We start from the raw sequence: 57,671 nt of genomic DNA, 5'->3' as shown, positions 1-57,671 counted from the left end.
TCTTGCACAGGCTCCATCAGCCCCACATTGCTCATCGCGTCGCGCATCAGGCGACCAATGAGGAACTCTAGGCTGAGATAGTAGACGCGCTTATTGGAGGTCCGCCACGTCTCGCGGGAGCTCTCCATCCAACGATCCATAACGCGGTCGCGCACCGCCAAGATAGTAGCGCGCAACCAGTCATGTGGACGAGCAACAATCGGGTCCTTACCGACTGAGTAAATCAGCCTCTCAAGGATTTCCGCCTGTATCGCTTCAACAGTAGTGGCACGTGGCTCCGGCGTAGGGGCATCGTAAACAATAGGCTTTTGCGGCATGACGCAGTCCAATATTCATTGCGATGTTCCCCTCAGAACTGCACTGACTGTTGCACTTATTTTTCAACACGAAAAGCCCTAATAACGCCCGCCTAGAGAGGGCTAGTTGGCCCTCTCTTCTTTCTCCTCTGCAGCGACAGGCTTAACCGTTGGTGCTATTCCGCTTTCTCGTGCCTGATCTTCGGCATTCGACAACAGCAAGCCCGTGCCCGCTGTCACGCCGCCCAACACCTGAGCCTCAAATCGAGCACGATCGCGGACCCGCACGCCCTCGATCATCTCTTCGATTTCGATCTCGTCCGCACCCATCACACGGATCGCGTGAGCACCAAATTGCAATGCCGATTCAAACGTCTCACGCAGCTCGAAGTCGACACCAATCTCGCGCAACTCGATCGCATGGCCGCGGTCGTAAGAGCGCACCATGACCTTCACCAGCGGGAATTCATGACGCAAAAGCTGCGCAATCTTGGTCGCATCGTCCTTCTTGTTGACGCAAACCAGCACGAGATCGGCATTACCCGCCCCTGCCGCATGCAGCACATCAAGACGTGTTCCGTCACCGTAATAGATCTTAAAGCCAAACGGCTGCGCTGCCTGGATCATCTCGACATCATTGTCGATGATGGACACCTTGTGCCCCTTGCCCAGCAGCGATTGGCTGGCGATCTGTCCAAACCGGCCAAAGCCGATCATCAGCACGCTGCCATTCAGGCCATCCGCCAGCTCAACACCATCAAGCGACTGCACGCGCTTGGGCATAAGCTTCTGCATAGCAATGATGGCAAATGGCGTGAGGACCATCGAGACGATTACGGTCGCGGTGAAAATGGCATTGGTCGGACCGTCGATAATCCCTGCTGTCACCGCCGTCGTATAAAGCACGAAAGCGAATTCACCGCCCTGCCCCATCAGCACCGCGCGCTCTAGCGCTTCGGCATGATCCGACTTCAAAACCCGCGCGATGACATAGATCGCCACGGCTTTGACCAGCATATAGGCCACGACGCTCAGCGCGATGATCTGCCAGTTCTCACCCACGATCCCAAGATCGAGCGACATCCCAACCGCAAGGAAAAAGAGGCCAAGCAGCAGACCACGGAAAGGCTCCACGTCTGCTTCAAGCTGATGCCTAAAGGTTGAGGTTGAAAGCAACACGCCCGCCATGAACGCGCCCATTGCCATGGACAAGCCGCTCAGTTGGAACAAAAGCCCCGCGCCGAGCACCACAAGCAGCGCCCCAGCCGTCATGACTTCACGCACTTTAGCGCGCGAGAGGATGCCGAAGAACGGGTTCATGATGCGACGACCAAGGAAAATCAGCAGCACAATCGCGCCAACCGCCACGCCAACCGAAATCAGTCGCGTCGTCAGCGAGATCTCTTCGTGTGGTGCCAACAAAGCGACAACGCCAAGAAGCGGCACAATCGCCAGATCCTCGAGCAGCAGAACGGAAACCATCTTCTGGCCGCTCGGACTGTTGAGTTCGCCTCGCTCCCCCAAAATCTGCATGACAATCGCAGTCGAGGTCAGAACGAAGCCCATGCCGAACACAAAGGCCACGACGGGCGCAAAGCCGAGCAGAATACCTACGCCCGTGAGCAGCGCGCCGCACAAGCCGACTTGGATCACGCCAAGCCCAAATATCTGCTTGCGCAACGCCCAAAGCTTGGACGGCTCCATCTCAAGGCCAATAATGAAGAGGAAGAGCACCACCCCGAGTTCCGAGGCGGCCAAGACCGAACTTGGGTCAGCAATCAGAGCAATGCCCGATGGCCCGAGCAATAGACCCGCCGCCAGATACCCCAATACCGATCCAAGCCCCAATCGCTTGAAGATCGGCACAGCAATCGCGGCAGCTGCCAACAGAGCAACGATTGGGATCAGATCAATCCCATGATTCGCCGCATCGCCTGCGTGACCGGCCAGTTCACCTGCCATTCTCGTTCCTCAATCTAAAAAGAGGTCGCAAACTCTGCCTCTCTGGTTCAGCCGTCAAGCGCTCAAAAAGCGGCCAAATACAGTCGCAAACGCCATTGGACCACAGAAATCGGGAAGTAATTACACGCGATCTCGACAGCTTTTTCTCGCTAGGCGAGCACCTTAGTCAAAGCCGTCTTTGCCCCTCTGAGGTGTGTCGACCCCGCCAATGCGATCCGATAAAGTGACCTCAAACTGCGGTTTGTTCAGAGAAGCCATCTATGTCCCGTAAGATTATTATCGACACCGATCCCGGCCAAGACGATGCCGTTGCCATTCTGTTGGCGCTGGCATCCCCAGAGGAACTCGACGTTCTGGGTATTGTCGCTGTTGCCGGTAACATCGGTCTCAAGCAGAACGCCATCAACGCGCGCAAAGTCGTTGAACTCTCCGGCCGCACCGACGTCCCAGTCTACGCTGGTTGCTCGCGCCCGATGCGCCGCACCCTCGTCACTGCCGAACATGTTCACGGCGACACCGGCATGAACGGCCCGGTTCTGCCCGATCCGACCATTCCGCTGCAGGAGCAGCACGGCGTCGATTTCATCATCGCCACCATCATGAACAACCCGCCCAAGACCATCACTCTGGCAACGCTTGGCCCGCTGACCAACATCGGCATGGCATTGGTCAAAGAGCCAGCCATCGCTGAGCGCATTCAGGAAATCGTCCTGATGGGCGGCGCTTACTTTGAAGTGGGCAACATCACGCCTGCCGCCGAGTTCAACATCTATGTTGACCCGGAAGCCGCAGATCTGGTGATGAAGTGCGGTGCCAAGATCACCATCCAGCCGCTCGATGTCACCCACATGATCCAGGCCACCCCTGCCCGCCTCAATGCCATTAAGGCGCTAGGCAATAAGTCGGGTGCAGCCGTTCACGCCATGCTGACGTTCTCAGAACAGTTCGACCTCAAGAAATACGGCTGGGAAGGCGCTCCGCTACACGACCCAACCGTCATCGCCTACCTCTTGAAGCCAGAGCTGTTCGAAGGCCGCGTTTGCAACGTCTCTATCGAAACAGCGTCCGAGCTAACCGTCGGCATGACCGTTGCGGACTATTGGCACGTCACCGACAAGCCCCGTAACGCGCTCTACCTGCGCTCGGGCAACGCCGAAGGCTTCTACGCGCTCCTCACCGAACGCCTATCCCGCCTGCCTTAATCTGCCTCGCATTCATAATGAAGACCCCGATAGTTCACTCTATCGGGGTCTTTTTTTCATGCCAAGCAAACCCCCGTCGCCTCCATCCCCTTTGAATGGGAGGACCGAGGGTGGGGGTAAAAACCTCCCACCCTCTACCCACCAATCTCCACCCACCGGGTCACCCCAATATTTTCCAAAAATGCCGTGTCATGGCTCACTACCAACAGTGCCCCGTCAAACGCGCGCAGCCCCGCCTCCACCACCTCTATCGCTTCAATATCGAGATGGTTCGTCGGCTCATCCAGCACCAGTAGCATCGGTGTTGTCACGCCTCCGAGCACGCAGGCCAGCCCCGCCCGCAACAGCTCACCGCCACTGAGCGTCCCCACGGATTGCAGTGCTGCATCATTGCGGAACTTGAACGCCGCCAACACTGCTCGACCATCATTGATCGTACTGTCCGGGTTGAGCCTTTGAAAATTCTCCAGCACCGTCTCGTCCCGATTGAGCAGTCCAACATGTTGGTCGAGCATAGCCACAGGCCCAAAAGCCTCCACCCGCCCAGCTGCTGGAGGCAGCGCCCCGGTCAACAATTTCAGTGCCGTCGACTTCCCCGCCCCGTTGCGACCAACGAGCGCCACCTGTTCCGGCCCAATCATCTCAAAATCAAAGCCACGGATCACGGGCGCATCGGGAATATAGCCTCCCGTCAGTCCACTTGCGCGCAACACGACTTTGCCCGCATGCAGACCGGTCGGCGCCAGTTTGACCGCAAAAGGCGTCAACACTTCGATCTGCTCACGAGCAGCCCTTATGGCGTCATCGGCCGCCGCAGCCTGCCGCTGACCAAGCTTATCGATCGAGCCGGACGTGCCTTCCGCCTGCCGCTTGAGCCCGCCGAGCAGTATCTTGGGCGCACCGCCCCGTGCAGCACTCTTGCGCCCACTGGCATTGCGCCGATCTTGCCGCTCCTTGGCCTGCTGCGCCGACCGCGCGGCATCATCTTTCTGCTGTTGCGCCACATCCAGATCGTGCTTCGCCGCCGCCAGCTCCAGCGCCTTCCGCTCCCGATAGAAACTATAGTTGCCGCCATAGCTGCGGGCACCCAGTCCGGTCAGCTCAACGATCGTATCCATTTCGTCGAGCAATTCGCGGTCGTGGCTCACCACAATGGCCGTGCCGCGCCAGCGCTTCAGCAGATGCAAAACAGCCGCCCGTCCCTCGCGGTCCAGATTGTTAGTCGGCTCATCGAGGAGAATGATGTCGGGCTGAGAAAATTCGAGTGCAGCCAACGCCGCCCGGACACGCTGCCCTCCCGACAACTCCGCCAGCACAGTTTCGGCCGTAGCCACGAGACCAAAGCTGCTTAAAGCTTCCTCGATCCGCGCATCGAGCGTCCAGTCTATGGTGTCGAAGTCCTCAAGCGCGGCATCACCCGCAATGGCATTCTGCATCGCCTGCCACGGCGCGCGGACGCCAAACAAATCCATGATGGTTTCACCATCGGACGCGCCGACATCCTGCCGCAACATGGCAACCCGGCCGTGCACAGCAACAGTGCCACTGGATTCCACAAGCGTGCCCATCGTGAGGCCCAAAAGTGTGGACTTCCCGCCACCATTTCGCCCAACGATGCCAGTCTTGCCGGCGTTGAAACTGAGGTCGATTTTATTGAAAAGCTGGCGGCCGTCAGGCGCAGAATAGCTCAGCTGAGAGATGGTAATAGCGGAAGGCATGGCTGGAACAGTCCTCAAAAGCAAACGGGAAAACTCGTGTTTGCGGGACAAATTCCATTGGGCACCTACCGGTCCAGTTGCGACGTTCTGACCATAACCCCTTCAAGCCAAACGTCAACTCCCCCTAGGCAAGGCAAAAGTCTAGCGCTAGAGATGTTTGGATAATTGGATGACCGCCATGGATCTGTTTACGCTTTTTGCTTTCACCATTGCCTATTTGATTGCGCTGATTGTTCCGGGGCCGGGCATCGCAGCAGTGGTCGCCAGAGCGCTCGGTGGCGGATTCAAAAATGCCATCCCGATGACCTTAGGCATCCTCGCCGGTGACCTCGTCTATTTCTTCTTCGCCATCTTTGGCCTCGCCGCGCTCGCCACCTACTTCGCGCCCATCTTCGTCATCATCCGCTGGGTCGGTGCGGCCTATCTGCTTTATATCGCTTATCAATTCTGGACAGCCAAACCTGGCTCCGAACAGATGCGTCCGAAAAAAGAAGACGCCATGAAGACCTTTTTGGCCGGCTTCTCGCTCACCATGGGCAATCCCAAAACCATTATTTTCTACCTCGCAATTCTGCCTACAGTGGTCCCCCTCGGCCAGATCAACGCCCTCGCCATCGTCGAGTTGACCATTCTGGTTATCGTCTGCCTGCTCCTCGTGTGCAGTGCCTATGCCGCCTTGGCATCAGCCGCCCGCGACATGTTCCGCAGCGAAAAAGCCTTGCGTCGTCTCAATAAAACCGCTGGCGCCATGCTTGCGGGCGCAGCAACACTTGTGGTCCTGCAGCACTAAACTCTTGGGCGACCGTCCTTTGCTGCCCAACTTATTCCCACAAGTTCGCGCCAAGTCTACAATCACCCTTGACCGCGCAGGCCGACACAAACTAGGAAAATCCCCGTGCGACGCACATGGGGGCCTATAGCTCAATGGTTAGAGCCGACCGCTCATAACGGTCTGGTTCCAGGTTCGAGTCCTGGTGGGCCCACCAACTGCTCTTTTTGACCATTTGGTCAAATATTTTACTCAGCAAATTCAATAGCTTAGCATTTTGCAGAGCGGTCGAAAAATACCATTTGATGGTATAAAACGCGCAAAATGCCAACGCCTCGCGCTCCTCAGATACCATCAGAGTCATATCCGGTAAGTAATCGCGCGCAGAGCGGCCCAATCCAAAATCATCAAAAAGTGTTAACTATCAAATAGTTACATGAATACAACAACCTCTAAATCTACGCACTTCGTAGGGGCGTCCCAAATCGACATGGTTGCAGGTTCGAGTCCTAAACACGGAACCACAGCAATTTTTGCCAAGTCCCAGCAACTAAATGTTGACCGGGTTTTAGGCTGAGACCGCGGATATGCGACCCTAACCAAGCATCCACACAACAAGTGGAACCGCCGCCGGAATCGAAAGTCGGCGTATCATGAAAGCCGCCATTCGACTGCCGACCCCATCTTGGACGTTCAATGACATATTGCAGTTCCTGAAAGCTGCCGTCCGAGCAGCGACTGAATGCAATGAGACGACGGGCAGCGGAAGTCCGCCAACAGATCGGCTTCACAGACATCTGCCATGCGGCACTAGCGATGGTTCGGAGGAATTTGCGTTGGGGTCTACAGCCCCTTTCGGGCGCGAGGTCTGCTAAAGTAAAACCTGTGGAATAATCAATATAGTTGCAGTTTTACGGTCGGAAATCACTGCTACACTGAGTGCATGAGAACACGCTCGATATCAGATAAAGAAATTGCAATTATCAAAGCAATGATCCGTCGCAGCATGGCGAACAAGGATATCCAGTTCTTTTTCAACAGACCGGATAGGTCGGTCAACTCCGGCAGGATATCAGGCATCCGCAATGGCAGCTACAGCAACTCTGGGGAGATAGCTGCCGCGACGGACGAGGAGCTTGAAGCATTCCTGAGAGCATTCGAACCCGACGGGGTGAGTGCAAGCATCAGTGTGCCGCAGGCATCAGAGGCGGGCCTCGTATCCGATCCTGTCAGCGCCGCAACACTTCGCGGGATGTTTTATGAAGCAAACGGCATTTGGTTTTTCAGACATGGCGAGAGTGATCGACATGAATGCAAAGAAGGTTTCGGCTTCAGGCATTGCGATAAGTGGCTCCGTGCAGTGGCAGCGCTCGCCAATAACCGGGGCGGATATCTAATCTTCGGCTTGAAGGAACAGGTTGGCACTGAGGGCAGGAAAAGCAGCTTTGACGTGGTTGGACTCACCGACGATTTCGAGAACGCTGATCCTGTCGAATTCACAAAGCGGCTGAAGGCGACATTTGACCCAACCCCTGTCGTGGATATCGTTTCAATTGAGATTGGGGAAAAGAAAATTGGGGTCCTGCATGTGCACCAGCACCCTGCCAGACCGGTCATTGCCGTGCGCAATGAAGGCAACCTCGTCAAGGAAGGCGAGATATATTTCCGCTATCAGGGGCAGTCCTCGCGGATCAAGTACAGTGATCTGCGCGCGATCTTCGATGAACGGGATAGACAGGCTCGCGCCAACATCATGCCGATGATTGAGCAGCTCCTACGACTTGGACCACACAATGCTATGATCGCCGACCTTGCAAATGGAACATTAGCCGATGGCACGCGCAGCTTTTCCATCGGCAAGGAATTGATTGACCAGATCAAATTCATTCGTGAAGGCCAGTTCACGGAGAAGGAAGGCTCACCGGCCCTGCGTCTGGTGGGTGACCTCCAGGCCGTGGATAGCGAAGGCCAGATCATCCGGCGAGGGTTTGTGACACCCACCGATCTACTCAACGACTTTCTGGAACAGCAGACGCCCTACGAACCGAAGGAATATATCCGCTGTGCGGTTGAGGGCGGTAATGGTGGGTGGTTGCCATTGCACTATTTCGCTAATAGGTGCGGCCTCAATCGTGACGGGCTCGTTGCATACATCAAGGTCACTGCGGCGCCGCAGGCGCGCAAGGATCTCTATGCAGCTCGCGCCTCGGGCGTGCAAAGCGCCTATAGCCCTGCGGTCGGCCAGTCGGTTGATATCATCACCGCGTTACATTCGGGAAATGTCCCGGAAATAACCGACATTCGTATCGCTGCACATTTCGGCCGCGCAGTTGCCGGCCTGAAGCAGAAGCCCGGTGCGGGGTTATCCGCCATGCTCAAGGCACTAAAGATCAGCTTGGACATGGTGCAGGCTAGCCAGCGAGCCTCGTGGCTTAGCCCTGTTCGGAGAGGCATCTCGCGTCTGGACGAGTTGTATTTCGGAGGCGGCGATTGGACACAACCGTAACGCCTAAGATCGCAGCCGAAAAATTGGAAAAACCGTCCAAATCACAGTAGGCGAAGTGACGGGATTGGGACGTTATCGAACTTAGGCTTTAGCGGTCGTGAGCAGCCTTCAGCTGATTTTGAATCGCCTAGAAACGGGTTTATTTGGGCCAAAAATACGATGGTAGATTCGATGGTATCCCCTACTTTTAACAGACCTAAATCATTGAAATTATTCACCTCACTGTTTCTGGTGGGCCCACCAACCGCACTTTTTGACCAAATGGTCAAATATTTTTCCCAATAAAACCAATAACTTAGCTCTCCACAAATGGCCCGGTGAAGCCATTTGACGGCATTGAAACGGCCAAAATACCGTCAGGTTTTGAGCCTCGGATACCGTCAGGCCATTTTTGCGCAAGTAAAGCCGCAACGCCTTAAATCACGAAATTCCGTTAACCATCAAATAGTTAGGCGAATACAGCAACCTCGGGATTCGGGGTGTTTTTCAGGGTCGGTCATTTTGACTTGGTTGCGGGTGTGGGTCCTAAACACGAAACCAAGTGCAACCACACCAACTTTCCACCAGTCTGGAAAACTAGATGTTGTCTGCAACTAAGGCTGAGATGGATATATAGGTATCTGAGCCCACTCTGGGCATGAACTCATTTTGGAACCGCGCTGCAAGGATCATCTCGGCGCAACTGAAAGCCACCACTCGACTGCCGACCGAATGGTGACCATTCAGGTTGGTTTACTCACGGACTAAACCCGACATGCAAAAGACGTCGAGTTTTTCGCTACAACCAAAAATTAATTATTCACGCCAGAGGACAGGCTTAAATTCCCTGTTCTTTAAGCTCTCCCACGATCAGACCTTTGATTGCCTTGTTCAAGGTTTCTTCGTCTGGGACCTTATCCTCGTCAAAATAAATTCGATGAATGTTGAATGATGCGGCGCTTGCGACAACGGGAGAAATGGACGCGATATCTAGAATTTGCCCGCCAACGCACACATTGATCTGCTGGGGATCACCGCCAACAACCGCCTTAGGCTTATAGATCGGCCGATTGTAGGTGTCGTAGTAGCAGCTGTCTGTCCAAATTGAGCAGTCTCTTTGTAGCTTTGCTGCGACAGCCACACAGATCCTTTCGAGCAGTTGGACGCGAGATATTGCAGCTATGCTCGTTGTAGTGGACTGCGTGGCCAAGACGTCGTCCGCCACTTTCCAGATGTCGATCATCGGCATGATTCTGCGATCCGACAACCTCCTTGCGAGGTTACCGATGGCAGTATCGGAGGCCTCGCGGAATTGATGGAGCGATCCCCAAAAGAGCGTATCATCGAGAAGGACCGCTTTGCTGAGATCATCCGGATTCCGAAAAAACTGTACGAACGGATGTTGTTCCGAGAGGCCTGTGGCCGAAGCCTGATCGTTGTCGATCATGTGAAAAGCCCTGCTTAAGAGCTGGGCGAACATGAATTCCAAACCTCTCGTCTTCTTATGTAGATAGATGGTCGGATAGAGGTGGAACAACGTCACAGTGAATTGTTCTAGCGAGATATAGGCTTTGCTATCGACATAGAGAAATTGAGCGTCTCCGTTCTGGCCTAGTTTAAAATTACGAAGCAGCCAATCCAAGTCGATCCCGCCTGAAGATACACCAGCAAAATAGCTGTCCCGTTTCGCGTAATCGAGCCTATCGGCATCAAGCTGGCTAGACACGATGGACGTGTAGACGCAGTTCTTGTCCTTCTTCTCAATGATGTCACGGATCATTCCCGGAAAATCGGAGCCGCCGAATTTCGTAAGCGCCTCGCCGAGCGAGGATTGAGTGATTATTCTTCGTCCCACCTCCTCATGATCCACAGCGGTGGCGAAGCTCTTCGCACGCTGCGCGTCTAGGGCGTTGCGCGCAAGAAAGAACTCCATGGCCTTTTCGAAAGCGTGGCTGAACATGCCATGGCCCACATCGTGCAGCAGCGCCGCAGCCAGGCACGCTTCGGCCTTAGGCGACCATTTCCCATTAACTCCTTCTGGCTCGATGATCATCAGCATCCGTTTGGCTATCTGATAGACACCGAGCGAGTGCGCGAAGCGGGAATGGGCGGCTGAGGGAAAGACGTAATCGGAAAAGCCGAGTTGCTTGACGCGGCGAAGGCGTTGAACAAATGGGTTAGAGAGTAGGTCTTTTAGCTCGTTCTCGCGTGGACCATTGAAATCAACGAACCCGTGTATCGGATCCTTTATGAACTTGCTCGAATGCTCCGGCATTTCTCCCCCCCCCAGAATGATACTTCCGCAGCGAATGTATTTTTCTAAATCCTGCGGACTTCCCTCACCTACTTTGCTAAAGAATAAACTACATAAGAACAAGTTATCAGGGATATTTCGCCTGTGAGTTGGCCTAGTGATTGGAACCTAGACGACCAATTTAAAACGCGTGCCCGCCAAAGTGGAGTGCCCCCTAGATAACGAAAGACGTGACGCCTCTAGCAACATTTTTGCCAGCAACCGCATGTAGTTCTCATCAGAATCTGATACGATCTGGGTATCGTAACCAGTCAAACAGATAGGTCTCGACACTGGAAAAAGTGACGGGATTTCGGACGGTATCGGAAAAATTGCCCACCCTAAATTATTGAAATTATTGTTTTCTTTGATCCAGTAGGGCCCACCAAATCTTCTCACCTCACGCGCTCTAGTCTTGCCCAGCTTCGCGGTTTTTGACGCGGAGAAAATGCTGCGCGGAATCTCTGCCGACACGTGGTAAGGCGTTAGCCAACCACGAGGACCAATATGCCAACACTCTATTACGTTCAGGGCTTCCGCGCTAAAGGCCGTAAGCTCGAACCTGATGTGCCCCAGGCAAAGAAGACTGCCGAAGCGGCGATTGCCGCCGCCGAACGGATCGCTCCAACGCGCGCTGGGGTCTGGGCCTACTCCGCCGATGTCGACGTGGAAGCGGACACATACGACGAGCCTAAGGTACTGTTCAGCGCGGGCACCCTCCCCGAAGGCCTCTTGGGGTAATCCCGACTGGCAAGCTGATAATCAAAAGCCATTAAAACGCTTTCGTGAGCTCTGGCGCTCGCGATAGGCCTACCTTCACAAATCTGCGCACTGCGGCACTGTTGTTTTAGGTGCGCAAAAGCCTATCTATGCCACATGGCCAGCAAACGAAAATCTCCTGAACCAGCAGTCCATATCGCGGAGTGGTCACTGCCAACAGCGGCGACACTGGGCTCCGCCGTGCGCACCAAAGGCATCATGCTGGAGATGCGCGCCAAGCTGCCCACAACGCTCCGCAAATTTCTGGATGTACGACCCGGCACTCTCATCTTGGGAATGCCGGAAGGCCACGAACAAGAGTTCGCTCGCGCCTCAGAGACGATTGAGCGCAATCTCGCGGGCATCGAGAAACTCGCTATAATTCCACGCGAAATTCAGGACATTCTCACGATCACCACCAGCGAACGCCATCGCTGGCTAAAAGATGGCCGACTACCAAGCGCAGGAACGCGTACCGTCAAGCTCCACGGTCGCGCCCGCAAAATCACCTTTCACGTGTTTGAGCCTAAGGTCGTCGAAGACATGCTCAACGACGATAAAATGAGTGAATGGCGCGAAGAGGATAAGCTCACCGCAGCCGAAAACCGTCGACAGGCAGCTTGGAAACGCCGCCTCGCGCGCGAGGAAAAAGCCAGGCCTGCCGAGACCCCTAAAGATGCGAAAGCGGCAAAACTAGCGGGTTGGGCCGAGTTCGAACGCGAAGGCCTCTTGCGGTAGAGTGTCCGGTGTTAGCGGCCCCGACACACTGACTTTAGCGCGCGCACACACAAAGCCGAACCGTGCGGCATCGATGGCAGCACTTCCCGTGAGCCAAGCCCACAAGAACGCCCCGCAGAAAGTGTCACCCGCCCCATTTGCATCAACGACGCTGACAACATCGTTCGTCTTCGGCAATTCGTACTGGGCTGAAACCTCGCCCCCCTGCCCTTGGTAGACACCTACCCATTCGTGGTGCCGGGATACAATCATCCAGCCAGACTGCGCCAATCGCACACCGACGCCGCGAATATCCCCGGCGCTTGATTTCATGAGATGCTCAAGCTCTTCATGATTGAGGTGCAAAATGTCGGTCTGTTTGAGGATCTGCGCAAAGCCATCCCCGCCCGGGAACACCCAAGCAGCGCCCGGATCAAGCGAGAGCTTCAGCTCCGGATTGACCGCCTTGGCATCGGCCACAATGCCCGCCAGCAACCCAGGAACCTCGGCATCGAGAAACGAGGTGATATGCACCACGTCACACTCGGCGACGGCAGACACGATGCGCGCGCGCTCCGCAGTCAGATATTCGCGCACCTTCGCATTGGCGCCCAATGCCGTCAGCAACGTGCGTCCGCCCGGCTCAACCATGGCGAGACATGTGGCCGGGGGCAGCTCGAGCATTGCGATCTGGCGCGGAGCAATCCCGAGTGCGGCCAAGGTTTCGACATGCGGCCAACCGCCATCAATCGCGCCAGCCATCCCGATAAATTGCCCGTCGATTTTTCGGTTTGTTTCGTTCAGCAGACCGACGACGCGGGCAACATTAAATGCAGATCCGCCCAAAAAGATTTTTGCGCCAAGCCGCGCCAACGCTTCAGCACCACAGTTGGCCGCCTCATCGCTGACCGCAGTCTCGACCAATGGCACGGCCTCAACGCCGATTTGTTTTATCAAATCCGCGCCGGAAAGTTTTGCCACCAAATCGCGATTCATCGCGCCGAGAAAACCAAGCTTTGTCATGTCGCTTTCGTTGCCATTCTCGGGCGCGACACGCAAGCGCTGTGCAATCACGCGAGGGAAGGATTGCCCCTGAGTCTGGAGTCCAATCCACCAAACTTGGGCACGGAGCCGCGTTTCAAACCTCAATCCAAAAATATTCTGAGCGACCCATCGTCGCTCCCTGCACTTGAACAAAGATAGGTAAGTACTTCTGTCATTTCAATTCTTCGGCGCGAGGCCATCCTAACCCCTCGATAGTATTAAGAATTCTCCGTACCCGCCGGTACGTTGATCGTTGACAGCGTCTCATACTTTAGACATGTTCGCGCCATGTTGGCTCATATGGCAGAGATCATTGTGGAGCCTTTGCGGGGTATCCCCGTCGAAGGATTACAGCCCGCGGCCGCGCTGAATAGCACGGCGCGCGGGTCAGGTTAGTATTTCCCTCCACAACACGGTCTCACAAAGCACGTCGAACACAGCCCCGGCACGGCGACCACCGAATTGTCCATCATGATCCTTCATCACCAAGCCATAGCTGCATTTCTATGTCTTGATCCGTCGCAAACCCAGCGATGCCCTAAGCGCGAGACGCACGGTGCTCAGCCTGCCGCCTCCGCCGCCGAGGGTTTCGCTTCAAAGTCCATTGCGAGTTGGACTTTCGGGGTTGTGACACTCCATTTACCTGCAGTGTTCTAGGAGGAAGCTAAGAACATGACGGATACACTACTGTCCCGCGCCCTTGTTCGTCTCGATGAGGCTGCGTCGCATATCGATGTCGACGCCGACGTGCTTGAAAAACTGAAATTCCCGCGTGAAACGCATAAGATGCGCCTCATGATCCGTATGGATGATGGTTCGCGAAAGTCTTTCCTGTCCTGGCGTTGCCGCTACGATGATACCCGTGGTCCAACCAAGGGCGGCATTCGTTTCCACCCGCACTCCACTGAAGACGAAACCGAAACCTTGGCGTTTTGGATGACCTTCAAGTGCGCGGTTATGAACCTGCCTTACGGCGGTGGTAAGGGTGCGGTTCAGGTGAACCCACGCGACCTTTCCAAGTCTGAGCTAGAGCGCCTTTCGCGCGCTTACATGCAGGCTTTCTCCCGCGTCATCGGTCCAGATCGCGACATTCCGGCTCCAGACGTTTACACCAACTCCATGATCATGGGTTGGATGGCTGACGAATATAACCAGATCGTCGACGCCGTTACTCCAGCCGTTATCACCGGCAAGCCAATCGCTCTCGGCGGTTCGCTGGGTCGTGACGACGCGACCGCACGCGGTGGCTTCTATCTCGTCCGTCGCCTTGCCAACGATCTAGGTCTCGCCGACAAGTTGCGCGTAGCGATCCAGGGCTTCGGTAACGCTGGCCAGCACATGGCTCGCCTTATGGCGTCCGATGGCCACATCATCGTTGCTGTCTCCGACACCGGTGGCACCGTTTACAACGCCAACGGCCTCGACATCGAAAAGCTGTTCGAAGCCAAGAAGAACGGCAAGTCGGTCGCTTCCTTGGTCGCCGACGGCCAAGCAACGGCAATCGACGACGTCGTCGGTGTTGACTGTGACGTGCTTGTTCCATCGGCGATGGAAGACATGATCACCATCGACAATGCCGATCAGGTCAAGGCCAAGCTCGTTGTTGAACTCGCAAACGGCCCTGTCACCGCGCAGGCAGATGCGATCCTCAACAAGAAGGGCGTCATTGTCCTCCCAGATATTCTGGCGAACGCTGGCGGCGTGACTGTTTCCTACTTCGAGTGGGTTCAGAACCGTCAGGGCTTCTACTGGCCACTCGACGAAATCCATGAACGCCTGCGCGTCATCATGGAACGCGAAGGCGCTGCTATCTGGCAGGTGGCAAAGGACAAGAACATCAGCGTCCGTACGGCCGCCTATGTGACTGCACTGAGCCGCATCTCGACCGCCATTGAAGCGCATGGCACTCAGCCGTTCTTTCAGAGCTGAAAAGCCGTAAATCGCTGAACCTTACCGCCCGGATGGTCCCAGACCGTCCGGGCGTTTTCGTTATCCCGCCGCCGTCACTCTAAACCGCTCTAGCTGATACAAATTCCGACAATTAAAACAAACTAATCCACCAATAGAATCTCAAGCACAAACAACGCATTACCCCGCCATATTTAATCTCGAGTTAGGAAGATAGAGACATAATACAAGCAACAGCAACTGGTTAATGCCATGCAAAAAACAGTATTACGAACCTCCTGCCAAGCTTTAATAGCAACACTAGTGTTCATCACCCCAAACTTTGCTACCGAAAACACCCGCCCAATTCTCACGATATCAGGGCACAGCGGCGCAACGTCTGAGGCGGACGAGATCACTTATGATCAGGCCAGCTTAGAAGCGATGATGACTGCATCGATCACCACAAGTACGCCGTGGTTCGATGGCACCTCCGTTTTTGAGGGCATACCCCTCGAAGAGCTAATCGGCGAGCTGAATGCGGGCGCCACCAAGATCACCGCCATCGCACTCAATGATTACATGACCGAGATTCCGTTCGACGACATCAAGGCCAACAAGCCGATTCTCGCCCTCAAGCGGGATGGTGAGTTTATGAGCGTTCGCGACAAAGGCCCGCTGTTCATAATCTACGCGTACGACTTCAAGCCAGAGCTACGCACGCACCTCTATTATTCACGGTCAGCTTGGCAGGTTGCAAAACTTGTCATCGAATGAGGCCAACCAGCTCGGCATTATTAGACTGCTCAATTGGCTTCTCGTTGGCACAGTAGTCCTGTTTGCCGCAGCGACCTACTACGTCAGCTCAATTGAGGCTGAACGTCAGCATGCACACGACACGTTCTCACCCTATGAAGTAGCCTTTGCAGTCGCCCAGACCGTGAACGAATTTCTGCGGTTCGAGCAAACCTTGGCGATGTACTCTCTGCCCGGAAGCCAGCTGTCGATAGACGATGTGCGGCTCCGTCTCGATATCATTATTGGCCGCTTGCAGCAGTTCGAGCGCAGCACCGATCATGTCGGGGAAGAGCGCCTCGTCGTGCACTTCATGCACACAAATCCGGGCTATGGCGAGACCATGACGGAGGTCAAAAAAGCGCTCGACATCGCCGATATCGCCCTAAACTCTGGCGACACCCCAAACATGGCGCTGGTCCACACCAGCCTTCGCGCGCTCAATCGACTAGACAGCAAAATGGCGAGTTTTGCGGCGCAAGCGTCCAGCTATTCCGCTCAGCTCTATGCCGGTGACAAGCGTGAATTGCAGGATATCGCAAGCTTCTCAGAAATCCTCAAAGCCATTCTCATCGGGTGCGGCGCGCTCCTCGTCGGCGTCCTCACACTCAAGCTGCGGCTACTTGATCGAACACAAGTCAAACTCCGCGACCTGACGGCCGAACTCACACGCACAATGCAGTCCGTGACCGTCCAGAACGAACGGTTTGACGCCGCACTCAACAATATGAGCCACGCGCTCTGCATGTTTGATAAGCACCGGAAACTCGCCGTCTACAACAGCCGTTTCAGCGCTTTAACGGGCATTGACGAGAGCGAATTAGAAGGGCTTTCCATCAACGCCCTGCGCAAGAAAGGCAACCGCACCTTTCAATATCTGTATGACGCTATTGCCCCCTCCGTCATCAAGCGCCGCCCCCAGCTCGTTATTACCGATCTGCCCAACAAACACAGCTATGCCGTCAACCAAACGCCGATGGCAAATGGGGGATGGCTCGCAACCTTTGAGGATATCTCTGGCGTCCGCGCAGCCGAGGCGCGGATCACCCATATGGCACTGCATGACTCATTGACCGGTCTGCCCAATCGCGCGCACTTCCGCCAGCGCCTCGAGCATGTGTTGGGCCAGAAGGATGAGAAGGACAGCCATATGGCCTTCTTCTTCCTCGACCTCGACAAATTCAAAGACATCAACGACACGCTCGGTCACCAAGTTGGTGATGACCTATTGCGCGCTGTCGCCGCCCGCATGCTCGCCGCCCTTCCAGACGGGTACTTCCCCGCGCGGTTTGGCGGCGACGAGTTCGCGGTGATGAGCACATTAGGCGAGGCCAAAGACCACCAGGGCTTTAGTGTATGGCTGATTGACCAGCTCTCCCGCCCCTACCTTATCGGGACGAACTCTTTACGTGTTGGAGTCAGCATTGGCATAGCGACTTGGTCTAAGCGATCTCCGATTTCGTCCGAGGAATTGATCCGACGCGCCGATGTGGCGCTATACCAAGCCAAAGCTGACGGACGCGGTCAAACCAGCTTCTATTTTCCGCAGTTGGACGAAACTCGGGTCCGACACGCACGACTAGAGACCGACCTAGCGGTCGCCCTTGAACGCAATGAGATGTCGCTGGTCTTCCAACCCATCGTCTGCACCATTTCGGGCAGACCTATCAGCTACGAAACCTTGGCGCGCTGGACGCATCCGGAGTTTGGCCCCATTCCCCCCGAGACCTTTATTGCGCTCGCCGAAGCGAACCAGACCATCTTCAGCATTGGCGACTGGGTGCTCAATCAAGCATGCGCCCAAGCGGCGACTTGGGAGGAAGACACCAGCGTGTCTGTTAATATATCCCCTGTCCAGTTCCGCGACCCTACGCTCGCTTCCAGAATATCGTCCACCCTCGAGCAAACTGGACTACCACCGTCGCGCCTTATTTTAGAAATCACCGAAACAGCATTTCTATCTGCGTCAGACACAACACTATCGACATTGAAACACTTCAAAGACTTGGGCGTTAAATTTTCAATTGACGATTTTGGTACGGGCTACTCATCACTTCAGAGCCTGCTGCGCTTTGAATTTGACAAGGTAAAGATCGACCAATCCTTCATCCGCGAACTTCCACACTCAACCCGTGCTCGCGCCGTTGTTGAGATGGTCACACAAATCACCAAGAAGATGAACATTACCAGCACGGCTGAAGGGGTCGAAACTGAAGAGCAACTTGCCTGCCTAGCTGAGCTTCTTTGCCCAGAAGTCCAAGGGTTCCTGATAAGCCCACCGTGTCCATTAAATGAGCTGCCGGCGGAACTTCAGCCCAGAATAGCCGGACCAACCGCCGACGCTTTACTGCGCGCATAAAACTCGCCCACTGTTCGCGGGCTGCCTGTCGAAAATTGTTCACAAAATTAATCAAATTGACCAGCTACGCTATTGCAATAGCGCCCCAAATTGCTGCCAAATAGGGCTGCACAGCGCTGCCAAGGGTAAAAGATTCTACTCATAGGTTAGCGGCCCCCTTACACTGGAGACCAACCGCGTGAACCGATGCCCGGCATAACTATCGCTTTCTTGTGTGTCGTGCCCTTCATCGCCAGTGCACTGGTGCTGAACTTTCCTGCTGCTGCTCGAAATGCCGTTGCTTGGGTGGCCGGTGCTGTTTGCGCTGCGGGTCTTGCGGCAACGATCAGCTTTTTCCCACAAATCGCAACTGGTGGGGCTGTTCAACACACGATCGAGTGGATGCCTTCGGCAGGACTCAACCTCACGTTCCGCATGGATGGCCTTGCTTGGCTCTTCAGCATTCTGATCACCTTTATCGGCGTTCTGGTTGTTCTTTACGCGCGCTACTACATGTCGCCGCGCGATCCCGTTCCGCGTTTTTATGCCCTTTTGCTCGCCTTCATGGGCGCCATGCTCGGCGTGGTGCTATCCGGTAATGTGATCCAACTCGCCATCTTCTGGGAAATGACCAGCTTGGTCTCGTTCCTGCTGATCGGCTACTGGTATCACCGTGGCGACGCCCGCGACGGCGCCCGCATGGCCCTCATTATTACCGGCACAGGTGGGCTCGCGCTGTTTGTGGCGCTGCTGCTGATCGGTCACATTGTTGGTAGCTACGAGCTCAACGACATTCTCGCCTCCGGCGACCTGATCGTTTCGCACGAGCTTTATCCGGTCACGCTGATCCTCTTCCTGCTTGGCGCTTTCACCAAAAGCGCGCAGTTCCCTTTTCACTTCTGGTTGCCGAACGCGATGACCGCGCCGACCCCTGTGTCGGCCTATCTGCACTCCGCAACCATGGTAAAGGCGGGCGTGTTCATGCTCGCGCGCTTCTGGCCGGTTCTGTCGCAATCTGACCTTTGGTTCTGGATTGTTACCTATTCCGGCCTCGCAACGCTTCTGCTCGGCTCGTACGTCGCGCTCTACCAGCGCGATCTGAAGGGCCTTTTGGCCTATTCGACCATCAGCCATCTGGGCCTGATCACCACACTTCTCGGCATGGGCACGCCGCTCGCTGCGGTCGCTGCGATCTTCCACATTGCCAACCATGCGACCTTTAAAGCGTCGCTGTTCATGGCAGTGGGCATCATCGACCACGAAACCGGCACGCGCGACATCCGCAAACTGTCGGGCCTACGCAAGGCCATGCCATTTACCGCGCTGTTCTCGATCATTGCCTGTGCGGCTATGGCCGGCGTTCCGCTACTGAACGGTTTCCTCTCCAAGGAAATGTTCTTCACCGAAACCGCAGAGTTCAACGAGAACCCATTCGTCAACATCTCGCTGCCACTCATCGCAACGATTGCAGGCGCCTTCTCGGTCGCCTACTCGCTGAAGTTCGTCCATGGCGTCTTCTTCGGCCCGGAAAGCACCGAGCTCGAGAAGACCCCGCACGAGCCTCCTGCGCTCATGCGTCGCCCGATCGAGCTCTTGGTTATCATCTGTCTCGCCGTCGGCATTGTGCCCGGCTTGACTATCGGACCTTACCTCGCTGCCGCTGTAGCCTCAGTACTTGGCCAAGATGTGCCTTACTACAGCCTGTCGATCTGGCACGGCTTCAACCTGCCACTGATCATGAGCTTGATTGCCCTCGCGGGCGGCGTGCTCATTTACATGCTTTACAACCGCCAGCTGCGCGACACCGATCAGGCACCACTGTTCCGGGGGATCATCGGCCAGCGTATTTTTGAGCGTCTCCTGCTGACGGCGACCAATCGCTGGGCCAAGAACACCGTTCAAAAGCTCGGCACCACCCGTCTGCAAACACAGCTGCTTATCGTTGTCCTCGCCTCCCTCTTCGCGGGCTTTGGCGCCGGTTGGGCACGCATGGGCAATCTGCCGCTGCCGGAGAGCTTCGATCCGATTTTGGCCATTGTCTGGCTCTTGGGCGGCTTCAGTGCTTTGGCCGCAGCACAGCAAGCCAAATTCCATCGCCTTGCCGCGCTCATTCTCATGGGCGGAGCGGGTCTTGCGACCTGCCTAACCTTTGCGTGGTTCTCCGCTCCTGATCTGGCGCTGACCCAACTTCTGGCCGAAATTGCCACGACCGTGCTGATCCTTCTTGGCCTGCGTTGGCTGCCAAAACGCAGTCCCGTTGCCGAAGACACCACTTGGGCCGTTCGCATTCGCCGTCACCGCGACTTCGCCATTGCCACCGCAGTTGGCCTCGGCGTTGGCCTGGCCGCCTATGCCATCATGACCCGCCCCGCCGTCGATGGCATCTCGCGCTACTTCGTCGAGAACGCCTACGCCAAGGGTGGTGGCACCAATATCGTCAACGTGATGCTGGTCGACTTCCGCGGTTTTGATACCTTGGGCGAAATCACTGTTCTCGGCGTTGTCGCGCTCACGGTCTTCGCCCTGTTGCGCCGCTTCCGTCCAGCCAGTGACTCTGTCTCTCGCCCTGAACAGCAGGTCGCGCAAGCCACCTTTGCCGAAACCGAAGAAGACGACCGCAAGGCGCTCAACGAGTTCATGCTCGTCCCAGCCCAAATCATGCGCTGGCTCTTCCCGGTCATTGTCACCATTGCGCTCTACATGCTGTTGCGCGGCCACGATCTGCCAGGTGGTGGCTTTATTGCCGGCATCATCATGTCGCTGGCCTTCATTCTCCAGTACATGTCGAATGGCATTCGCTGGGTGGAAAGCCGCCTCCGTATCCGTCCGATCCTCTGGATTGGTTGGGGCCTTATGGCAGCCTTGGTCACGGGTTTAGCGTCTATGGCCCTCGGTTATCCGTTCCTGACCACGGCTTTCGCTTATCTCGACATACCGCTCATCGGCAAAGTGCCGCTAGCGAGCGCTCTCATTTTCGACATTGGCGTGTTCACACTCGTGGTCGGCGCAACTGTGCTCTTGCTCATTGCTCTCGCCCACCAGTCCATCCGTGGACCAAAGCCTGCCTCCGCGCCGCGCCGTAAGCCAACCAAGGGAGCCGACCAATGGAACTGACTCTTGCCATCGCCATTGGCGTTCTCACCGCGTCCGGCACCTATCTCGTCCTGCGTCCACGCACCTTCCAGGTGATCATTGGTCTGTCGCTCATTTCCTATGGTGTGAACCTATTTATCCTCTCGATGGGCCGCCTGCGCACGGACGCCCCACCGATCATCACAGACAAAGCAAACATCGACCCATCTCAATATGCAGACCCGGTTCCGCAAGCGCTCGTTCTGACCGCAATCGTCATCGGCTTTGCGATGACTGCTCTTTTCCTCGTTGTCATGCTGGCCACCCGTGGCCTGTCGGGTAATGACCACGTCGACGGAAAGGGGAGCTAAGGATGGATCTCGCTCACGTCGCTATTCTACCGATCATCATCCCGATGATCGCCGTCATCACCAATCTGCTGATTGGTGATGGTCGCAGCGATCGTTTCGTCGGATTGAACATCGCATTTGCCGCAATGAGCGTACTGGTTGCAGTACTGCTCGTCACGTCGATCATTCTAGCTGGCGATGCTGCCGTAGCCGTTTACCCGCTTGGCAATTGGCCCGTACCGTTCGGCATTGTGCTGGTTGCGGACCGCTTGGCGGCAATCATGGTGCTGCTCACAGCAGTCCTTGCCTTTGCCGCCTTGGTGTTTGCATCGGCCCATTGGTATCGCAATGGCACGAACTTCTTCCCGCTCTTCCACGCCCTGACCATCGGTCTTTATGGTGCGTTCCTGACTGGGGACTTGTTCAACCTTTTCGTCTTCTTCGAAATCCTGCTGGCCGCGTCCTATGGCCTGGTTTTGCACGGCGGTGGTCGCAATCGCGTCCGCCCTGCCCTGCACTATATCGCCGTCAATCTCGTCGCCTCATCGCTCTTCCTCATCGGCGTAGCCTTGATCTATGGCACCACGGGCACCCTAAACATGGCCGATATCGCTCGCGTATCGGCGCAGTTGGGTGAAGAGAACCGCGGTCTGTTTGAAGCAGGCGCTGCTATTCTCGGCGTTGCTTTCCTCGTCAAGGCGGGCGCGTGGCCCCTGCACTTCTGGCTCCCGACCGCCTATTCGGCAGCAGTTCCGCCTGTCGCAGCACTCTTTGCGATCATGACAAAGGTCGGCTTCTATGCCCTCTTGCGTCTCTGGACCCTCGTCGTTGGCGAAGGCAATGATTTCGGCCAGAACACGCTGTTCGTGCTCGGCCTTCTCACCATTGCCTATGGCAGCTTGGGTGTTTTGCAGTCCAAGGCTCTCGATCGCCTCGCGAGCTACTTGATCATCGTTTCTGCAGGCACGCTGCTGCTCAGCGTTGCCTATAACGACCCCGGCGTCACAGCTGGCGCGCTGTTCTACGTGATCGTCGCAACTCTCGCAGCGGGTGCCCTGTTCCTCCTCAAAGACATCATCGACCAAGGCTTGCCCGCGGAAGCGCAAGTTCTCGCCGTTTCGCTCGAATTCTACGGCGACGAAGAAGATGAAGAGATCGACGAAGATCAGGAAGTTAGTCCCACCATTCCGGCCGGAACGGCGCTGATCAGCTGCTGCTTTGCCATTATCGCCCTGTTGATGGCGGGCCTGCCGCCTTTTGCTGGCTTCTTGTCGAAGTTCATCATGCTGTCCTCAGCGTTCGACGCAAGCAATGCTCCAACTGCGGCGACGTGGTGGTACACTGCGGCCATGATCATTTCAGGGCTCTTGGTGCTCATCGCCATGGTGCGTAACGGCATCAACATCTTCTGGACCTCCATGCCTGAAGAAGGCATCCAGGTGCGCGTGGCCGAAATTCAGCCCATCATCGGCTTGATTGGCATCTGCGTGCTGATGACATTGTTTGCTGGGCCCATCCTCGACATCCTCAACGACACGGCCGCCCTCTTGCATTCGCCTCAGGCCTATATCGACGCTGTCTTCACCAGCATGAGGAACACACAATGAGCAGGCTGTTCCCCTATCCTGTCCTCTCCCTCATGCTACTGTTGTTGTGGCTCACGCTGCAGCAATCTGCCGGGCTCGGCCACATCATCATGGGCATCGCCATAGCGATTGCCGTGCCCCACTTCGCACTCCCCGTTCTGCCGGATCGTGTCCGCATCAAACGGGTCTTGCCCTTGGTCAAAATGACCTTTGTCGCAGGGCTCGACATTATCCGGTCGAACTTGGCCGTGTTCACTATTCTCATTCAGAGACGCCCGAAGCCCACGGCGGAGTTCATCGAGATGGAACTCCAACTCACCAATGAGTTTGCCCTGGCCATCTTGGCCTGCATCGTCACCGCCACGCCGGGCAGCGCCTGGCTGCAATACGACAAAGAACGCAATGTCGTTTTGCTCCACGTGTTCGATCTGATTGATGCTGATGAATGGATTAACACCGTCCGCAATCGCTACGAGAAACCGCTGTTGGAGGTATTCCAATGAGCCACGATATTCTGATGTGGAGCATCACCAGCGCACAGGTCATGCTTGCGGCCGCGATGCTCGCGACCCTCTATCGTATGTTCATGGGCCCGCGCGCTCAAGACCGCATCCTGGCGCTCGACGCCCTCTACGTCGTCGCCATGCTTCAGCTCATCGCTTTGGGCATTCGCACCGCAAACCAGATTTACTTTGAACTGGCCATGCTGATCGGTCTTTTGGGCTTTGTCGGCACCGTCGCCTTGGCAAAGTTCCTCATGCGTGGCGAGGTGGTCGAATGATCCCGGACCTTCCCCTCTGGCTCGCAATCATCGTTTCGGCATGCGTGGTTGTTGGCTCCATACTTACTCTTGCAGGGTGCCTTGGCTTGGTCCGGCTCAATGATTTTTATCTGCGCATTCATGCCCCCACCATGGGCACAAGCATGGGTGGCGGACTGATCCTCTTGGGCTCGGCAATCTATTTTACCGTCATCCAAGAGCGTCCCGTCTTCCATGAGATCGCGATTTTTGTCTTCATGACACTCACGACCCCGGTGACGCTGATGCTGCTCGCACGAGCGTCCTTGTTCCGGGATCGCTATGAAAAAGCACTGACGGAGGCCAATAAGGCCGACGACGCCAAGATCGAGAACCAGCCTACAAACTAGTAGCGGCGCCCAAGCACACGGTTCGCAACCTCATTATTCCGGCGTGAAATCATGCCGGGAATAAGGAGCGCATCAATGAGCCACCACGCGCCCATGATGAACCACAGAAATCCGAACAGCCCAAAGCTCACGAACGTCAGCAGCGCAAATAGCGCCGACATCGCTAGCATGATGAGGCCGCTGACCACGCGCCCAAGATAAAAGCGGTGAACACCGATATAGCCGAGGAAGAACCACAGCACATAGGCGATGATCGGGGACTTCTTTTCGATGTCATACTGCGCGTAAGCACGATCTTGCGTCATTTCTTCTCCTAGAAAACTCCGCCTGATGTGGTGGTGGAACCACCAAAATACAAGCGTAGCAACGGAACCGCGCTTGACCTTGTTCCGAGACAACGCGACAAAGCTCCCATGCGCGATGGCGATATCATTCACGGCCTGATTAGAGGCCTATCGGTTATCGAATGTTTCGATGAGGAACATTCACGGATGTCGATCACCGAAGTTTCTGCACGAACGGGCCTTGAGCGCGCCACGGCACGCCGATGCCTGCTCACGCTCGTGCATCAAGGCTATGCCACTTATGATGGTAAATTCTTCCAGCTCACGCCGCGCGTCCTAAAGCTGGGGCATTCCTACCTCGCCACCACGCCCCTACCCCGCCTGATCCAGCCATTTCTGGAAGAGCTATCGCGCGATACACATGAGTCCACCTCGGCCGCCGTCTTGGATGGCACCGACATTCTCTATGTTGCACGCGTCTCCACCCGCCGTGTGATGTCCATCAACCTTGCCCAAGGCGCACGCCTACCGGCATATTGCACCTCCATGGGACGCATATTGCTGGCCGCCCTGCCACAAGACCAAGCGCGCGACATTCTCGAACGCTCTGAGCTAATCGCCTACACAGAGCGCACCAAGGCAGATATGCCCTCAATTCTGACAGAGCTGGCAGTTGTCGCTGCTCAGGGCTTTGCGGTCATTGATCAAGAGCTCGAACTCGGTCTCTGCTCCATCGCTGTGCCGCTCTATAACACGTCCGGTAAGGTCGTCGCTGCGGTCAACATCGGCGCCCAGACAGCACGTGCTCCGACCTCGAAAATGATCGCGCATTTTCTACCGCTCATCCGCAAAATTCAGTCCGAACTGCGCCCCCTCCTGCGCTAATCGTCTCAGATTCTCTGTGTCACACTCCGTCACATAAGCTGTCACACAGCGTATCATCTTTCATTTTGTCGTTGCAAACCAGCATCTTAGCGCGTCACATACCTGTCACTGAACTGCAATAAATCTGTCGCCGTGCAGCAATATGGTCCTCCACGTTCAGGGCGGCCAGACAGATGGCTGGCCAAGACCTAAAACGAATTTCGAGAGGGAATTCCCTATGAAGATCGCACTCTACGCTAGCACCGCTGTTGTCGCCCTCGCCGCTTTTGGCACTGTCGCCGCTCAGGCCCGTGACACCATCCAGATTGCTGGCTCCTCGACCGTTCTCCCATTCTCTTCCATCGTCGCTGAAGAGTTTGGCGCGACCTTCCCTGAATTCAACACCCCAGTAGTCGGCTCCGGCGGCACCGGTGGTGGCTTCCGCCAGTTCTGCGAAGGCGTTGGTGAAAATACCATCGACATCGCCAATGCATCGCGTCCAATCCGTGACAGCGAGCGCGAAGCTTGCAACGCCGCTGGCGTTACCGACATCCGCGAAATCCAGTTCGGCTTTGACGGCATTGTCTTCGCATCGTCCGCAACGGGCGCTGATTTCGCCCTGAAGCCAGAACACGTTTACAAGGCCATCGCGGCTAAGGTTACTGTTGATGGCGCCCTTGTCGACAACCCATACACCACCTGGGATCAGGTTGACCCATCCCTGCCGAACCAGCCAATCGCCCTCGCGATCCCTGGCTCGAACCACGGCACCCGCGAAGTCTTCCAGGAGAAGGTTGTCGCTCCAGGTGCTGAAGCTGCAGGTCTGCCAGAAGGTCTTTCGGAAGAAGAAGCCGAAGCCGCTGTCACCACCTTCCGTCAGGACGTCGTTGTCGAAATCGCCGGTGACTACACCGAAACTCTCGCGCGCCTGACCGCAGACAAGAACACCATCGGCGTGTTCGGCCTCTCGTTCTACGACCAGAACAAGGACACCCTCAAGGTCGCGACCATTGATGGCGTTGTTCCTTCGCTCGAAACCGTTGCTGCGGGCGAATACCCAGTTTCCCGTCCACTCTACTTCTACGTCAAGGGTCAGCACATCGGCACGATCCCGGGCCTAGCAGAATTCACCGAATACTTCATCTCTGAAGGCATGTCGGGTCAGGGTGGCACTCTCGAATCCGCGGGTCTGATCCCGCAGCCGGCAGAAGTCACTGCCGAAGTACTGGCTACCTTCCTGGGCCAGTAATTCTCCCAAACAGCGGGCCGCATCTGATGCGGCCCGCATCTCTTAGGGCCAGTAAGGACCCCACAAAGTGAACACAGCGATCGTTGCCGGATTACTCATCGTCCTGCTTGGTCTTGCTTACCAGCTCGGCTGGTCCAAGAGCCGCGCTCTCGCAACGCCAAACGGCGTTCGCGTCCATTCTCGTTCCCAGTATCACGGCTCCCTCGCCGCGATTTGGACTCTGGTGCCTGCCGTTCTGGTGCTGGCCATCTGGGCCTTCTTCTACCCCGGCGTCACCCATTGGTTCACGGTCTCGCAGATCCCAACGGATGTTCTGACGGGGCTCGACCAAATGGGCCTCAACGCCCAACTCAAGCGCATTCAGGATCTTGCCTCTGGCTTCGGTGTCACTGGCGAGCTTTTGCCGTTTGAACAAGCCGCTGGCGAAAACCTTGGCCGCTTCCAGCTTCTCTCATTTCTAATCATGTTGGCTTCCGCAGCAGGTCTGGGCGTCCTCGGCCTAAACCTTGCCCGCCGCCGCATCAGCCCACGCCTGCGCGCCCGCAACGAAGTTGAACGCGCCATCTCCTGGCTGCTGATCGCCTTCTCGGCCGTCGCGATCCTCACCACCGTAGGCATTGTTGCCTCGCTGGTTAGTGAAGCGCTGCGCTTCTTCACCTTCGTCAATCCGCTCGATTTCTTCTTCGGCACCGTCTGGGCGCCAAAGTTCTCCTCCACCGGTTCAGGTGATGCCGGGTCTTATGGCCTGCTCCCTCTCCTCGGCGGTACGCTGATGATTTCAGCCATCGCCATGCTGGTTGCGGTCCCGATCGGTCTGATGACCGCGATCTACCTCAACCAATACGCGCATAAAAAAGTCCGTGCCGTCATCAAGCCTGTGGTCGAAATCCTCGCGGGTATTCCAACCATTGTTTATGGCTTCTTCGCACTCGTCACCGTCGGTCCCTTCCTGCGCGACTTCGGCGCCTCCATTGGCATCTCCGTCAGCGCTACCAGCGCTCTGACCGCTGGTATCGTTATGGGCGTGATGATCATCCCGTTCATCTCCTCCCTGTCCGACGACATTCTCAATCAGGTTCCGCGTACGCTCCGTGATGGTGCCTACGGCCTCGGCGCCACCCAATCTGAAGCCATCCGCAATGTGCTTCTACCAGCAGCTCTCCCAGGCATTGTCGGCGCATTCCTCTTGGCCGTGTCCCGCGCCATTGGTGAGACCATGATCGTGGTTCTCGCTGCCGGTAACGCTCCAATCCTGCGCGGCAACCCGCTGGAGCCTGTCTCCACCATCACCGTGTCGATTGTTAATCAACTGACCGGCGACACCGACTTCACCGGCCCACAATCGCTGGTTGCCTTCGCCTTGGGCTTGACGCTCTTCGTCATGACCCTCTGCCTGAACATTGTCGCCCTCTACATTGTCCGTCGCTTCCGGGAGCAGTACGAATGACCAACACTGTCCTCGACACTGCCGCCGAACGCCGTAAACGCGTCCGCGATGGACTGGCGCGCCGTCACCGCACCGAAAAGCTTTTCCGTTGCTTTGGCGTCGTCGCCATTGCACTCGCTCTTGGGTTCGTCGCCATTCTGTTCACCGACGTTCTCCGTAAGGGCGTTCCAGCGTTCATGCAGTCGAACCTGCATCTGGAAATCACCTACGATCCTGAACTGATCAAGATCGAGCCTGCCCCTGTCCACACCGCCGGTCAGTCCGATGCTGAGTTTCATGCTGCCAACATGGCCTGGCAGCGGAAGCTCGCCATGCTCAACTGGAATAACGTCATCGAAGCCTCCCTGCGCAAAGCAGCGCCGGAAGGGTATGAGATCGACACCCGCCAGCTCCTGACCATTGCCGAGACCGACGCCCGTCACGAAGTCCGTGAACGCCTCGTCGCCGACCCGTCCCTGATGGGCCAAACCGTGCAGATGGAGCTTCTCGCTTCGGCCAATGCCGATAACTGGATCAAGGGCAATATTGACCGCAGCTTGGGCGACGGTCAGCAACAGCTCTCGGCCCCGGCGCGTGCTCTCATCGACATTTTCGAAGAAGACGGCACCATCACGCAGGGCTTTGCGTGGTCGCTGCTCTCCAGCGTTGATAGTCGCTCCGCTCCCGCGTCGGCTGGCCTCTTGGGCGCCTTCATGGGTTCGCTCTGGATGATGCTGATTGTGGTTGTTCTTGCCGTGCCAATTGGCGTGGGCAGCGCGATCTATCTTGAAGAGTTCGCGCCCAAGTCGCGCCTCACCGACTTGATCGAAGTGAACATCAACAACCTCGCGGCTGTTCCCTCGATCGTCTTCGGTCTTCTGGGCGCCGCAGTGTTCATCAACTGGTTCCGCCTCCCCATCTCTGCCCCCTTGGCTGGTGGTCTCGTCCTCACCTTGATGACGCTCCCGACCATCATCATTGCCACCCGCGCAGCTTTGAAAGGCGTATCCCCGGCCCTGCGCCAAGCCGCGCTCGGCATGGGTGCTTCCAAGACGCAGATGGTGTTCCACCACGTGCTTCCCGTCACCTTCCCTTCGATCCTGACCGCTACCATCATCGGCGTCGCTCAGGCTTTGGGTGAAACCGCGCCGCTCCTCTTGATCGGCATGAACGCCTTCGTCGCGTCGGTCCCCGGAACCCCGCTCGATCAGGCGACCGCCCTCCCCGTTCAGATCTACCTCTGGCAGGGCAACGAAAACCGCAACTTCTTTGAAGCCCGCACCTCCGCCGCTATCATGGTCCTGCTGGCCTTCATGATCTCCCTCAATGCGATCGCGATCTTCCTCAGATCTCGCCTCGAAAAGCGCGCATAAGGATCACATAATGGATATCCTTGCCTCCAAGGCCAAGACACCCCACACTGCCCTCGGCGCCAATACGGATCTGTCTGAAATGATCGCGCATCCCATTCGTCTGACTGCCCGCGATGTCACCGTGCACTATGGTGCCAAGCAAGCTTTGCACGGCATTTCCATCGACATCCCAGATCGCTCTGTCACCGCTTTCATCGGTCCATCGGGCTGCGGTAAGTCGACCTTCCTGCGCTGCATCAATCGCATGAACGACACCATCGAAGGCGCCAAGGTTGGCGGTAAAATCGAACTCGACGGTCAGGACATTTGCGCGCCAGACCTTGACGTGGTCGAACTGCGCGCCCGCGTTGGCATGGTGTTCCAAAAGCCGAACCCGTTTCCGAAGTCGATTTACGACAACGTCGCCTACGGTCCGCGCATTCACGGCCTTGCCCGCAACAAGACCGATCTCGACGCTATCGTCACCTCCTCGCTGCAAAAGGCAGGTCTCTGGAACGAAGTGAAGGATCGCTTGCAGGAACCAGGCACCGGCCTGTCCGGCGGTCAGCAGCAACGTCTGTGCATTGCCCGCGCCATCGCCGTTGGCCCAGAAGTCATTCTCATGGACGAGCCCTGCTCGGCCCTCGACCCGATTGCAACCGCCATCATCGAAGAGCTGATTGACGAGCTGCGGACCAATTACACCATCGTCATCGTCACCCACTCGATGCAGCAGGCAGCCCGCGTCTCGCAAAAGACTGCCTTCTTCCACTTGGGTAATCTGATTGAACAGGGCGACACGGAAGACATCTTCACCAACCCAGTCCACAAGCAGACCCAAGACTACATCATGGGCCGTATCGGTTAATCTAAGGGGAGAGCACAGCCATGCCACACAATACCGGCACAGAGCACATCGTTACCTCGTATAACGAAGAACTTCTCGCCCTCGCGCAGGCCATCGCCGAAATGGGTGGTCAGGTGGAAACGGCTGTCGAAAACGGCACGCGCGCCCTGCTCAAGCTCGACCGCGAACTGGCTGACGTGACCATCATCGCCGACCAGCGTATTGACGACATGCAGCGCAAAATCGACGAAATGGCCGTGTCCATGATCGCCCGTCGTCAGCCAATGGCGTCCGACCTGCGCTCGATCATCACCGCCATCCACGTGGCGTCGGATCTTGAGCGCGTTGGCGATATGGCCAAGCAATTGGCCCGCCGCTCGCTCAAGCTCGAAACGATCAACCTGCAGGCCTCGTTCTACAGCGGCGTCCGCAACATGACCGCTCTCGTGCTCGGTCAGCTCAAGGAGGCGCTCGACGCCTACGCCAATCGTGATGCGGAAGCTGCCGTTGACGTTTGCAATCGTGATGATGATGTCGACGCCATGCACACTTCCCTGTTCCGCGAACTCCTCACTTATATGATGGAAGACCCGCGCAACATCACCCCCTGCACCCAACTGCTATTCTGCGCCAAGAGTCTTGAACGTGTGGGCGACCACGCAACCAATATCGCTGAACGCGCTTACTATCTTTCGACTGGTAAGCAGCTCACCAGCGACGTCCAAGAACTCCAACGTCAGCAGATCAAAGCCTAAGCGCCAATTTCGTCACGTCGCCCAATCGGCGTGACGAACTCTTCGAAAATCCCCTATATTGAGTAACGGTCCCTTGGGGCCGATTGACGGAGCACGCCCATGCCCGCGACGATCCTTGTTGTCGAAGACGAAGCCGACATCTCCCTGCTCCTGCAATACAATCTGCAGGCTGAGGGCTTTGATGTCGTCACAGCGGAAACCGGCGATGAAGCGCACCACGCCATCGCAGAACGCGTCCCTGATCTGATCCTGCTCGATTGGATGTTACCCGAAGTTTCCGGCATCGAAATCTGCCGTCGCCTGCGTGCGCGTGAAGAAACCGCGCGCGTACCGATTATTATGCTCACCGCCCGTGGCGAAGAAGAAGAGCGCGTGCGCGGTCTCACCACCGGCGCAGACGACTACATCGTCAAACCATTCTCTGTCCCCGAACTCGTCGCCCGTATTCAAGCGCTGCTGCGCCGGGCGAGCCCAAGCCTTGTGACGAACGCGCTTAAGGTTGGTGAGCTTGAGCTAGACCGCACCACTCACCGCGTCAGCCGTGGGTCCCGAGACATTCACCTTGGGCCGACAGAATATCGCCTGCTCGAATACCTCATGACCCATCCGGGCCGCGTCTACACCCGCGAGCAACTTCTCGACGGCGTTTGGGGCAATGACGTCTATGTCGACGAACGCACTGTGGACGTCCATATCGGCCGCCTCCGCCGCGCCATCAATCGCGGCAAGGAAGCCGACCCCATCCGCACGGTCCGCGGCGCCGGCTACTCCTTCGACGAACGCTTCTCGCAACTGGCTTAGATCGCGTGCCCTTAGGCACAACAAGGTCTGACACTCGGCACTGTTTTCTGGTCACCGCAAGTCGCCGCTGATCAGAAAAAAGCCAAAAAATCTCTCTGCGCGGGGCGCATCGAAACTGTTTTGCGTGTTCTACGAGGCCCAATAACGCAATCCACCAAATCAGACGCTTGACGTGTAAAGTCCTTTCATATCATAGAATTAACCATAATATTCTTCGTGTCGCCTGATTTGTTGAGCAGCGCCAAAAGCTGCAGATTGCCGCGCCACTATGTTGTCAAAGCCAATTGCCGTTGTACCGGCGATCGTCGCCCTACTTGCTGCTACCAATATCACCGCAGCGCAGGCCCGAGATATCACCATCAGTGAAGGTCAAACCGGAGGTGCTCAGAGCCTTTCCGGGATCGGGGACACGCTCTTTATCGCAAGTGGTGGCACCTTGGACTCCACAAGCAACGTGATTTCCATCACCGGCTTGGATACGGTGATCACGAACTACGGTACGATCGAAAATCGCGGAAGCGCCACCTACGCGCTGGAAACGCTGGCAGCTAACACGCGAGTGGTCAATCACGGCGGCATCTTCTCCTACGAAGACTGCTCCTATGGCGTCTACGCCACTGGTGATTATTTCACACTCACCAACACCGGAACGATTGAGACCAAGGGCAGCTGGGCGGGCACAGGTATCCAGGTCGAAAACAGCGCCAATAATGTGCTCAATGTGACGTTGGACAATAGTGGCAGCATCATCACCCACGGCACACAATCCCACGGTATTAGCCTTTACGGCACCAGTTCACGCATCACCAATACGGGCAACATTAGGACAGCGGACCACGGCAGCGCCGGTATCTATGTCTACTCCCCCACGACCCAAAGTGATATTGTCATCACCAACTCCGGGACCATCCATGCAAAGGGTGGAGAGTACCAAACCTCTTCTGGCGGCTACGTCCAGAGCCATGGCATCCAAACCAATGCCGCCAATGTTCACATCATCAACAGCGGCACCGTAATCAGCGAACAGTTCGACGCTTTCGCAATGGGCTTTGCCAATAGCAAACTTACGCTCTTGCCCGGCTCTGTGGTTTCTGGTGGCATTCGCTTCTCGCAGGCTGCAACGGGCTCTCTCGAAATCGGCAACGGCCTTGAAGGCGTTATCAAGATCACTGGAGAGTTGCGCGACGATCAGATCGAAACGCATGGCCAGGCCTATACCCGCGCTGTCACAACCGAAGCCACTGAGCACCGCCGCAATGGCGATGCCGCGACGAGCACCTACACAACCTTCACCGTTGTTTCCACCGCCTCCATCGAAGCGGCCAACACCGCGACTGTTCAAACTGCTAGCACTGTAACATCCAATATCGCCAACCATACTGGCGATCGCCGTCAAAGCCTGCCGCGCAGCACCTCGGCTCTGGGCTATGCTCCGTCCCCGGCGACACCAGACTTCCCTGATTTTGCCCCGAGCGACGATTTTGGCGCATGGGCCAGCGCTTATGGCGAACTCACTGCCCCAGCTTCGGGCAAGACCGGCTCCAAGTCCTTGCAAGGTGGTGCACTGGTTGGCTCAGACGTAAAACTCTCTGATGATAGCCTCGCGGGGCTTTTCGTTGGCCTCGGTCGTGGCCACGTCGAGACGGTTTCCAAGTCCGAACTCGATGTCACGTCTCTGCTCGGCGGCGGCTATGCCTCGCTGGCTGTTGGGTCCGTGTTCATCGACATCAACGCGACGCTTGGCGTTTCCGCCAATGACAGCGCGCGCCGCTTCTTCAACAACACGGTCGCAGCAGGGTATGAAACAGCCTATGCCAACTATGTTAGCATGTTCGCCAGTCCGTCGATCAAACTCGGCATGGACCAGGATCTCGGCTTCGCTCGCCTAACTCCGAGCGTCACCTTGACCTATGCTGGCATTCATCAGGCTGGTTATTCGGAATCAGGCTCCTCTGCCAATGTCACCATGGGTTCCAGCTTCTCGCACCTGCTCAATGCCCGTGCAGAACTTGAACTCGGCACTATCGACCTCGGCGAAGCGGGCAGTGGCTGGAGTGGCAGCGCCAAGATTGGTGCCGATAGCACATTGACCTATGGCGGCACGACCGATGCTCAAGTGCTCGGCACGACACTAAGCCTTGCGGGCAACTCGGCCAATGCCGCGCGCGGCTTCATCGGTGCCAATGCCCAATACCAGTCCGGCACCTACAGTTTTACCGCCGGCACAGAACTCGGCCTCAACACCCAAGGCATGGTCTCGGCCAGCCTACGCGGCGGTGTCGGAATGCGTTTCTAAAGCCAGCAGTTATCTCTAACTCAAATCGCTCGCCACTTGCGGGCGATATTGGTTTCGACGGGGTTCACGTTCTCGCTGTACGTTCCTCACAGCTCAGCTAGTCTCCTAGCAACCATTTGAGTCGGAATTTCATGACGTCCTTTTCAACGCAGCGGGTAAACCCGCTCTACCTGCTCGCTGCGTTCGCCAGTGGGTGCTTACTCACCCTCGCAGTTTTCTTTAATGGTGAGGCCGGTCGCTATGGCGGCGGCATCTTTTCATCGTGGCAGGCTCATGGCGTGGGCACGGTCGTTGCAATGCTGCTGCTCGCCATCATATGGCGCAAAGAACGCGCCAAGGCCGCCGCTGCCAAGGCCATTCATGGCAAGGCCCCCCTCTGGGCCTATCTCGGGGGCGTGTTTGGTGGTTTGACCGTTATTCTAACGTCCTACTCAGTCAATTCGCCCATCGCCTTGGGTGGCACTTTAGCGATTGGCCTCGTCGGTCAGTTCGCTCTTTCTCTCGCCGCTGATCACTGGGGGCTGCTGGGTTTGCCGAAACGCAAGCTCGACCTGCGCGACGGCGCCGCCGTACTACTGATTTCCGCTGGTAGCATGATCATCATTCTCTTCGGCGTCGGTGCAGCATGATCGGACCCATTATCTCTGCCTTCGTGATCGGCCTGCTGATCATCCTCAGCCGTCAGGTCAATGGGCGCGTCTCCGTCTCCACCACCCCGCTCATTTCCTCCTTTTGGAACCACATCGTCGGCTTCATCTTCATGACCGTCCTCGGTCTTGCCGTTGGTGGGCTCATTCCCGAAAACATCGGCGAAATCCCGCTATGGGTGTATTCGGGCGGTGCAATCGGCGTGATCTTTGTTGCCGCAGGCTCTTTCCTCATCACCAAGATTGGCGCGACCAATACAACCCTGCTGCTCATTGCTGGTCAGATGATTTCAAGCGTCGTTCTCGACATGCTGCGCGGCGTGCCCATGACCATGTGGGCGAGTGTCCTGGGCATTGTGCTAATCCTTGCAGGCATGGCACTCACGCAACGCCCCGCCAAAGACCAAGCAGAATAAAAAACGGGGCCCGAAGGCCCCGTTCGCATTTCCTATTTAGCCAGCGGCTGTGTAAGCCGTCTTCACCACGGTGAAGAATTCTGCTGCATAACGGCCCTGCTCGCGGGGGCCGTAGCTCGATCCCTTGCGACCACCAAACGGCACGTGGAAGTCCACCCCGGCCGTCGGCACATTGACCATCACCATGCCCGCTTCGACATTGCGCTTGAAGTGCGTCGAGTATTTGAGCGAGGTGGTGACAATGCCTGCCGACAGACCGAACTCGGTGTCGTTACAGATCGCCAGACCTTCGTCATAATCCTTGACCTTGATCACCGCTGCAACCGGCCCGAATATCTCTTCGCGCGCAATACGCATGGAATTGGTGGCTTCAGTGAACAGTGCAGGCTGCAGGAAGTAGCCCTCTGTATCCTTCTTCACACGACCACCGCCTGCGACGAGTTTTGCGCCCTCAGCTTGACCGATAGCGATGTAATCGGTGTCCTGCTTGAGCTGGCTCGGATCAACGACTGGCCCGATTTCGGTATCCTTGTCGAGCGCCGCGCCAACACGCAGATTGCGAGTGCGTTCAGCCAAAGCTTCGACGAACTTGTCGTGAATGCCTTCCGTGACGATAACACGGCTGGATGCCGTGCACCGCTGACCGGTCGAGAAGAAGGCAGACTGCGCCACGCTCTCGACGGCGACTTTGAGGTCCGCATCATCGAGCACCAGAACCGGGTTCTTGCCGCCCATTTCCAGCTGGAACTTGCGATTGTGCTTGATCGAGGCTTCCGCCACACGACGGCCAGTGCCAACCGAACCGGTAAAGCTGAGCGCCGCGACATCAGGGCTATCCAGCAGTGTCTGCCCGACGACAGAGCCCTTGCCCATGACCAGATTAAGAACACCCTTCGGCAGGCCTGCGCGCTGCAGAATGTCGACAATTGCCCAGGTGGAAGCTGGCACCAAGTCAGCAGGCTTGATGACAACCGTGTTGCCATAAGCGAGCGCTGGAGCAATCTTCCATGCTGGGATCGCAATGGGGAAGTTCCAAGGCGTGATAATCCCCACGACGCCAATCGGCTCGCGGGTGATTTCAACGCCAACGCCCGGACGAACCGAAGCCATAACTTCGCCTGTCAGACGCAGCACTTCGCCTGAGAAAAAGTCAAAGATCTGCGCAGCGCGGGTCACTTCGCCAATTGCTTCTGGCAGTGTCTTGCCTTCTTCGCGCGCCAACAGCTCGCCCAGTTCGGCCTTGCGCGCCAAAATCTCGTCGGACGCTTTGCGCAGAATGCCATGACGCTCAAGCAGCCCTGAACGCGACCATGCTGGGAATGCGGCCTTAGCTGCCGCGATCGCCGCTGTTGTGTCGTCAACTGATGCGCGCGCATAGACGCCCACAACATCCGAAAGGTTGGATGGGTTGATGTTTTCTACGCCGTCAGAGCCGACCCACTCGCCGTCGATAAGGTTCTTAAACAGTTCAGTCATGAATGTGCCTTTCAGCAATGGGTCACAAGAGGTCCGCGCGAGCAAGATCGCGCAGCAAATGGCTCGCGCCATAGATCCAGGGTGGACAAACAGTTGAGAGATTAACCCGGTTGCGCAGTGTGCCAAGGCTTGGCGTCGAAACAGAGACAACGTCCCCAAGTTTATGGGTAAAGCCCATGCCCTGCCCGCCGCGATCCTTCACCGGGGCAAACATCGTCCCCAGATAAAGCACAAGACCGTCTGGATATTGGTGATGTTCGCCAATCGTGGCGGCAACCAGCGATTCAGGCGTGCGCGAGATTTGCGCCATGTTGGAATGGCCATCGAGTTCAAAGCCGTCTTCGCCTTCAACCCGTAAGGCGATCTCAGCGTTTTTGACGGTGTCGAGAGTGAACTCGCCATCGAACAGGCGCACGAATGGGCCGAGCGCGGCCGAAGCATTATTGTCCTTCGCCTTGCCCAAGAGCAGCGCCGAACGTCCTTCAACGTCACGCAGATTGACGTCATTGCCCAAGGTCGCGCCAATAATCGCGCCCTTGCTGGTCACCAGCAGAGCCACTTCCGGCTCAGGATTGTTCCAGCTCGAAATCGGGTGAAGCCCGACTTCCGCACCAAAGCCAACGGCGCTCATCGGCTGAGACTTAGTGAAAATCTCTGCGTCCGGTCCTATCCCGACTTCGAGATATTGGCTCCAAACACCCTTTGCGATCAGCGCGTCCTTGACCTTCATGGCGCTGTCCGATCCCGGAACAAGTTCGCTGAGGTCTGTGCCGATCAAATCAAGAATTTCGCTACGCAGCGCATCCGCACGGCTCTTGTCGCCGCGGGCTTGCTCTTCAATCACGCGCTCAAGGAGCGACACCACAAAGGTCACGCCCGAGGCTTTCACTGACTGCAAATCAATCGGCGCGAGAAGCCGGGCGACATCATCTCGCGGAGAAACCGCCTCCGAATTCGCGAGCACGGCCTCGACAGCACCAACAGTGGTTCCCGCTGCAGTGCGCACTTGTTCGGTGGCTCGCCCGCTTTCGGCAATATCGCGAACCGTAGCAAATCCCTTGGCGGTGATGTCGACGAGTTGCCCGTCCCTAACGGTCACAATGCGCGGATATGCATATCCCGGCACTATTGCACGTCCCAACAACACTCCGCCCGGAACCAAGCCCATATTCGCAACCTCTTTTGCCTCTGGCCGCGACTGCACCGCAGCCAGCGCCCTCCCATGACGCAAGGGTATAAGTCATACTTTTCTGGAAAGGAAGGGAAAGTGGGCAACATCGCTTTGTCCAAATCGGAACAAATCCAACCCGCTTGCACCAGCGTAATCATACGCAAGACTCTTGCAAGCCTGCGCTCCTAAACCCTCGCCCCAAACGCCTATTCCTTGGCGTTAAAGTGAAACGTTCAGGCACAGTTCATCTCTGCCGCAATACTGACGCATAGACAGGGGATTCTCCCCTGACCTCATCTAGGAGTATGACATGCGTGCATTAAGCCTGATCGTTCCCTTCGCTTTGCTTGCTAGTGTTGCGCCTGCTTTTGCCGGTACCATTGCGATTGAGGGCAGCGGCCAAGTCCGTGCAGCGCCCGACATGGCAACGGTGTCGTCTGGCGTGACCACACAGGGCGCGACAGCCAAGGAAGCGCTCGACGCGAACAGCACTGCCATGACAGCGCTGATTGAGGCCCTCAAAGGCTCGGGTATCGAGGCACGCGATATTCAGACCTCAGGCTTCTCGGTCAGCCCCAACTATGTCTATTCGGAAGAGCGTGACGCGAGCGGCTATAGTCTGCCGCCCAAGATCAATGGCTATCAGGTGGCCAACAGCGTTTCTGTCGTCGTTCGCGACCTCGAAAAGCTTGGCTCGATTCTCGATCAATCGGTCACCGTAGGCGCCAACACCGTCAATGGGATCGAGTTTTCGGTCACCGACCCATCGGAATTGCTTGATGAAGCGCGCAAGGCCGCTTTCGCCGATGCCCGCGCCAAGGCTGAGCTTTACGCACTAGCCTCTGGCACAACCCTTGGCGATATTGAGAAGATCAGCGAAAGCCGAGATTACGCCGTACCAGTCGCTTACGCCATGGCAGAACGCGCAGTCGCCGCCGACAAGGTCCCGGTTGAGGCCGGCGAGCTGAGCTTCTCCATCACCGTCAATGTCGAATGGGACCTTGAGAACACCAAAAAGTAATCGGTGGAACTCTGTCGCACCTGCCTTGTTTTGAACAAACGGGACCCGACATAGACACAGTTACATTCCGGCAGACATGTCTGCCGCGAGAACCCGGATCCCCTCCTTAGAGGGGGCTTGGGCGGTGGGGACGGAACCACCGTAGTCACTCCGTCCCCACCAACCCTCTTCCTTACCTCTCCCTCTGGGGGAGAGGTCGGCGCAACGCGCCGGGTGAGGGGGCCTGATTAAAGCTCCCTACCCCGCCAGCACCTTCCAAAGCATATTGAGCCCTACCAGCACCAGGAACACGGCGAACACGCGCTTGAGCGTCTTCTGGTCGAGCTTATGCGCCAACGTCGCGCCAAGCGGCGCACAAACGGCGGCCAAAACGCCCACCAGCACCAGCGCCACGATATTGATGTAGCCAATGCTCAGCGGCGGCAGGTTCGGCACGCCCCAGCCTGAAATCAAAAAGCCCGCGGTCCCGGACAGCGCAATCGCAACGCCGATCGCAGCCGACGTCCCGACGGCCTTGTGCATGCTGTCCCCAAAAGCCACCAGCGTCGGCACGGTCAGCGAGCCACCGCCAATACCCATCAGCGACGAAATATAGCCGACGACAAACGCCGAAATTCGGTGTGTCAGCGACGAGCCTTTCAAGTGCCCCATAACCTTGGTTTGCAAACCAAAGATAATGTTCGCCGCGATGAGGAAGGCCATCACCGCAAAAACAATGCGCAGCACATTGGCCGAGAACAAGCCGGCCATAATGCCACCGATGAACGTGCCAACCACGATAAATGGCGCCCACAGCTTGAACACATTCATATCGACCGCGCCGCGCTTATGGTGCGAGCGCGCACTCATGATCCCGGTTGGTATGATGATGGCCAGCGAAGTCCCAACAGCGACGTGTTGAACAATCTCACTATCGTAACCCATCAGCAGCAGCGCGTTGGACAGCGCAGGCACGATGACCGCACCCCCGCCAATCCCCAGCAGGCCAGCGGCAATCCCGGACACAATACCAGTGGCGAGCAGCCCGACAACGAACGGCCAATAGCCGATAAGTTCGCCCCAATTCATGTGTTATTCTCCGATGAGGTGGAGCACGATCTCGCGCCGATGCGGTCGGCGGCGGTGCTCAAAAAGATAAATACCCTGCCAGCTTCCGAACACAGGACGCCCCTCGCTCACCGGCACGCCGATTGAGGTCTGCGTCAGCGCGGCCTTTATGTGCGCCGGCATATCATCAGGCCCTTCAAGCGTGTGGACCAACCAATCCATAGTCTCCGGCACGAGCCGTTTGAAGAAACCATCAAGGTCCACCTGCACATCCGGATCAGCGTTTTCCTGGATGAGCAGAGAGCAACTGGTGTGCCGGACAAAAACGGTCAGCAGCCCCGTCGACATGCCAGTTTGCGCAACGAAACTGTTCACTGCACGAGAAAATTCGTAAAGCCCCGGCCCTTGCGTCTGAATGCTGTGACTGTGTATCGCTTGCTGCATCGCACATGCCTATCACGACGGGTTGGACTGGAGGAGCCTGACCACCGCGAAATCGTCCAGCGCCCCAATCCCGCCGCATTGTCGGATTGCTTGTGTTATCCAGAATGTCTTGAGGAACTGCCCCAACAGCCCGGCGTTAGGGGATTATTACAAGATCTCCACCTGCTCCTAGCGACTGACACTTCGTTCAGACTGGGTTCAGGCAAATAAATCGATCTTCCCGTCATAGTGTTACACACTCGAAGGAATTGACATATGAGTTTCAAGACCTGGCTCCTCACCGGGACCAGCATCGGCCTCTTGGCCGTCGCGCCGCTTCCCGCCAATGCACAGGGTGCAGAACTCCAATCTGCAATCCAGTCCTACCTGCAAGCGCAGGCATCGGGCGATGCCGCCGCTCTTGAAGCTGCACAGTCGACGTTGACCAATGAGTGTATCGTCGCGGGCTTCTCTAGCGTCGAAGAATGCTTGGCATCGGGTGGTAGCGCTCCTGCGGCCCCAGCCGTCGATAATGCCGCCGCCGAAGCTGAAGCGGCCGCTGCTGCAGAAGCAGAAGCCGCTGCACAGGCCGAAGCTGCCGCTGCCGCAGAAGCTGCTGCGCAGGCAGAGGCCGAGCAACGTGCTGCCGCCGAGGCCCAGGCCGCCGCTGAAGCTGAACAACGCGCTGCCGCCGAAGCCGAAGCTCAGGCTGCTGCGGAAGCGGAGGCTGCCGCCGCACAGGCCGCAGCTGACGAGCAAGCGCGCCAGGCAGCGGAAGCCGCTGCCAATGAAGCAGCAGCACAAGCTGCTGCCGAGGCCGAAGCACGTGCCGCTGCTGAACAGCAGGCCGCCGACGAAGCCGCTGCCGCTGCAGCGCGTGAACAGGAAGAAGCCGCAGCCCGCGCTGCCGCTGAAGCTGAGGCTGCCGCACAGGCTCAGGCCGAAGCTGACGCCGCCGCTGCAACTCAGGCAGAACAGGCCGCTCCTGTTAAGCAGCCAGCCGTAGAGCAACCCGCACCAGCCCCTGAGGCAACCCCTGAGGCTGCACCCGCTCCAGAGCCAACCCCTGCCCCTGAGGCACAGGTAGCCCCAGAAGCCGCACCAGCTCCAGCACCAGAAGCGGCGCCAGCACCCGAAGTCGCGCCTGCGCCTGCTCCAGAAGCGGTGCCAGTAGCACCGAGCGTTGACTATCAGGCAGAGTTGACCCGTCTCGTCACCGACTACGAAACAGCTATTTCTGATCTGCTGAACGGTGCCAATGCAGACGAAGTGAGCCAGCGTCTCGCAGCCATCCGTGCAGAAATCTCCGACCTCTGCGCCGCTCAGGGCAGTGGTGACGTCACCTCGTGCCTCGCCGCCTTTGGCCTGGCATTGCCAGAAGTGCCTGGAATCGCCGCTCAGCCTCCAGTGGAACAGCCTGTAGAACAGCCAGTCGAACAGCCTGTGGTCGCGCCAGAAGTTCCAGTTGAACAGCCTACGCCTGTCGAGGAAACCACCTCGGATGGTCAGACTGCCGAACCGATCACGGAACTGCCAGCTGGTATCGAAGCCGAGCAAATCGCTCCGCTGCTCGATAGTGCCAAGGATGAGCCAATGGTGGCAGCGCCAGCTCCAGCTCCCGTTGAGGGCCAGCCAGCTGTGGCTGCCCCAGTCGAAATTGCTCCGGCAATCGTGACACTCGAATCGCTGCCACAGACCGATGAAGCGGCGCAGTCCGAAGAAATCCGCGCCATGGTCGAAGCTCCGCTCGCGAATGCCGAGGCAGGAACGGAAGTCGCTGCGACGAACAACACGACGGTCAACCAGACCGTGGTCAACAACTATGTGACCAACATCGTCAACAACGTCTCGAACGTCGACAACAGCGTCACCAACAACACAGCCGTGAACAACACGGTGACGAACAACAACACCAACGTCACCAACAATCAGAACACCACCAATATCGGGCAGCAGAACAACGTTCAGAACAACTACGTTCAGATCATTGAGGCCCCGGTACTGCAGCAAACCTCAACTGGCGATGCCATCGCACAGGTGATCCTGCAGGTTGGTACACAGCTGATTGTGAATTCCATCGGTCAGGACACCAACCGCTTCTACAATCCGCAGCAGGACGAGATTTACTACGAAAATCTCTCCAACGGCCGCACGCGTGAAGTGATTGTCCGCCCTGATGGCACGCAGGTTATCACCGTACGCAACCGTAATGGCGACATCCTGCGTCGCACGCGCATCACTCCAGATGGTCAGGAATATATCCTCGCCTACTTCGATGATCGCTATGAGGACAACCTCAACAACTGGCGCGATCCGGGTCTGGACCTGCCTCCGCTGCAGCTCAACATTCCAGCACGCGACTACGTTCTGGATGCCCGTTACGCCGATGACCGTCAGCTGACGACCTTCTTTGCTCAGCCTCCGGTTGAACAGGTTGCCCGTCTTTATTCGATCGACGAAGTGAAGCGCTCGGCTCGTGTTCGTGACAGTGTGCGTAAGCTCGAAGTGGGTAACCTCACTTTCGACACAGGTGCTGCAACAATCGGCCGTGATCAGGTCGGCTCGCTCCAGAGCGTTGCCAACGCAATGCTGGCACTGCTGCGCACCAATCCGAACGAAACCTTCCTTATAGAAGGTCACACGGACGCGGTTGGTTCGGACATTGCCAACCTCCGCCTCTCGGATTCTCGTGCAGCCACAGTTGCCCGCGTTCTCTCGGACTTCTACGGCGTACCACCTGAAAACCTTGCCACCCAGGGTTACGGCGAACGCTATCTGAAGATCCGCACCGAAGCTGGCGAACGTGAAAATCGTCGCGTCACCATCCGCCGCATTACGCCGCTGGTGACAGTGGCAAACCGCTAAAACCACCCTCAAGGTCGGCCTTCGGGCCGACCTTACTTTTTGCCCTGCGGCGCAGAGACACTTGCGCGCCACAATCGTCTTGATAAGCCTGAGGCAATTGCCTTGGAGTTATCATGAAAAAACTCGAACTCTTTGTTGAAAGCATAATCCTGGCGTCGCGCTGGCTGCTGGTCGCTTTCTACATCGGTCTGGCCGTCGCGCTTGGCCTCTACGCCCTCTCCTTCTTCGGCAAGCTTTTTGACTTCGCCAATAAGTTCATGGAGCTGAGCGAAAACGACACCATCCTCAAGCTGCTCAGCCTCATTGATGCAGCCCTCATCGCCAGCCTAGTGGTTATGGTGATCATCTCGGGCTACGAAAACTTTGTCTCGCGTTTTGACGACGACAAGGACGTTCACTGGCTCGGCAAAATCGACGCAGGCTCGCTAAAAGTTAAGGTCGCTTCGACCATTGTCGCGATCTCTTCAATTCACTTGCTGCAGATTTTCCTCAACATCCCGAAGTACGAAAACAACGAGATCATGTGGTACACAATTCTGCATGTGACCTTCATTTTCTCGGCGCTCTTCTTGGCCTACATCGATAAAATTACAAAAAAAACGGGCAAGGACGACACCCCGGGGCTCTAACCCACAGAGCAAACTACTGTCAGTAGGGCGGAAATCGGCAAGATTTCCGCCCTCTTCACGTCTTTCGTCGTTTTGGAACCAGCGAATTAAAAACGCGTTGAATCGGGGACGTTGAAACAAAGGAAACCTAAAATGGCGACCCCAGAACGTGATCCAGTCTACACCCGCGACGAAAGCCGCACCGTTTACACTCGTGAGAGCAATGGTACCGGTTGGTTCGTCGGCATCATCGTAGCCCTAGCACTCCTCGCAATTGGCTATCTGGTTTTCTCTGCCAATACCGGGCCAGCGACCGTTGATACCACTGCGCCAGCGCCTGCTATCGAAAGCACCGCTCCAATGACTGAAGCGCCTGCGACAGACGTTGCGCCTCCAGCTGCGCCAGCAGCACCAGAACCGACCACCCCAGCTCCATCAGCTCCGGCCGCTCCAGTGACACCAGCCGCTCCGGCTACTCCGGTTGTGCCAGCCAACTAATTGATTGCACAGCCACATTAAGCGCGTTTAGCAGACCCCGGCTTGCCGGGGTCTTGCTATTTTGACTTCATAGGACCGCTCCTATTGTAATCCCCGACCGCGCGCACCATGTGCAGTTTTTCACGGAGACGACATGTTCAACATCGACCAAATTCTAAAGACGCTGCAGTCCGACCCGAACCTCAAGAGCAAGGCTCTGACCGGTGCAGCTGGCATGGCTGCTGGTATGTTGCTCTCTGGCGGTAAGCCGCACAAACTCTTGGAAACCGGCCTCAAGGCTGGCGCTATCGCAGCCGTTGGTGGCCTTGCGTATAAGGCGTGGCAGAACCATCAGGCCAACCAGGCCGGTCAGGCCGCGCCAGTGCGCGAAGATGCCTTCATCCCGCAGCCGAACACGCCAGCGCAGGAAGATTTGGGCAAAACCCTCGTCCGCGCCATGATCGCTGCGTCCAAGGCCGATGGTCGCATCGACGCCGACGAAAAAGAAGCAATCTTTGCCAAGCTCAACACCATGCAGCTGTCCGGCGAGGAAAAGGCTTGGGTGTTTGACGAGCTCTCGTCCCCGCTCGATATCAATGCTGTTGTCGCCCGCGCAGATACGCCTGAGCACGCCGCAGAAATCTATGCGGCCTCACTCGTCGCGATCACCGCTGATACCGCCGCAGAACAGGCTTATCTCGAAGCGTTGGCCGTCAAGCTCAAGCTCGACCCAGCCCTCGTCGCTGAAATCCATCGTCAGGCTGGCGAAAAGCTGCCGCAGCCGAGCCAGCAGCCTATCGCCCCGCTCGCCTACACCCCACAGTGGCAGCGCTAATATCTCCGATCCAAGAAGGCCCTCCTCCCGAGGGCCTTTTCATTTCTGGCAACAAAAACCTACCGTAGTTACATTCATGTGCGCTCTTGCGCCGTGCGCCGGCTGCCTCCACTTCTCCCGATAAGGAGATACACCCATGGAACTTGGCCTCTATTCCTTCGCGGAAAACACCCCAGACATGCTCAACAATGGGCATCTGCAATCCCCGGCGGAACGCTTGCGGGATTTGATTGAAGAGATCGAGCTTGCCGATCAGCTCGGCCTTGCGTTCTACGGCTTGGGCGAACATCACCGCTCCGACTATGTCGCCTCGTCTCCGGTCACCATTCTGGCCGCCGCCGCCGCGCGCACCAAACAGATCAAGCTCTCAACCGCCGTCACCGTCCTCTCCTCAGAAGACCCCGTGCGCGTCTGGCAACAGTTTTCAACGCTCGACCTTCTGTCCAATGGCCGCGCCGAAATCATGGCTGGCCGTGGCTCCTTCATCGAAAGCTTCCCGCTCTTCGGGCTCGATCTCAACGACTATGATGATCTCTTCGAGGAAAAGCTCGAGATGCTCCTCGCCATCCGCAAGGGCGGCAAGGTCGCTTGGCCGGGCAGCCAGCATACAACCCCCATTCCGGGTCTGGAAATCTACCCCAAGCCCGCTCAAGAGCAATTGCCACTCTGGATCGCCGTTGGCGGCACCCCCAATTCCGTCGCGCGCGCCGCCTATCACGGCCTCAACCTGATGATTGCGATCATTGGTGGTCGCCCCCGTCAGTTCCAGCCGCTAACCGAGCTCTACCGCCAGACCGCCGAAAAGGTCGGGCATGATGTGACCAAGCTCAAACTGGGTGTTTCCGGCCATGGCTTCATCGCTGAAAACAGCCAAGATGCCCGCGACATAGCGTACCCGGCCCATAGCGCGGCCATGAACAAGATCGGCGCCGAACGCGGTTGGGGCCCAAGCTCTCGCGCTCAGTTTGATGCGAGCACCACGCTGGAAGGAGCCTATTACATGGGCTCGCCTCAGGAAGTGATCGACAAGATTTTACTTCAGCACGAGTGGTTTAAACACGACCGTTTTGGTCTGCAGCTCAGCGTTGGTACGCTTCCTCATGCCAAGGTCATGAAGGCAATTGAGCTTTACGGCACGGTCGTAAAACCAGCGATTGATAGGGCATTAGCATAAGTGAGTACGTCTTAAGCGCAGGCCCGACTTAACCACCGGTTAAGCGGGCCACGCCTAGCTCACGCGCATGTGTTTTTCTTATCTCGTGCCTGAAAACCCAGCGAGCCGAACCAAGACATCGCACCTGAAAAACGCTCTGACTTGGCTCCCCGCAGTCGCTTTTGCGCTAGTCGGCGCCGGACTTCTTGCTGCTCCACAAGCGGCAGCAGACACCGGCGAGATGGCGGTGATCTTCCCCCCCTTCACCTCAGAAGCCACTGCTTGGGAACGCATCCACGAGGCTGGCGGCTTTGTTGTCGGTCCGACCCGCTTTTCCAACATTGTCGTCGTCTACGCCGACGATCCAGATTTTAAGTACCGCGCCAGCCAATCTGGCGCCCTTTGGTTCACCGCTGCCACTGGCCTATGCGCCGAGGCCTAAAGCTAGTTCAATGACACTTACCAATATTCGTTCTGTCGCGACCATTATGGTCACGGCCCTGACCCTGTTTATGGCGGCGACTGCGATCGTCGTAGAGCTGCTCATGCAGGGCAATTTCGGCACCACAGCGCTCATCGGCGCTGCCGGCGTCGCAACCGTAGTAACCGGATTCTTGACCACAAGATCGAGCGCCGGTTTCCGCTATCTGCTGGTGACCGTGCTGATGGTCTCCATCTCAGCCACCATCGCTGCAACCAAGGGCACGCCTTGGCAGACCGACTTGCACATGGCTTTCTTCGCCTCGCTCGCTTTGAGCTCTTTGCTCTACGACGCGCGCGTCATTCTGGTGGGCACCATCGTTATCGCCATCCACCACCTTCTTCTGGGCATGACCCTGCCCGATCTGGTGTTTTATGGCGGCGGCGGCTTCCCCCGCATCGTACTGCACGCTGTCATCCTTCTGGTTGAGGCCGCAGGCCTGATTTGGCTGCTCCGCAATACTTTCGCTTTCGTCTCGCTCGCTGATCAGAACGCAAATGATGCAAACGCCAATGCCGAGCGTGCCATTTCGCTCGCTCGTGACGTCGAGGAAAGCGAAGAAACACGCGTTGAAGACCGTCAGCGCACCCTGCAAGAGCTGCGCGATCAGTTCGGCACAGTCATCACGGCTACGCTCAATGGCGAATTTGGCCGCCGTGTCCCCGAGACCTTTGCAGAGCCCGACCTCAACAATCTGGCGCATGCCGTCAACGATCTCATTGCCAACCTTGAAACCGGGCTTGCGGAAACGTCATCCGTCATGGCGGCACTGTCGCAGAAGGACTTGAGCGCGCGCGTTACCGGCACCTATGCCCCCGTGTTTTCCGGCCTCAAGACCGACACAAACCTCGTTGCCGACCGCATGAGTGACGTCATCACCACGATCCGGACCGCCACAACCACCCTGGCGCATGCAACCGGTGAACTCCTCGACGGCGCAGAAGCACTCGCTCGCCGCACCAACGAGCAGTCAGAGGCCGTGCGCGAGACCGCCGTCGCCCTTGAGCAGCTGAGCCGCAATGTGGACGAGACCGCCGAGCGTGCTTCCAAAGCCCGCGCCGCCACGGAGTCCGTTGCCACCACGGCCGATCGCGGCACCACGGTCATGACCAATGCAACCGCTGCCATGGAGCGGATAGCCGCCTCCTCCCAGCAGATCGCTGGCATTATCACCATGATCGACGACATCGCCTTCCAGACCAACCTGCTGGCGCTCAACGCCTCTGTTGAAGCGGCCCGTGCAGGCGATGCCGGTCGCGGCTTTGCTGTGGTCGCCGTGGAAGTGCGCCGTCTAGCGCAATCTGCCGCTTCCTCGTCAGCGCAGATCAAAACCCTCATCGAACAGGCCACCAGCCAAGTTGGACAAGGTACGGTTCTGGTCAAGGATGCAGCGAGCGCCCTGAGCGAGATCACCCAGGCAGCCCATGTGAGCGACAGGCTCATGCATGACATTGCCGAGGCCACCTCCGAGCAGAACCACGCCTTGCGCGCGATCGACGAGGCGGTGCAGCACATCGACGTGCTCACCCAGCACAATGCGCAACTGGTTGAAACAACCCACAGTGCGGTTGCAGAAGCTCAGGGCGAAGCTGGAGCGCTCAATACGCTCGTCGGTGAGTTCCAGCTCGAAACCCGAGTTCCACTCGCCAAGAGCGCTTAAACGAGAAATGGCGCCATCGCGGGATGGCGCCATTCATAGCAGCTTACGCTCGCACTGTTCCAAGATAGACCTTACTTACCCGAACGGCTCAGCGACTTGATAGCGAGTGGTGGCATGCCGGACTTTTCAGAAATCGCACGGTCCTGAGCTTCAATCTCAGCACGTGCAGGCTCATCGCCATCGAGGCCGCCGAGCAGGCCTGCATCAACCTTACGGTTAGAGCGCTGGGAGCCGTCTTCGTACACAACGTCAAACATCACGAATTCAGTGCGGGCAGTTGGCTTACGGGCCATCAGAGTTCTCCTTGCAAAAAACAACCGCGGGCCGATCGGCCCGCGGTCGTCAAAAAGTCAGTTATTCTGGGCTTAGCGGAAGATGTGCTCGCCCTGCTCATCGATGATCTGCCGGCCTTTGCTCAGGGCTAGCATAACCAGATCTTCGCGCGAGCTCATGCGGTCGGCGCGAATAAAGCGGTAGGTTTTCACCTCGCCGCCAATTTCTTTTTCGATGGTGCCAGCGAGTTGGAGCTCGGAGCCGACCTTCATCTCAATGGCCTTGATCTTGAAGCCCTTGTAGTCTTCTTCGCCCAGCGACTTATCGCCAGCAGGCGCGGCTTCCGATTTCCCGCCACCAAATAGCTTCTTCAAGAACGACATGGGAGCTCCCCTCAATCTACCGTCGCCGCAGTGGTCTCGGATGTTCGAGTTCACCGCGTTTCTCCATCTCCTCCTGCAACCACGCAGGCGAGATATCAAAATAGTTGGGCCAGATCGGCTTGCCGTTAACCAGCTCGACCTTAGCGAAGAAATTCCGATCCCGCAGAGGCTCTGTCCCCTCCCCCCGCTCGGAGAGCATGGGGGCCGCGTTGAACGTACCATAAGTGGCGTCCGAGAACGTCACCACCAGCTTGAACGGCACAATGGCCTTCAAGCTGGTCACCTTCAGCCGAACCGGCTTTAGCGGAATGATCTCAGTTATCGAGGAAGCTCCGCAGCTTGCGCGAACGGCTCGGATGCTTGAGCTTACGCAGTGCCTTGGCCTCAATCTGACGAATACGTTCACGCGTAACCGAGAACTGCTGACCGACTTCTTCGAGCGTGTGGTCGGTGTTCATACCGATACCGAAACGCATACGCAGAACGCGTTCTTCACGCGGAGTGAGCGAGGCCAGAACGCGCGTGGTGGTTTCACGCAGGTTCGACTGGATCGCCGCATCAATCGGCTGGATCGCATTCGAGTCCTGGATGAAATCGCCCAGGTTTGAGTCTTCTTCGTCACCGATTGGCGTTTCGAGCGAGATTGGTTCCTTCGCGATCTTGAGGACCTTGCGGACCTTGTCGAGCGGCATCTGGAGCTTTTCGCTGAGCTCTTCCGGTGTCGGTTCGCGACCGATTTCGTGCAGCATCTGACGGCTGGTACGAACGATCTTGTTGATCGTTTCGATCATGTGAACCGGAATACGGATCGTACGGGCCTGATCCGCGATCGAACGCGTGATCGCCTGACGGATCCACCAAGTCGCATAGGTCGAGAACTTATAGCCGCGACGGTATTCGAACTTATCAACGGCCTTCATCAGACCGATGTTGCCTTCCTGAATGAGATCGAGGAACTGCAGACCGCGGTTGGTGTACTTCTTGGCAATCGAGATCACGAGGCGAAGGTTGGCTTCCACCATTTCCTTCTTGGCGATAGCCGCTTCGCGCTCACCCTTCTGAACCTTGTGCACGATACGGCGGTATTCAGCGATATCGAGACCAGTTTCAGTGGCCAGCGTAGCAATTTCCGTACGGATGTCGCCAATGGTACCAGCTTCACGGCGAGCGAACTCACCCCAGCCCTTACCGTCAAAGTTTTCGAGTTCCCATTCCCAGCTCGGATCGACTTCACGACCGTAGTACTTGTCGAGGAACTTCTCGCGCTTAACGCCATAGCTTTCAGCCAGACGCAGCAGGCGACCTTCCAAACGCACGAGACGCTTGTTGATGTCGTAAAGCTGTTCAACCAGGCTTTCGATACGGCTCGCGTTCAGCGACAGCGACTTAACGTCGGCAATCACTTCGCCGCGCAGCACGCCCAGCTTGGTGTTTTCGTCAGCGGAAACAGCAATGTTGCGGTCTTCGGCGTGCCGATCCTGCATCTCACGCATCGCGCCATAGGCTTCGGCGATACGGTTGAAGGTTTCCACGACCTGCGGCTTGAGTTCCGCTTCCATCGCCGAGAGCGACAGTGCGTTATCAAACTCATCGTCGTCGTCTTCGACTGGGTCCTGCGGAGCTTCTGGCTCTTCTGGCACGTAATCGTCGTCTTCGCCCGAACCGGCCGAGCGACGTGGCGCAGGCTTAGCAGCAGGCTTAGGAGCCTCAACCACAGGCTTAGCAACAATCTGCACTTCCGGTGCAGCCTGCTTGGCGTCTGGGCCAGCATAGGTGGCTTCCAGATCGATAATGTCGCGCAGCAGAATTTCGCCCTGAGCGAGCTGATCGCGCCAAATAATAATCGCCTGGAAAGTCAGCGGGCTTTCGCAAAGCCCTTCGATCATGGTTTCGCGGCCAGCTTCAATGCGCTTGGCGATGGCGATTTCGCCCTCGCGGCTCAGAAGCTCAACCGAACCCATTTCACGCAGATACATACGCACCGGATCATCGGTGCGGTCAGAACCGGCCTTGGCGTTGGACGTGTTGGCAACAGCGGTGCCAGCAGATGTGGCGACTTCCGTGCCGGTGTCGTCTTCGTCCTTCTCCACCTCGGTTTCTTCAACTTCGTCTTCGTCGACGACGTTGATGCCCATTTCCGAGAACATGGACATAAAATCTTCGATCTGCTCCGAGCTGACTTCTTCCGAAGGCAGGACGGCATTCAGCTCTTCATACGTGACGTAGCCACGCTTCTTGGCGACCTTGATCAGCTTTTTAACAGCTGCATCGTTTTGATCGATAAGCGGGCTGTCGTTGGATGTTTCCGGAGCCGCGCCTTCGGGCTTCTCGGTATCCTTAGTATTTTTGTTCGCTGCCTTGGTGGCCATCTGCTACTCCTCGGGACCGTTGGGCACGGAGGTCCCGGCTTTGTCTTAGGTGGTGACAACTCAAGACAAGGTAAAGGTTTGGTCACCAGACCGTTAACGGGGTGCCATACACTGGTTCGCTATGGAGCATAGCAACGACTGATTCGCCACAACGCAAAATCGCGCAATTCGCCCGTAATTAGAAGCTAGCCTCTAAAAACTGCGACTTGCGCGTCCAGATAGCGAACCAAAACCTTCAATCAATGCTTCAGTGCCATCGACAGTGGTAATTTGGTTCTTGATGTCCCGCAGCCGTTCAAAGGTTTCTTCGCTCGGGTCTTCGCCCAGCGCCGCTTCTGCTGCTTTGAGCTCTCTATTTAGCTCAACTTTCTTTTTATGCAAGGCCAAGGCGTGACTCAAACCGATTTCGGCGTCTGTTGCCGCCACCTCGGTATCAACTTGCCAGACGCCCTGAACTTTCAAAATCTCATTCATTCGGTAGAGCGCTGGACCATGCCCGCGCACACCCAAAGCTGCCCGTAAATCTTCTGCAGAAATATCATGATGGCGCACGACCAGCGCCAAAATGTCGCTCAAAACTTTCTGTGCAATAGTCGTTTCACAGTCGAACGCACCTAGCGCATCGAACTTATCCTCGACCAGCGAGGGGTGATTAACCAGCGTCAAAATAATTGTGGCTTCGCGCGGGGTAGCATCCACGGTCGCCGCGCCGCTGCGGACGAGGCGCGAATTGCGCAAAGTATCAGACACAACCAGCTTGGGCGTCCCCCGTGAAGGAAAACCATAGCCCCCGCTCTGCCCATAGGCCGGCTTACCGCCGCCATTCCAATTCCCCTGCCGCCCTTGCTGCCGGATCGGCGCAAAGAAAGCCTTGAGCTTTTCATCAAACGCCTGCGCGTAGTGGAAGCTCACATTGGAATCCTGAATGGATTTGGCCCGATCACGAAGGCGTGCCTGCAATGCGGCGCGTTCTTCTGGCGCTTCGGGCACAATCCCGCCCGTCTCAATGCTCCAGATCGTGTCCGACAGGCTGCGCGCCTTCTCGATCACATCGGCAAATGCGCCACGCCCCTGCGCCTTGATCAAATCGTCGGGGTCCTGCCCCTCAGGCAAGGTCGCAATCTTGACCGTCTTCCCCGGTTGCAAATGCGGCAACACGATATCGGCCGCGCGATGCGCCGCCTTCTGCCCGGCCTTATCGCCGTCAAAGCACAACACCGGCGCGTCGCTCATCCGCCAGAGCAATTGCACATGCTCTTCGGTCAGCGCTGTGCCGAGCGGCGCCACCGCGCCTTCAAAGCCAGCCGACACCGCCGCGATAACGTCGAGATACCCCTCAACCACCACGACCGTCGCGCCTTCATAGGCCGCGCGCTTTGCCGTCTGACCGTTGTAGAGCGTTTGCCGCTTGGAAAAGAGCTGCGTTTCCGGCGAATTGAGATATTTCGCTGGCACATCCGCGCTCATCGCCCGACCACCAAAGGCGATCACCCGCCCTTTGAGATCGGTGATCGGGAACATCACGCGGTTGCGGAACCGATCATAGGTCAGCGGATCGCCATCACGACTTGTCACGAGGCCGGTATCGATCATCGCCTGCGCCGAAACCCCGTTCGCCGCCAGATGTTCTTTCAAGCCATTGCGACTGTCGGGAGCAAAACCGATACGAAACCGGCTCTGGCTCGCGGCCGACACGCCGCGCTCAAACAGATAGCCCCGCGCTCTCGCGCCAATATTATGCGCCAGCGCCGCCTCGAAATACCGCGTCGCCAGCTCCATCACATCGATCAACGAACGCTGTGCGGCCTCGCGACGCTCCGTGCGCTCGTCGCGCGCCGGCATCGCAACACCAGCCATGCTCGCTAGTTTTTCGACGGCCTCTGGGAAACTCATCCCTGTCTTTTCAGTGAGGAACCGGAAGTGGTCCCCACTCACGCCACAGCCAAAGCAGTGATAGATCCCGCGACGATCGTCCGCGTGAAAACTTGGGCTCTTTTCGCCGTGGAACGGACAACAGGCCCACATGTCGCCCTTGCCGGGCTGCGATTTCCGCTTATCCCAAAGCACGTGTTCGCCCACCACCTGCGTTATCGGCAGGCGCTGACGAATTTCATCCAAGAAATGATCGGAAAAGCGCATATAGAGTACTTAGGGTCTAACCCTCCGAAAGTCACGGCTCAGGATTTTGATTATACATGCGACCAAACCGCAAAACGCCAAAGCCCATGCTTGCCGCTTTAATCATTGGCCCCGTGCTGTGTGTTGTGCTGACGCTGTGGTTCGTCTGGACGCTCATCCCGGCCTAGCGGGACAAGCGCCCAATGCGTCGCTTAAGCCTTGCTCGCCTTGTAGAGCCGCCAGGCCCAGCCAAATAGGCCAATAGCGAAGGCGATCAACAAGACGCCGCCCAACATCACGCTCACCACTGCCGTCAGCATCGGGAACAGCAGGAACACGAGCCCCAGCAACACATAGGAAATCCCGGCCAACACCACGGGCCAAATTCGTGCGTAGCTATCGCGCTCGCGCACTACGACCACAATCTGCATCACCCCGACCACAATGGCGACCAAGCCCACCATTGTGGACATGAATGTCACGGTCAAAACCGTCGCCAGCAGCGGGCTGATCAAAATGACAATACCCAGCACCAGCGACGCTGCATTGGCCACAACGTCAAACCAATAATTGCCGCTCTTGCCGCCCCCGAAGGTCAGGCTCCACAGGCCAAGGGCACCATCGATCAACAACAGCGCGCCACCAAAGAGCACCAAAACGGTCAGTGCCTCGGCAGGCACCAGCAGGGCATAAACGCCCCCAACAAACATCAAAAGACCCCGCAGCGCTGTAATCAAAGCGAAGCGGCGTTTGGTTTCGGACGACACAGGCATCGGCATTCCCCTCTTTGACGGCTATCCTGCCGTCACCTAACTGCGACACCCACGTTACGCCCATTGTGCAGTGGCGCAAGAGCGCAAGCATCAGATGCCACGGGCTAACCAGCGGCGATTTAGCCGTTGCCCTTTGCCCCCGCACATGGGATGCAGCACCCGCCCCTCCCAAACCGGTCGCCTTTTTATGTCTGTGCCTCTCCTCGCGCTTTTCCTGACTGCTTTTGCTTTCGGCACAGCTGAATTCGTTATTGCCGGCCTGCTCCCCGAAGTCGCCCTCGGCCTGAACGTCTCCGTTCCCGTCGCTGGCTATCTCATTTCCGGTTACGCCATCGGCATTGCCGTCCTTGGTCCGCTGCTGACGCTGGCGACCAAGAGGTTCAATCGCAAGACCACAGTCGTTGTGCTCGGCGCACTCTTCGCCGTGGGTCAGGCGCTCTGCGCCATCGCGCCCAATTTTGAATTGCTCATGACGGCCCGTGTCTTCGTCTCGGCGCTCCACGGCGCATTCTTCGGCATGGCCTTCGTGATTTCCACCGGTCTGGTGCCGCCCGAGCGTCGCGGCTTTGCCGTTGCGCTTGTTCTCTCCGGCCTCACCGTTTCAAATGTCATCGGTGTGCCGCTGGGCACGGCCATTGGTCAGCTGTTCGATTGGCGCGCGACGTTCTGGGCTGTGGGTGCTCTCGGCCTTATCGCTTCAATCGTCATCGCCGTTTTCCTACCCAAGACTGCGGGTTCTGAATCAACCCAGTCTAGTTTTGCCCGCGAATTCAAGGCGCTCGGCCGTCAGCAGGTCTATCTGGGCCTCGCCATCGCGACCTTTGTGATGCTGGCACAATACGCCGTCTTCACCTACATCGCCCCGCTTTATCTCGAAGTGACGCGCCTCGAGGAAGAAATGGTTCCGATCATGCTGCTGATCTACGGTGTCGGGGCCACCATCGGCGTGTTTCTGGGCGGGCGTTTGGCCGATTGGAACCTCGGCAAGTCCATTGTCCTCGTTCTTGCCGGCCAAGTCCTGCTGTTCGCGTCGCTCTATTTTGTGGCGCCCTACCCGCTCGCCATGGGCATCACCACCTTCATTTGGGGCGGCGTCAACTTTGCCTTTGGCTCGCCCTTGCAGTCGCGCATGCTCCTCTGGGCCAATGACGCGCCAAACCTGACCTCGTCGCTGATCCCAACCGGCTTTAACGTCGGCATTGCCGTGGGCGCGATCTTATCCGCCAATCTGCTTGAGCAAGGCATGGGCTATCACAACCTGCCTTGGGTCGGCACGGTCGTCATCACCGTCGCGCTTCTGCTCGCCGTCATTTCGGTGGTCTGGGAAGCCAAGAGCACCAATCGCCCCCCTACTGGCGATGCCGACACCATAATTGTTGCGCACTAACCACAAACACTGACGAGCAAACAATTTGTCAGTTTAAATTAACACATCGTACGGACTTCCTTCCTATCTAACCTCCCTAGGGGGGCCGTACGATGATCGACTTAGAGACGCTGCGCGTAGCGGTGGCCATTTCTAGCGCGTCATTGGCGATAGCTCTGGGAATTGGCTGGCACTACTCAAGAACGCAGACGTTCCTCGCCCATGGCGCACTCGGTGTCGCTGTCGTCGTCATCGGACTTACGGCTATGACGCTCATGGGTGGTCTCTACACCCCTTGGTACAATTTAACGCCCTTTTGCATCGTGCTTGTCGGCCTCAGCGGCATCTATTCGGCAACACGGCGTTTCCGCTCCGAGTCATCGAGCATCTTGCCACCCGTCGTAGCCGCAGTCAGCTCTGTGGCCCTCGCGCTCGCCCCTGCCATTGTGAACTTGTCAGGCGTCAGCGCCCTCATGCTCAACGGGGCTTCAGGGGTCATTCTTTTGCTCTGCGCATTTGAGAGTTGGCGCGCCCGCAAAGAATCAAGACTAGCGATCACCGCCAACGCCTTTATCTACACTCTCACCGGCATTTCGTTCCTCAGCTGCTCCTACGTAATTCTGATAGAGCAGAGCTGGTATCTAACCACTATCCCCAAAAACTGGGCAGAAGACTTCAACACGGTCATGTCGCTGATCGGGGCGACGACCATTGGCGCCCTTACGCTGACTCTGCACCATGCGCGTTCCGCTGCACTACACAAGGACGAAGCGAATACCGATCCACTAACGGGTGTCCTCAATCGCCGCGCCCTCTTTAATCGTCTAGAGGCTGTGCCGTCCTGCGAAGGTCATGCGGTCATCATGTTTGACCTCGACCATTTTAAGCAGGTCAACGACCAATTCGGCCACGAATATGGTGACAGCGTCCTGCGCCAGTTCGCGCTCGTCCTCAAACAGCACCTTCGCAATGAAGACCCCATCGCGCGATTGGGTGGTGAAGAGTTCTGCGTCGTCGTCAAAATTGAGGGCAGAGATAACGTTCAGCAAATTGCCGACCGCATTCGGCGCGCATTCGTTGCGCTGCGCATTCCCGGTGGCCCACAAGGCAAATTCGCGACGGTCAGTATTGGCTTGGCGCTCGGTTCCCCAGAGGAAACTTTCCCTGCCGCCCTACGCCGCGCCGATGCGGCGCTATATGAAGCAAAGCGAGCCGGACGCAATCAGGTCCAGATCGCTTCACTCAGATTGGTGGCGTGATTAGGCCGAAAGAGTCGAGCGAACCTGGCCGCTCACCTTACCAAAATCGATTCGGCCCGGATAATCGGCGCGCAACTGGGCGATAACCTTGCCCATGTCCTTTGGCCCTTCGGCCCCTACGGCAGAAATTGCTGCTGTAATTGCCGCAGAGACTTCTTCTTCGGTCAAAGGCTTAGGCAGGAACTCATTGAGAATATCAATTTCTTCCTTCTCGACGGTGGCGAGATCGGCGCGACCGGCGCCAACATAGATCGCGAAGCTCTCTTCGCGCTGCTTCACCATCTTCTGAATAATGCCCAAAACCTCGTCATTCGTGGCTGGACCCTTGCCATCACCGCGATTTGCAATGTCACGGTCTTGCACCGCCGCATTGATTGCGCGCAATGTTGCTGTGCGGCGCTGATCACGGGCTTTAAGAGCCTGTTTCAGACCCTCGCTGATGTCTTCGCGCATGTGGTTTTGGCTCCTTGCTATGCAAAATCTTGCCCCCATATAGGCATTAAAGCGCAGCTACGCCACTTGCGTTGATCGCTTTGGCCTTCTAAGGAAAGGCC

Annotated in this window: 51 protein-coding genes and 1 tRNA gene (1 of these 52 running past the window's edge); 35 read left to right on the top strand and 17 right to left on the bottom strand. The window is 57.1% G+C overall.

Annotated elements, in window-relative coordinates; translation table 11 throughout:
• A protein-coding gene (locus JHC09_RS03550) for a glycogen/starch/alpha-glucan phosphorylase (protein WP_199530847.1) crosses the window boundary here: on the bottom strand, nt 1–317 show its start. Its footprint begins 2,155 nt before the window's first position; the window shows 317 of its 2,472 coding nt (coding positions 1–317); the start codon lies at nt 315–317; its stop codon lies off the left edge, out of view.
• A 102-nt stretch (nt 318–419) separates the two neighbouring features.
• Nucleotides 420–2,258, bottom strand: a complete 1,839-nt coding sequence (locus tag JHC09_RS03545; RefSeq protein ID WP_199530846.1) for a monovalent cation:proton antiporter-2 (CPA2) family protein — start codon at nt 2,256–2,258, stop codon at nt 420–422.
• A 260-nt stretch (nt 2,259–2,518) separates the two neighbouring features.
• Here JHC09_RS03545 and JHC09_RS03540 point away from each other — a divergent pair, with 260 nt between their 5' ends.
• On the top strand, nt 2,519–3,460 hold the full coding sequence (locus tag JHC09_RS03540) for a nucleoside hydrolase (protein WP_199530845.1): 942 nt from the start codon (nt 2,519–2,521) through the stop codon (nt 3,458–3,460).
• A gap of 134 nt (nt 3,461–3,594) precedes the next feature.
• Here JHC09_RS03540 and JHC09_RS03535 read toward each other — a convergent pair whose 3' ends face one another.
• The gene (locus JHC09_RS03535) at nt 3,595–5,178 is read right to left on the bottom strand and encodes an ABC-F family ATP-binding cassette domain-containing protein (RefSeq protein WP_199530844.1); all 1,584 of its coding nucleotides are present in this window, start codon (nt 5,176–5,178) and stop codon (nt 3,595–3,597) included.
• 169 nt (nt 5,179–5,347) lie between these two features.
• Here JHC09_RS03535 and JHC09_RS03530 point away from each other — a divergent pair, with 169 nt between their 5' ends.
• The 3 genes from JHC09_RS03530 (at nt 5,348) to JHC09_RS03520 (ending at nt 8,453) form a co-directional block, all read left to right on the top strand.
• Nucleotides 5,348–5,968 (top strand): LysE family translocator, encoded by a 621-nt coding sequence (locus tag JHC09_RS03530; RefSeq protein ID WP_199530843.1) that lies wholly within the window; start codon nt 5,348–5,350, stop codon nt 5,966–5,968.
• A gap of 120 nt (nt 5,969–6,088) precedes the next feature.
• A tRNA-Ile gene (locus JHC09_RS03525) sits at nt 6,089–6,164 on the top strand.
• 726 nt (nt 6,165–6,890) lie between these two features.
• Nucleotides 6,891–8,453, top strand: a complete 1,563-nt coding sequence (locus JHC09_RS03520) for an ATP-binding protein (RefSeq protein WP_199530842.1) — start codon at nt 6,891–6,893, stop codon at nt 8,451–8,453.
• Nucleotides 8,454–9,270: 817 nt separating this feature from the next.
• On the opposite strand, the gene JHC09_RS03515 is transcribed toward JHC09_RS03520, so the two are convergent.
• Nucleotides 9,271–10,707 (bottom strand): HD domain-containing protein, encoded by a 1,437-nt coding sequence (locus JHC09_RS03515; RefSeq protein WP_199530841.1) that lies wholly within the window; start codon nt 10,705–10,707, stop codon nt 9,271–9,273.
• 525 nt (nt 10,708–11,232) lie between these two features.
• Here JHC09_RS03515 and JHC09_RS03510 point away from each other — a divergent pair.
• Both JHC09_RS03510 and JHC09_RS03505 read left to right on the top strand, forming a co-directional pair.
• Entirely contained in the window at nt 11,233–11,466 is a 234-nt protein-coding gene (locus tag JHC09_RS03510; RefSeq protein WP_169195093.1) for a hypothetical protein, read from the top strand.
• Nucleotides 11,467–11,601: 135 nt separating this feature from the next.
• Nucleotides 11,602–12,222 (top strand): hypothetical protein, encoded by a 621-nt coding sequence (locus tag JHC09_RS03505; RefSeq protein ID WP_199530840.1) that lies wholly within the window; start codon nt 11,602–11,604, stop codon nt 12,220–12,222.
• Here the strand turns inward: JHC09_RS03505 and JHC09_RS03500 are convergent.
• Nucleotides 12,178–13,224, bottom strand: a complete 1,047-nt coding sequence (locus JHC09_RS03500; RefSeq protein WP_199530839.1) for a carbohydrate kinase family protein — start codon at nt 13,222–13,224, stop codon at nt 12,178–12,180. The two genes, JHC09_RS03505 and JHC09_RS03500, sit on opposite strands and share 45 nt — an antisense overlap.
• Before the next feature lie 693 nt (nt 13,225–13,917).
• On the opposite strand from JHC09_RS03500, the gene JHC09_RS03495 reads away from it, so the two are divergent.
• From JHC09_RS03495 to mnhG, 9 genes are all read left to right on the top strand, one after another.
• Nucleotides 13,918–15,174 (top strand): Glu/Leu/Phe/Val dehydrogenase, encoded by a 1,257-nt coding sequence (locus tag JHC09_RS03495; RefSeq protein WP_169195090.1) that lies wholly within the window; start codon nt 13,918–13,920, stop codon nt 15,172–15,174.
• A gap of 282 nt (nt 15,175–15,456) precedes the next feature.
• Complete coding sequence (locus JHC09_RS03490) at nt 15,457–15,909, top strand: oxidoreductase (RefSeq protein ID WP_210338096.1); 453 nt, start codon at nt 15,457–15,459, stop codon at nt 15,907–15,909.
• On the top strand, nt 15,896–18,286 hold the full coding sequence (locus JHC09_RS03485) for an EAL domain-containing protein (RefSeq protein ID WP_199530838.1): 2,391 nt from the start codon (nt 15,896–15,898) through the stop codon (nt 18,284–18,286). Before JHC09_RS03490 ends, JHC09_RS03485 begins: the two co-directional genes overlap by 14 nt.
• 186 nt (nt 18,287–18,472) lie before the next feature.
• A complete protein-coding gene (locus JHC09_RS03480; RefSeq protein WP_169196417.1) occupies nt 18,473–21,379 on the top strand; it encodes a monovalent cation/H+ antiporter subunit A in 2,907 nt (968 codons plus the stop codon).
• The gene (locus JHC09_RS03475) at nt 21,370–21,708 is read left to right on the top strand and encodes a Na+/H+ antiporter subunit C (protein WP_169196418.1); all 339 of its coding nucleotides are present in this window, start codon (nt 21,370–21,372) and stop codon (nt 21,706–21,708) included. Before JHC09_RS03480 ends, JHC09_RS03475 begins: the two co-directional genes overlap by 10 nt.
• 2 nt (nt 21,709–21,710) lie before the next feature.
• The gene (locus tag JHC09_RS03470; RefSeq protein WP_199530837.1) at nt 21,711–23,294 is read left to right on the top strand and encodes a monovalent cation/H+ antiporter subunit D; all 1,584 of its coding nucleotides are present in this window, start codon (nt 21,711–21,713) and stop codon (nt 23,292–23,294) included.
• A complete protein-coding gene (locus tag JHC09_RS03465) occupies nt 23,291–23,776 on the top strand; it encodes a Na+/H+ antiporter subunit E (protein ID WP_169196420.1) in 486 nt (161 codons plus the stop codon). The genes JHC09_RS03470 and JHC09_RS03465 overlap by 4 nt, the downstream gene beginning before the upstream one ends.
• The gene (locus JHC09_RS03460; protein WP_169196421.1) at nt 23,773–24,054 is read left to right on the top strand and encodes a K+/H+ antiporter subunit F; all 282 of its coding nucleotides are present in this window, start codon (nt 23,773–23,775) and stop codon (nt 24,052–24,054) included. The genes JHC09_RS03465 and JHC09_RS03460 overlap by 4 nt, the downstream gene beginning before the upstream one ends.
• The gene (gene mnhG / locus JHC09_RS03455; RefSeq protein ID WP_199530836.1) at nt 24,051–24,422 is read left to right on the top strand and encodes a monovalent cation/H(+) antiporter subunit G; all 372 of its coding nucleotides are present in this window, start codon (nt 24,051–24,053) and stop codon (nt 24,420–24,422) included. Before JHC09_RS03460 ends, mnhG begins: the two co-directional genes overlap by 4 nt.
• Here the strand turns inward: mnhG and JHC09_RS03450 are convergent.
• Nucleotides 24,419–24,727 carry a TM2 domain-containing protein gene (locus JHC09_RS03450; protein ID WP_199530835.1) on the bottom strand — a complete coding sequence of 103 codons (309 nt, stop codon included), beginning with the start codon at nt 24,725–24,727 and terminating at the stop codon, nt 24,419–24,421. The two genes, mnhG and JHC09_RS03450, sit on opposite strands and share 4 nt — an antisense overlap.
• Nucleotides 24,728–24,835: 108 nt before the next feature.
• On the opposite strand from JHC09_RS03450, the gene JHC09_RS03445 reads away from it, so the two are divergent.
• The 10 genes from JHC09_RS03445 to JHC09_RS03400 all read left to right on the top strand — a co-directional run bounded on the left by JHC09_RS03445 (nt 24,836) and on the right by JHC09_RS03400 (nt 35,359).
• On the top strand, nt 24,836–25,591 hold the full coding sequence (locus JHC09_RS03445; RefSeq protein WP_169196424.1) for an IclR family transcriptional regulator: 756 nt from the start codon (nt 24,836–24,838) through the stop codon (nt 25,589–25,591).
• Between the two features lie 217 nt (nt 25,592–25,808).
• Complete coding sequence (locus JHC09_RS03440; protein ID WP_199530834.1) at nt 25,809–26,819, top strand: substrate-binding domain-containing protein; 1,011 nt, start codon at nt 25,809–25,811, stop codon at nt 26,817–26,819.
• Nucleotides 26,820–26,886: 67 nt separating this feature from the next.
• Entirely contained in the window at nt 26,887–28,266 is a 1,380-nt protein-coding gene (pstC, locus tag JHC09_RS03435) for a phosphate ABC transporter permease subunit PstC (RefSeq protein WP_199530833.1), read from the top strand.
• A complete protein-coding gene (pstA, locus tag JHC09_RS03430) occupies nt 28,263–29,618 on the top strand; it encodes a phosphate ABC transporter permease PstA (RefSeq protein WP_199530832.1) in 1,356 nt (451 codons plus the stop codon). Before pstC ends, pstA begins: the two co-directional genes overlap by 4 nt.
• Before the next feature lie 79 nt (nt 29,619–29,697).
• On the top strand, nt 29,698–30,465 hold the full coding sequence (pstB, locus tag JHC09_RS03425; protein ID WP_248308883.1) for a phosphate ABC transporter ATP-binding protein PstB: 768 nt from the start codon (nt 29,698–29,700) through the stop codon (nt 30,463–30,465).
• A 20-nt stretch (nt 30,466–30,485) separates the two neighbouring features.
• Entirely contained in the window at nt 30,486–31,199 is a 714-nt protein-coding gene (gene phoU / locus JHC09_RS03420) for a phosphate signaling complex protein PhoU (protein WP_199530830.1), read from the top strand.
• A gap of 99 nt (nt 31,200–31,298) precedes the next feature.
• Entirely contained in the window at nt 31,299–32,000 is a 702-nt protein-coding gene (phoB, locus tag JHC09_RS03415; RefSeq protein ID WP_169196430.1) for a phosphate regulon transcriptional regulator PhoB, read from the top strand.
• Between the two features lie 268 nt (nt 32,001–32,268).
• Nucleotides 32,269–34,296 carry an autotransporter outer membrane beta-barrel domain-containing protein gene (locus JHC09_RS03410; RefSeq protein ID WP_199530829.1) on the top strand — a complete coding sequence of 676 codons (2,028 nt, stop codon included), beginning with the start codon at nt 32,269–32,271 and terminating at the stop codon, nt 34,294–34,296.
• 131 nt (nt 34,297–34,427) lie between these two features.
• The gene (locus tag JHC09_RS03405) at nt 34,428–34,925 is read left to right on the top strand and encodes a DMT family transporter (RefSeq protein WP_199530828.1); all 498 of its coding nucleotides are present in this window, start codon (nt 34,428–34,430) and stop codon (nt 34,923–34,925) included.
• Nucleotides 34,922–35,359, top strand: a complete 438-nt coding sequence (locus JHC09_RS03400) for a DMT family transporter (RefSeq protein ID WP_199530827.1) — start codon at nt 34,922–34,924, stop codon at nt 35,357–35,359. Before JHC09_RS03405 ends, JHC09_RS03400 begins: the two co-directional genes overlap by 4 nt.
• Nucleotides 35,360–35,395: 36 nt before the next feature.
• On the opposite strand, the gene JHC09_RS03395 is transcribed toward JHC09_RS03400, so the two are convergent.
• Together JHC09_RS03395 and JHC09_RS03390 are read right to left on the bottom strand one after the other, a co-directional pair.
• Entirely contained in the window at nt 35,396–36,835 is a 1,440-nt protein-coding gene (locus JHC09_RS03395; protein WP_199530826.1) for an aldehyde dehydrogenase family protein, read from the bottom strand.
• 22 nt (nt 36,836–36,857) lie between these two features.
• The gene (locus JHC09_RS03390; RefSeq protein ID WP_199530825.1) at nt 36,858–38,003 is read right to left on the bottom strand and encodes a fumarylacetoacetate hydrolase family protein; all 1,146 of its coding nucleotides are present in this window, start codon (nt 38,001–38,003) and stop codon (nt 36,858–36,860) included.
• A 313-nt stretch (nt 38,004–38,316) separates the two neighbouring features.
• On the opposite strand from JHC09_RS03390, the gene JHC09_RS03385 reads away from it, so the two are divergent.
• Nucleotides 38,317–39,027: an SIMPL domain-containing protein gene (locus tag JHC09_RS03385; protein WP_169196435.1), complete on the top strand. Its 711-nt coding sequence runs from the start codon at nt 38,317–38,319 to the stop codon at nt 39,025–39,027.
• A gap of 237 nt (nt 39,028–39,264) precedes the next feature.
• Here JHC09_RS03385 and JHC09_RS03380 read toward each other — a convergent pair whose 3' ends face one another.
• Together JHC09_RS03380 and JHC09_RS03375 are read right to left on the bottom strand one after the other, a co-directional pair.
• A complete protein-coding gene (locus JHC09_RS03380) occupies nt 39,265–40,095 on the bottom strand; it encodes a sulfite exporter TauE/SafE family protein (protein ID WP_199530824.1) in 831 nt (276 codons plus the stop codon).
• A 3-nt stretch (nt 40,096–40,098) separates the two neighbouring features.
• Complete coding sequence (locus tag JHC09_RS03375; protein WP_199530823.1) at nt 40,099–40,518, bottom strand: secondary thiamine-phosphate synthase enzyme YjbQ; 420 nt, start codon at nt 40,516–40,518, stop codon at nt 40,099–40,101.
• A 255-nt stretch (nt 40,519–40,773) separates the two neighbouring features.
• On the opposite strand from JHC09_RS03375, the gene JHC09_RS03370 reads away from it, so the two are divergent.
• From JHC09_RS03370 to JHC09_RS03340, 7 genes are all read left to right on the top strand, one after another.
• Nucleotides 40,774–43,362, top strand: coding sequence for an OmpA family protein (locus JHC09_RS03370; RefSeq protein WP_199530822.1), 2,589 nt, complete (start codon nt 40,774–40,776; stop codon nt 43,360–43,362).
• A gap of 113 nt (nt 43,363–43,475) precedes the next feature.
• The gene (locus JHC09_RS03365; protein ID WP_199530821.1) at nt 43,476–43,991 is read left to right on the top strand and encodes a TIGR00645 family protein; all 516 of its coding nucleotides are present in this window, start codon (nt 43,476–43,478) and stop codon (nt 43,989–43,991) included.
• Nucleotides 43,992–44,123: 132 nt separating this feature from the next.
• A complete protein-coding gene (locus JHC09_RS03360) occupies nt 44,124–44,468 on the top strand; it encodes a hypothetical protein (RefSeq protein ID WP_199530820.1) in 345 nt (114 codons plus the stop codon).
• A 133-nt stretch (nt 44,469–44,601) separates the two neighbouring features.
• On the top strand, nt 44,602–45,282 hold the full coding sequence (locus JHC09_RS03355) for a tellurite resistance TerB family protein (RefSeq protein WP_169196441.1): 681 nt from the start codon (nt 44,602–44,604) through the stop codon (nt 45,280–45,282).
• 136 nt (nt 45,283–45,418) lie between these two features.
• Nucleotides 45,419–46,456, top strand: a complete 1,038-nt coding sequence (locus tag JHC09_RS03350) for an LLM class flavin-dependent oxidoreductase (RefSeq protein WP_199530819.1) — start codon at nt 45,419–45,421, stop codon at nt 46,454–46,456.
• Between the two features lie 67 nt (nt 46,457–46,523).
• Nucleotides 46,524–46,877, top strand: coding sequence for a hypothetical protein (locus JHC09_RS03345; protein WP_199530818.1), 354 nt, complete (start codon nt 46,524–46,526; stop codon nt 46,875–46,877).
• A 10-nt stretch (nt 46,878–46,887) separates the two neighbouring features.
• Nucleotides 46,888–48,576, top strand: coding sequence for a methyl-accepting chemotaxis protein (locus tag JHC09_RS03340; protein ID WP_199530817.1), 1,689 nt, complete (start codon nt 46,888–46,890; stop codon nt 48,574–48,576).
• A gap of 71 nt (nt 48,577–48,647) precedes the next feature.
• Here the strand turns inward: JHC09_RS03340 and JHC09_RS03335 are convergent, their stop codons facing one another.
• The 6 genes from JHC09_RS03335 to JHC09_RS03310 form a co-directional block, all read right to left on the bottom strand.
• Complete coding sequence (locus JHC09_RS03335; RefSeq protein ID WP_169196445.1) at nt 48,648–48,869, bottom strand: hypothetical protein; 222 nt, start codon at nt 48,867–48,869, stop codon at nt 48,648–48,650.
• Between the two features lie 72 nt (nt 48,870–48,941).
• Nucleotides 48,942–49,232: an HlyU family transcriptional regulator gene (locus tag JHC09_RS03330; RefSeq protein ID WP_169196446.1), complete on the bottom strand. Its 291-nt coding sequence runs from the start codon at nt 49,230–49,232 to the stop codon at nt 48,942–48,944.
• A 16-nt stretch (nt 49,233–49,248) separates the two neighbouring features.
• A complete protein-coding gene (locus JHC09_RS03325; protein WP_199530816.1) occupies nt 49,249–49,515 on the bottom strand; it encodes a DUF2442 domain-containing protein in 267 nt (88 codons plus the stop codon).
• A 31-nt stretch (nt 49,516–49,546) separates the two neighbouring features.
• Complete coding sequence (gene rpoD / locus JHC09_RS03320) at nt 49,547–51,601, bottom strand: RNA polymerase sigma factor RpoD (RefSeq protein WP_169196448.1); 2,055 nt, start codon at nt 51,599–51,601, stop codon at nt 49,547–49,549.
• 192 nt (nt 51,602–51,793) lie between these two features.
• Nucleotides 51,794–53,740, bottom strand: coding sequence for a DNA primase (dnaG, locus tag JHC09_RS03315; protein ID WP_199530815.1), 1,947 nt, complete (start codon nt 53,738–53,740; stop codon nt 51,794–51,796).
• A gap of 191 nt (nt 53,741–53,931) precedes the next feature.
• Nucleotides 53,932–54,492 carry a DUF308 domain-containing protein gene (locus JHC09_RS03310; RefSeq protein ID WP_169196450.1) on the bottom strand — a complete coding sequence of 187 codons (561 nt, stop codon included), beginning with the start codon at nt 54,490–54,492 and terminating at the stop codon, nt 53,932–53,934.
• Nucleotides 54,493–54,679: 187 nt separating this feature from the next.
• On the opposite strand from JHC09_RS03310, the gene JHC09_RS03305 reads away from it, so the two are divergent.
• Together JHC09_RS03305 and JHC09_RS03300 are read left to right on the top strand one after the other, a co-directional pair.
• The gene (locus tag JHC09_RS03305) at nt 54,680–55,879 is read left to right on the top strand and encodes an MFS transporter (protein WP_199530814.1); all 1,200 of its coding nucleotides are present in this window, start codon (nt 54,680–54,682) and stop codon (nt 55,877–55,879) included.
• Nucleotides 55,880–55,971: 92 nt separating this feature from the next.
• The gene (locus JHC09_RS03300) at nt 55,972–57,117 is read left to right on the top strand and encodes a GGDEF domain-containing protein (protein WP_199530813.1); all 1,146 of its coding nucleotides are present in this window, start codon (nt 55,972–55,974) and stop codon (nt 57,115–57,117) included.
• On the opposite strand, the gene JHC09_RS03295 is transcribed toward JHC09_RS03300, so the two are convergent.
• Complete coding sequence (locus JHC09_RS03295; RefSeq protein WP_199530812.1) at nt 57,118–57,570, bottom strand: GatB/YqeY domain-containing protein; 453 nt, start codon at nt 57,568–57,570, stop codon at nt 57,118–57,120.
• Nucleotides 57,571–57,671 lie beyond the last annotated feature (101 nt).

Source organism: Devosia sp. MC532, assembly GCF_016461625.1.
Classification (GTDB): Bacteria; Pseudomonadota; Alphaproteobacteria; order Rhizobiales; family Devosiaceae; genus Devosia.
This window is presented reverse-complemented; position numbering and strand designations above follow the sequence as displayed.

Bases quoted from the DNA above. Each gene is read 5' to 3' on its own strand.
- phoB (WP_169196430.1), top strand. From the start codon at position 31,299: ATGCCCGCGACGATCCTTGTTGTCGAAGACGAAGCCGACATCTCCCTG.
- JHC09_RS03340 (WP_199530817.1), top strand. From the start codon at position 46,888: ATGACACTTACCAATATTCGTTCTGTCGCGACCATTATGGTCACGGCC.
- mnhG (WP_199530836.1), top strand. From the start codon at position 24,051: ATGATCCCGGACCTTCCCCTCTGGCTCGCAATCATCGTTTCGGCATGC.
- JHC09_RS03345 (WP_199530818.1), top strand. From the start codon at position 46,524: ATGTGTTTTTCTTATCTCGTGCCTGAAAACCCAGCGAGCCGAACCAAG.
- JHC09_RS03330 (WP_169196446.1), bottom strand. From the start codon at position 49,232: ATGTCGTTCTTGAAGAAGCTATTTGGTGGCGGGAAATCGGAAGCCGCG.
- JHC09_RS03400 (WP_199530827.1), top strand. From the start codon at position 34,922: ATGATCGGACCCATTATCTCTGCCTTCGTGATCGGCCTGCTGATCATC.
- JHC09_RS03300 (WP_199530813.1), top strand. From the start codon at position 55,972: ATGATCGACTTAGAGACGCTGCGCGTAGCGGTGGCCATTTCTAGCGCG.
- pstB (WP_248308883.1), top strand. From the start codon at position 29,698: ATGATCGCGCATCCCATTCGTCTGACTGCCCGCGATGTCACCGTGCAC.
- JHC09_RS03460 (WP_169196421.1), top strand. From the start codon at position 23,773: ATGAGCCACGATATTCTGATGTGGAGCATCACCAGCGCACAGGTCATG.
- JHC09_RS03390 (WP_199530825.1), bottom strand. From the start codon at position 38,003: ATGGGCTTGGTTCCGGGCGGAGTGTTGTTGGGACGTGCAATAGTGCCG.
- JHC09_RS03480 (WP_169196417.1), top strand. From the start codon at position 18,473: ATGCCCGGCATAACTATCGCTTTCTTGTGTGTCGTGCCCTTCATCGCC.
- JHC09_RS03505 (WP_199530840.1), top strand. From the start codon at position 11,602: ATGGCCAGCAAACGAAAATCTCCTGAACCAGCAGTCCATATCGCGGAG.
- JHC09_RS03475 (WP_169196418.1), top strand. From the start codon at position 21,370: ATGGAACTGACTCTTGCCATCGCCATTGGCGTTCTCACCGCGTCCGGC.
- JHC09_RS03395 (WP_199530826.1), bottom strand. From the start codon at position 36,835: ATGACTGAACTGTTTAAGAACCTTATCGACGGCGAGTGGGTCGGCTCT.
- JHC09_RS03495 (WP_169195090.1), top strand. From the start codon at position 13,918: ATGACGGATACACTACTGTCCCGCGCCCTTGTTCGTCTCGATGAGGCT.
- JHC09_RS03295 (WP_199530812.1), bottom strand. From the start codon at position 57,570: ATGCGCGAAGACATCAGCGAGGGTCTGAAACAGGCTCTTAAAGCCCGT.
- JHC09_RS03335 (WP_169196445.1), bottom strand. From the start codon at position 48,869: ATGGCCCGTAAGCCAACTGCCCGCACTGAATTCGTGATGTTTGACGTT.
- JHC09_RS03350 (WP_199530819.1), top strand. From the start codon at position 45,419: ATGGAACTTGGCCTCTATTCCTTCGCGGAAAACACCCCAGACATGCTC.
- JHC09_RS03545 (WP_199530846.1), bottom strand. From the start codon at position 2,258: ATGGCAGGTGAACTGGCCGGTCACGCAGGCGATGCGGCGAATCATGGG.
- dnaG (WP_199530815.1), bottom strand. From the start codon at position 53,740: ATGCGCTTTTCCGATCATTTCTTGGATGAAATTCGTCAGCGCCTGCCG.
- JHC09_RS03375 (WP_199530823.1), bottom strand. From the start codon at position 40,518: ATGCAGCAAGCGATACACAGTCACAGCATTCAGACGCAAGGGCCGGGG.
- JHC09_RS03530 (WP_199530843.1), top strand. From the start codon at position 5,348: ATGACCGCCATGGATCTGTTTACGCTTTTTGCTTTCACCATTGCCTAT.
- JHC09_RS03365 (WP_199530821.1), top strand. From the start codon at position 43,476: ATGAAAAAACTCGAACTCTTTGTTGAAAGCATAATCCTGGCGTCGCGC.
- JHC09_RS03410 (WP_199530829.1), top strand. From the start codon at position 32,269: ATGTTGTCAAAGCCAATTGCCGTTGTACCGGCGATCGTCGCCCTACTT.
- JHC09_RS03355 (WP_169196441.1), top strand. From the start codon at position 44,602: ATGTTCAACATCGACCAAATTCTAAAGACGCTGCAGTCCGACCCGAAC.
- JHC09_RS03510 (WP_169195093.1), top strand. From the start codon at position 11,233: ATGCCAACACTCTATTACGTTCAGGGCTTCCGCGCTAAAGGCCGTAAG.
- JHC09_RS03500 (WP_199530839.1), bottom strand. From the start codon at position 13,224: ATGACAAAGCTTGGTTTTCTCGGCGCGATGAATCGCGATTTGGTGGCA.
- rpoD (WP_169196448.1), bottom strand. From the start codon at position 51,601: ATGGCCACCAAGGCAGCGAACAAAAATACTAAGGATACCGAGAAGCCC.
- JHC09_RS03440 (WP_199530834.1), top strand. From the start codon at position 25,809: ATGAAGATCGCACTCTACGCTAGCACCGCTGTTGTCGCCCTCGCCGCT.
- JHC09_RS03305 (WP_199530814.1), top strand. From the start codon at position 54,680: ATGTCTGTGCCTCTCCTCGCGCTTTTCCTGACTGCTTTTGCTTTCGGC.
- JHC09_RS03465 (WP_169196420.1), top strand. From the start codon at position 23,291: ATGAGCAGGCTGTTCCCCTATCCTGTCCTCTCCCTCATGCTACTGTTG.
- JHC09_RS03535 (WP_199530844.1), bottom strand. From the start codon at position 5,178: ATGCCTTCCGCTATTACCATCTCTCAGCTGAGCTATTCTGCGCCTGAC.
- JHC09_RS03380 (WP_199530824.1), bottom strand. From the start codon at position 40,095: ATGAATTGGGGCGAACTTATCGGCTATTGGCCGTTCGTTGTCGGGCTG.
- JHC09_RS03515 (WP_199530841.1), bottom strand. From the start codon at position 10,707: ATGCCGGAGCATTCGAGCAAGTTCATAAAGGATCCGATACACGGGTTC.
- pstA (WP_199530832.1), top strand. From the start codon at position 28,263: ATGACCAACACTGTCCTCGACACTGCCGCCGAACGCCGTAAACGCGTC.
- JHC09_RS03310 (WP_169196450.1), bottom strand. From the start codon at position 54,492: ATGCCTGTGTCGTCCGAAACCAAACGCCGCTTCGCTTTGATTACAGCG.
- JHC09_RS03540 (WP_199530845.1), top strand. From the start codon at position 2,519: ATGTCCCGTAAGATTATTATCGACACCGATCCCGGCCAAGACGATGCC.
- JHC09_RS03360 (WP_199530820.1), top strand. From the start codon at position 44,124: ATGGCGACCCCAGAACGTGATCCAGTCTACACCCGCGACGAAAGCCGC.
- JHC09_RS03385 (WP_169196435.1), top strand. From the start codon at position 38,317: ATGCGTGCATTAAGCCTGATCGTTCCCTTCGCTTTGCTTGCTAGTGTT.
- JHC09_RS03370 (WP_199530822.1), top strand. From the start codon at position 40,774: ATGAGTTTCAAGACCTGGCTCCTCACCGGGACCAGCATCGGCCTCTTG.
- JHC09_RS03470 (WP_199530837.1), top strand. From the start codon at position 21,711: ATGGATCTCGCTCACGTCGCTATTCTACCGATCATCATCCCGATGATC.
- phoU (WP_199530830.1), top strand. From the start codon at position 30,486: ATGCCACACAATACCGGCACAGAGCACATCGTTACCTCGTATAACGAA.
- JHC09_RS03405 (WP_199530828.1), top strand. From the start codon at position 34,428: ATGACGTCCTTTTCAACGCAGCGGGTAAACCCGCTCTACCTGCTCGCT.
- JHC09_RS03445 (WP_169196424.1), top strand. From the start codon at position 24,836: ATGCGCGATGGCGATATCATTCACGGCCTGATTAGAGGCCTATCGGTT.
- JHC09_RS03520 (WP_199530842.1), top strand. From the start codon at position 6,891: ATGAGAACACGCTCGATATCAGATAAAGAAATTGCAATTATCAAAGCA.
- JHC09_RS03450 (WP_199530835.1), bottom strand. From the start codon at position 24,727: ATGACGCAAGATCGTGCTTACGCGCAGTATGACATCGAAAAGAAGTCC.